Genomic DNA, 57,671 nt, shown 5'->3' on the forward strand with positions numbered 1-57,671 from the left:
CTGCTCAGAGATTTGCCGTTATTGCAAAAGATCGCTGCTGCCGCCGTGCGCGCCGTCGATCTGCCGGTCACCGCCAAGCTGCGCAGCGGCTGGGACGCCGCTTCCATCAACGTGGTCGAAGCAGCCCGGCGCTTAGCAGACGTCGGCATCGTCGCATTGACGGTCCATCCCCGAACCCAGACGATGCAGTTCAGCGGCAAAGCGGATTGGGAGATCATCCGCCGAGTCGTCGAGGCGGTTTCGATTCCGGTTATCGGCAACGGCGATGTCAAGTCCCCGGCTGACGCGCAGCGGATGTTCGAAACGACGGGCTGCCGCGGCGTTATGATCGGACGCGCCGCCTGCGGAAATCCGTGGATTTTCCTCCAAATTCGTCGGTTTCTGGACCACGGTATTCTGTCGCCTGACCCCTCACCGGCCGAAAGAGTTCGAACCGCCCTCGACCACCTGCAAAGATGCATCGAAAAGATGGGTGAAAAGCACGCCGTCGCCTTTATGCGCAAACAATTGGTACATTATTTCAAAGGACTTCCTCATGCATCTCTCATCCGACAGAAACTCGTTACGGCAAGCAGCTATCAGGAAGTTGAGCTGGCCTTAAAGACCGTCACCCGGAGAGTTCTGAGCAGTGAGGATATAGTCGTTTGAAGCCCACAACCGAGATCCGAGAAGGAGGAGCTATGCAGCGGAAGCGAGTCATAATTATGGGGGCGGCGGGTCGCGATTTTCATAACTTTAACGTCTTTTTTCGAAATAACGATGCCTATCGAGTGGAAGCCTTTACGGCAACCCAAATTCCGAACATCGACGGGCGCCTGTATCCGCCGGAGCTGGCCGGAGAACTGTACCCTGAGGGTATTCCCATCTTTGCCGAAGAGGAGCTGCCCGAACTGATCCAAAGTCGCCAAATCGATGAAGTCTATTTTTCCTACAGCGATGTTTCTCACGAAACGGTGATGCACAAGGCGTCGTTGGTGACCGCAGTTGGGGCATCGTTTTGTCTCCTTGGTAAGCGTTTTTCCATGCTGAAATCGAGCAAGCCGGTCGCAGCAGTCTGTGCTGTGCGCACAGGATGCGGCAAGAGCCAAACGAGCAGAAAAATCGCATCGCTGCTGCGCGGCGCAGGCAAACGGGTCGTAGTGGTTCGTCATCCTATGCCCTACGGCGACTTGGTTGCTCAACGGGTGCAAAGGTTTGCTTCATTTGACGATCTTAAAAAATATCGCTGTACCATTGAAGAGATGGAAGAGTATGAACCCCACATAGCTGCCGGCTCGGTTGTTTATGCGGGCGTCGACTATGAGGCAATTCTGCGCGAAGCGGAAAAGGAAGCCGATGTGATTTTATGGGACGGAGGCAACAACGACATTCCTTTTTTTATGCCGGATTTGCATATAACCGTCGTCGATCCCCTGCGGCCGGGTCATGAAATCCGTTATCATCCGGGTGAAACCAACCTGCTGCTGGCCGACGCCGTGGTTATCAACAAGGTACCGGAGGCGCGCTTGGAGGACGTCCGCACCCTTTACGGAAACATACGGGCGGCGAATCCGCGTGCCGTCATTATTGAAGCTGCGTCGCCTATTCGTTTGGAAAAACCCGAAGTGGTCGCCGGCAGGAGAGTGTTGGTGATCGAAGACGGTCCCACTTTGACCCATGGAGAAATGTCCTTCGGCGCCGGCATCATTGCAGCGCAAAAGTTCGGAGCGGCAGAAGTCGTCGATCCGCGGCCCTTTTTGCGAGGATCGCTCATTGATACCTTTCGTCGGTACCCTCACATCGGCAGACTGCTGCCCGCCATGGGATACGGCGAAGAGCAAATGCGCGATCTCGAAGCCACCATCAATGCCGTCGATTGCGATGCCGTCATCATCGGAACACCGATCGATCTTCGCCGCGTCATCCGTATCGAAAAGCCCTCTACGCGCGTTTTTTACGATCTTCAGGAAATCGGTCACCCCGACTTGACCGACGTTCTGCAAAGTCTGTTGACACAATTCTAACCATTGATCATCAACCAGGGACTGAAACGCTATGGAACAGACATTGGCCATCTTTAAACCCGATTGCCTCGAAAAAGCCTTGTTGGGCAAAGTTCTCGACAAAATCCTCACTGCGGGATTTCAGATCAAAGCCATGAAGATGATAAAGCTGACCCGCAAAGAGACCGAGTCTTTTTATGAAATTCATCGCGGCAAGCCGTTTTTTACCAAGCTGGTCGAGTTCATGACTGAAGGACCAGTGGTCGTCGCAGTTTTGGAAAAAGAAAATGCGGTCGCCGATTGGCGCGCTTTGATGGGGAAAACCGACCCTCATGAGGCGGCTGAAGGAACCATTCGTCATCTATGGGCCGAGACCGTATCGCGAAACGTTGTGCACGGCTCCGACTCGATCGAAAATGCCCAGCACGAAATCAGCTTCTTTTTCAGCCAAGTAGAACTTCTCTGAGGATTTCCGTTTAGGCTGCGGAAAATAAATTTGAATATAATTCATAAAAAACGAATTTTTGCTTGACTCTTAAGGGATTTATTGCTAATTTTGCCGCCGATTTTTCGAGGATGGCTGTGATCAGATTTTTTCTCAGTCGGATCAAGGAAGGGCATTCAGAATTTGAAGAACAGGTCAGCCCTTTCGATATTGAGCTCTTGAAAGAAGACGGCTTTACCTCTCCAGTCGATATTTTTTATTTGGTCGACAAGGTTGGAGAGGAAATATTTGTCAAAACGAGGCTGAGAACTCGAGTTGAACTGGTTTGTGATCGGTGCTTGGAACCCTATGTGCTGGCGCTGGACGAGACCATCAGCTCGATTATGACGCCGGACGAAAAGCTGGCCGCACGGAATGATGAAGATATCTATCTGATCGCCAAAACGACCAATGAAGTCGACATTACCGAAGCGGTCAGGGACACGTTGTTGCTTGCGATCCCTTATAAAAAGCTTTGTCATGTGGATTGCAAAGGGCTGTGTCCCCACTGCGGTGCAAATCTCAACCTGACGCAATGCACCTGCGGAGACAACTATCGTGATCCGCGCTGGGAAGCGCTGAGCAAGCTCAAGTTCGATTAACCCTAACCCAATAGAGGAAACGATGCCGAATCCGAAACGTAGACATTCGCATTCCCGACAAGGAAAACGGCGTGCGAATTGGCGGGCCGAAGTGCCGACCGTTGTCGAGTGCTCGAACTGCCATCAACCCAAGTTGCCGCACCGCGCATGTCCGAACTGCGGTTACTACAAAGGCCGTTCGATCTTTTTACCCCGCGAGTCCTAATCTTTTTCCGCCTGCCGCAGGCCAACTCTGTCCGATTTTTCATGTAAAACAGCTTTTTAGATCGGAGATTGCGTGATTAGGATCGCATTGGATGCCATGGGGGGAGATAACGCGCCGCACGATGCCGTCCATGGAGGTGTAGAGGCGGCGCGCGCTTCCAAAGGGCGATTTGAAATCGTCCTTGTCGGCGACAAGGATGTTGTGCAAAGAGAACTGAATCGTCATTTTCATATTCATGATTTGCCGATCTCCGTGGTTCATGCTTCGGAAGTCGTCGGCATGGATGAACAGCCTTCCGTGGCGCTGAAAAAAGGCGACTCCTCCATTGCCGTAGCCATGAACCTTCACGCCAAGCGCCAAGTCAGCGGTGTGGTCAGCGCCGGAAATACCGGCGCCGTAATGGCCGCGGCATTGTTCGGTCTGAAGCGCATCAAAGGGATTCGCCGGCCTGCAATCGGTCAACTTCTTCCCACCCAAGAGGGGCGAAAAGTACTGCTGCTCGACGTGGGCGCCAATGTCGACAGTCGGCCGGAGGACCTGGTGCAGTTCGGCATCATGGGCAGCATCTATATGGCAAAGCTGTTCAATATCGACCGGCCGCGCGTCGGTCTGCTGAACATCGGCCATGAAGAGGGCAAAGGCAACGAATTGGCGCTGAAAGCCTATCAATTATTCAAACAGTGCGACTGCAATTTCATCGGCAATGTCGAAGGCAGCGACATTACCCGCGGTGTAACCGACGTCGTGGTGTGTGACGGCTTTGTCGGCAACATTGTGCTCAAGGCCGCCGAGAGCATGCACGGACTCTTTAAAATGAATATGCGTCGGTTGGTGAAAAAGTATCTTTTTTCCCAGATCGGCGCAGTACTGATGAAACCGACGCTCGAGGGCATTCGCAAGGTTTTCGATTATCAGGAATACGGCGGTGCACCGCTTTTGGGCGTACAAGGCTGCTGCGTGATTGCGCACGGCAAATCGACCCCCCGCGCCATAAAAAATGCCGTTTTGGCTGCCTACAAGTTCATAACGGAAGATGTTAACGGCAAGATCGAAGCTGAATTTGCTTTAAAACTGCAGAAAGAGTGACGCATCTGGTTGCAACGAAAGAATCTTTATGATCAATAAACCTTTTTCTCGTATCGTCGGAACCGGCATGGCGCTGCCGAAAAAGATTTTAACCAACGCCGATCTGGAAAAGATGGTCGATACGAGCGACGAATGGATCAAGACGAGAACCGGCATCGAGACGAGATATATTGCGGCGCCCGATCAATTCACCTCTGATCTGGCGACCGAGGCGGCGCTCAACGCCCTTGCAGATGCCCGTCTGGCTCCCGAAGACCTCGATGTCATTATTTTAGCCACCATCACCGGAGACATCGGCTTCCCGGCAACGGCGGTCTTTGTGCAGAAAAACATCGGCGCCGTCAATGCAGCGGCTTTCGATATTCAGGCAGCCTGCACCGGTTTTATTTACGCTCTGGAACTGGGCGACGCTCTGATCGCCGCAAAAAAAGCGCGCAACGTTTTGATCATCGGCGCCGAGTCGCTTTCGCGCGTAACCGATTATACCGATCGCAATACCTGCGTTCTATTCGGCGACGGCGGCGGGGCCGTCGTCCTGCAGCCTGCGGTGGATGAACACGGCATACTGGCCGTCTATATCCGCAGCGACGGCCGCCTGGCCGATCTTCTCAAATTGGACGGTCTCGGCACGAAACATCCGCCGACGCCGGAAAATTACGAAAAAAAGCTGCATTTCATCCGCATGGAGGGCAAAGAGGTGTTCAAAAACGCCGTTACTTCGATGGGCGATGCAGCCGAGCTGATCCTCGAGCGCGCGGGCTTGACTACGGATGACGTCGATCTGCTCATCCCCCATCAAGCCAATATCCGTATCATCGACGCAACGGCTAAGCGCATCAAACTGCCGCCGGAAAAGGTCTTTGTCAACGTCAATCGTTACGGCAATACTTCGGCGGCGTCGATTCCGATTGCAATGGATGAGGCGCGGCGACAAGGCCGCATCAAGCCGGGCGATGATGTGGTGCTGGTTGCATTCGGCGGCGGATTGACGTGGGGATCCGCTGCCATCCGTTTTTAACCCAAGCCGAAAGCCGAATCCGTTATGTCGACAGCGCAAAAAATCGCTTTTCTCTTTCCAGGACAGGGCTCCCAGTATGTCGGTATGGGGAAAGACCTGTTCGACGCTATTGAATCCGTTCGTCAACGGTTCCGTACGGCTGAAGAGATTTTGGGCTTTGAGCTGTCGGATATCTGCTTTAACGGTCCGGACGAAAGACTGGCGCAGACGCGCTATACCCAACCGGCAATTTTCGTTCACAGTTTTGTCGTCTTTGAACTTTTGCGGGAAAAAGGCATCGAACCTGTGTTTGTTGCCGGTCACAGTTTGGGCGAATACACGGCGCTGGCAGCTGCCGGCGTTTTTTCCTTCGAAGAAGGGCTCAAACTCGTAAAGCAGCGCGCAGGGTTGATGCAGGCGGCCGGCGAAGAAGCCAAAGGCGCGATGGCGGCGATCATCGGTCTGGAAAAGAGCCGGGTGGAGGATATCTGCCGTACCGCATCCGCAGAAGGGACCATCATCGCCGCGAATTTCAATGCTCCGGATCAAATCGTCGTTTCAGGCACGGAAGCGGCAGTGATGAAAGCGATCAACCTCGCCGAAGCCGCCGGTGCCAAGCGGGCCGTCAGGCTCAATGTCGGCGGCGCCTTTCATTCTCCTTTGATGCGTTCGGCGCTGAGGCCTCTCAGTCAAGTTGTCCAAACGATCGAGTTCCGCACGCCGACGGTCCCCGTATTCAGCAACGTCAGCGGGAGGCCGTCTACAGACCCCGGGCAGCTGAAAACGGCATTGATCGAACAGCTGTGCAGTCCCGTGCAGTGGGTTGAAACCATTCAGCAGATGCAGGCAAACGGTGCGGAACGCTTTATAGAGGTCGGGCCGGGAAAGGTCTTGAGCGGTTTGGTGCGTCGAATCGACCGCTCGCTGAACGTCCTTTCTATCGGTACCGTTGAACAATTGACGCTTTTGGAGGAAGGCAATTGATTTCGTTGGAAGGCAAGACAGCCGTCGTTACGGGAGCGGCCAGGGGCATCGGCGCCGCCATCGCCGAGGCGTTGGCTGCCGCAGGATGCAGCGTCGTCGTTTCCGATATCGATTTGACGACTGCCGAAGCAACGGCCGAAACCATACGCAGCCGCGGGGGCAGAGCGATCGCGTGCAAAACCGACGTCTCGGTGCCCGAGCAGGCAGAGGAACTGATTTCGGCAGCAATTCGAGAATTCGGCCGTCTCGATATTTTGGTCAATAACGCCGGCATTACCCGAGATAACTTGATTATGCGCATGAGCGAGGAGGAATGGGACCTGGTCCTGCGCGTTAATTTAAAAGGCGTTTTCAACTGCATTAAAGCGGCCTCAAGACCCATGTTGAAACAGCGTTCCGGCAAGATCATCAACATTGCGTCGGTGGTGGGAGTCATGGGCAACGCCGGTCAAGCAAACTATTCCGCCTCAAAAGGCGGGGTGATTGCTCTGACCAAATCGGCGGCAAAGGAGTTTGGTTCGCGCAACATTCAGGTCAACGCCGTTGCGCCCGGCTATATTGAAACCGATATGACGCGCGGCCTGCCGGAATCGGCAAAGCAGAGCTTTTTAAACTTGATTCCCTTGCAGAGAGCCGGACAGCCCAAAGACGTCGCCGATGTGGTTCTCTTTTTAGCATCGCCGTTGTCCGATTATGTGACCGGCCAAGTCCTGCACGTCGACGGTGGTATGGTCATGTAGGGAGTTACGGTCTGTAGAATTCAAACCATAATAATCTCAATATCCAGGAGGTAGAAACATGTCAGCTGTGGAAGAGCGAGTCAAACAAATAATCGTCGACCAATTGGGTGTCGATGCCTCGCAGGTAACGGAAGACGCTTCTTTTATCGATGACCTCGGCGCCGATTCTTTAGATACCGTCGAGCTGGTGATGGCCTTTGAGGAAGAGTTCGGCATCGAAATTCCCGACGAAGAAGCGGAAAAGCTGCAGACAGTCGGTGATGCGTTAAGATATTTGCGCAGCAAAAATCTTGGCTGACCCGATTTCATCTTACAGAGGCGGCGTCAGCCGCCTCTAACTTTACCGCAAACCATTCCGCAATTGTTTTCTGCAAACCGAACCAGCAGCCCAAATCGGAAGAGTTGACCCTTTTATCAGGTGAGATATGAAAATGAACCGGGTGGTTGTCACAGGCATGGGGGTGTTTACGCCGGTCGGTAACGATCTGCAGACCTTTTGGAACAATCTTGTCGAAGGGAAAAGCGGCATCGGGCCGATCACCCAAATCGACGCTTCGAATCATGCGACCAAAATCGCGGGGGAAGTCAAAAATTTTGATCCGAACGAGTATCTCGACCGTAAAGAGGTCCGGCACATGGATCGATTTACGCAGCTGGCGCTTGCAGCTGCCGACCAGGCGGTCAAAGATTCGGGCATTCGCTTCGAAGACACCGACACGGAGCAGTTCGGCGTCATTGTCGCTTCCGGCATAGGCGGCATGAAGACGTTTGAAGATCAAATCAAGCTGTACCTTGCAGGCGGCCCGCGCAAGGTCAGTCCTTTCTTTATCCCAATGCTGATTGCCGACATCACTCCCGGTCACATTTCGATCCGCTACGGTTTAAAGGGCATTAATTACTGTACGGTTTCGGCCTGTGCTTCGGCTTCACACGCCATCGGCGAGGCTTTTCACGCTATTCGCAGCGGTATGGCGATCGGCATGATCACCGGCGGCAGCGAAACGCCGATTACCGAAATGGGATTGGCGGGTTTCAATGCGCTCAAAGCGCTCTCGACGCGAAACGATGAGCCGGAAAAAGCCAGCCGGCCGTTCGACAGCGACCGCGACGGATTTGTCATGAGCGAAGGCGCCGCCATTCTGGTTTTGGAAGAGCTGGAACATGCCAAGCGGCGCGGCGCCAAGATCTATGCGGAAATCGTCGGTGCCGCTTACACCGCCGATGCTTATCACATTACCGCGCCGGTCCCCGGCGGCGACGGCGCAAAAAGAGCCATGCTGTCGGCGCTCAAAGACGCAGGCCTTGCGCCCGAACAGGTGGATTACATTAATGCCCACGGAACTTCAACGCCTTTTAACGACAAGGTCGAGACCGAAGCCATCAAAGCCGCTTTCGGCGACCTGGCTTATCGGATCAAGATCAGCTCAACCAAATCAATGATCGGTCACTTGCTCGGCGCCTCGGGCGCTGCCGAAGCCGTCGCCACAATCATGACCCTTTATACCGGTACCATTCACCCGACTATCAATCTTGAAAAGCCGGATCCCGAGTGCGACCTCGATTACACTCCCAATAAAGCCGTCAAAAAGGATGTGCAGGTCGCTCTTTCCAACTCGTTCGGATTCGGCGGGCATAACGTCTGCCTGGCTTTCAAAAAATATTCAGATTGACATTGCATGAATCGTCTGTTCTCCAGGCTGCTTGAAAGGCTCGGACTATATCGCCTTCCGCATAAAAATTGGAAGGATCTGGAGAAGCGTCTGGGTTATCGCTTCAAAAATAAGGAGCTTTTGCACCAGGCACTTAAACACCGCTCGTACCTCGTACAAAGCGGAGAGCACCGCAACGCCTCCAATGAACGGCTCGAGTTTTTGGGCGATGCCGTGCTCGGTTTTCTCATTACCGATTACCTCTATCGCGAATATCCGGATGAAGCAGAGGGGACATTGACGAATTACAAGTCTCTGCTCGTCAGCGGTACCACGCTCAGCGAGTTTGCTTCCGAGTTAAAGCTGGGCGACTTTATCCTCCTAAACGACGCCGAAAGTCGATCCGGCGGCAGAACCCGAACCTCAATTCTCTCCGATGCCTTTGAATCTCTCATCGGCGCCCTCTATCTCGACGGCGGCCTTGAGGAGGCGCGCAAATTCGTTCTTAACCGCATCACCGGTCGCCTGGATTCTCTTCTCGAAGAAGGAAAACTGCGCAACAGCAAGAGCCTCCTGCAGGAGCTTGCACAGCATTCGAATTGGTCCGGTCCCTTTTATCAGGTGGAAGAGGAGAGCGGACCCGATCATCAAAAGATCTATACCGTTTCGGTTACCGTAAACGGTAGAAAGATGGGGATAGGCAAGGGATCTTCAAAAAAGCGGGCGGAACAGAACGCGGCTGCCGAGGCGCTTCGAAGGCTGAATATTTCCTAATTGCTCCTTCCTGGGAAAATCCTTTGTTCTTCAAACAAAATAGTTTAAATTCCGCAAAAACGGTTTTGCTTTGGATGCATTCGTTACCATTGCGTCTCCCTGCGAAGCTGAATTGAAGGAAAAAGGCAGCCGTTTTTTGGCTTATGCCGCGCCCGTCGCTTCGCGCGAGGAAGCCGAACGGCTGATGGAAGGGATTCGCAGGATCCACTTTGATGCCTCGCACCATTGCTATGCCTATCGCATCGGCATCGGCAGTAAGGAAGTGACGCGAGCCGTTGATGACGGCGAACCGGCAGGCAGCGCCGGCAAGCCCATCCTCTCCGTCATCCAGGGTGAAGATCTGACCAACGTTCTCGTGGCGGTTACGCGATGGTTCGGCGGCATCAAGCTGGGAGTCGGCGGCTTGGCGCGTGCCTATGCAGAGTCGACAAAAAGAGTGCTGGAGTTGTGCCAAAGAATAACCTGCTACGAAACGACTGTTTTAGAGATCGAATTTCCTTATCAAAAGTTAAGCCCGATATTAAAAGTTGTTGAACAGTTTACGGCATCAGTCATCAGCACGAATTATGCGGATACCGTGCGCCTCTATGCGAAGATTCGGCGATCTCGGGCTGAGTCTTTTATTGCCGCACTGCAGAACGCTGCCGCAGGCCGGATAAAAATAGAAATGCAGTAGAAAGAATTCTATGGCATTGGCACTCTTTATTTTGACGTTTATTTTGAGCGCTTTTTTTTCCGGATCCGAAACCGCATACATTGCCGCCAATCGCCTCAAGCTGCACGTTCACCGACATCGAACCGGTAAAGATGCTTGCCAGGATCCAATGCGGGCCGATCAAAGGTTTTTGGCTGCAACGCTCGTCGGCAACAACATCGTCAACACGGCCTGCGCTTCTCTGGCTGTCTATTTATTTGCCTCCCATATTGATAACACTCTTTTGGTACTGAGCACGACGGCGTTTCTGCTGCTCTTTGGAGAAATTTTGCCCAAATCCGTTGCAGTTCAGCTGCCGAATGCCGTCATTCGTCCGGCCGTCCGTTTTATCAACGTCTATTATTTGCTTTTTTTTCCCTTTATACGCCTGGCCGAGGCGGCAACGAGCCTGATCAACCTTTTGCTGCATCATGAGAAAAAGACCTATCATCTTTTTTCGGCCGAAGACCTGCCGCTGCTGGTGAGGGAATACGGCGCCGCCGACATTGTCAAGCCGCATCATCTGCAGCTCTTGGGACGTGCGCTGAAAATACGCGACCATCAATTATGGGATGTTATGGTTCCCCGCACGGAAATTGTGGGAGTGGATTGGGATGATCCGCCGCAGACCGTGCGGGAGGTTTTTCTCAACAGTGGTTACTCGCGGCTGCCGGTGTTCGTCGGTGAGATAGACAATATTATCGGCTTTTATTACGTTAAAGATTTATTCAACTCTCCCCCGGACAAGCTGCCGCCGCTGCGCGAACCTCTCTTCCTGCCGGCTTCTCTCCATGTTTTGGAAGCCATGCGCCGCATGAAGGAAAAAAAAGTTACGGCTGCCGTTGCGGTAGATGAATATGTCGGCACCATCGGCCTGGTGACTATGGAGGACATTGTTGAAAAGCTCGTCGGCGCCATTAACGACGAGTTTGACCATCCCATCACCGGCGTGAAGGTCATGGACAACCGCATATTGATCGTGGAGGGTAAAACGCCGTTGGAAGAGTTGCGGGACCTTTACAAAATAGACCTGCCCGAGGGTGACTATGTGACGTTCAATGGGTTTTTGATCAATCATCTGGAAAGAGTGCCGCAAAAGGGCGAAAAGCTGACTGTTTCAAAGTATCAGATCGAAATTTTGGATGCTACACCGACCAAAGTACTGCAAGTTAAAATCACTTTTCCTGCCGAACAGGGCTTAAATCAATCGTAAATGCAAGAGGAGACGCGTCATGGTAACAAGAAGGTGTTATTGGACTGCAACCGTTCTGGCGGCAATTTTTGTTGCTGGAATTCTTTATGCTCAATCATTTGAAAGCTGCGGCACCTGGCGAATTCACGACGGCAATCGGCCGCAGCCGCCGATCATTTCGCCGCCGACTTGGGGGACACAGAATGAACCCGGGCTGCCGCCCTCAGATGCCGTGGTCTTGTTCGACGGCAAGTCGCTCGACAATTGGCGCGCCATGGACGGCAGTCCGGCCAAATGGATCGTCAAGGACGGTTACATGGAGTCGGTAAGCGGTGCCGGCTATGTTCGCACCCTACTGGGTTTCGGCGACTGCCAGCTGCACATCGAATTCATGACGCCGACCCCGCCTTCGGGAACCAGCCAGGGCCGCGGTAACAGCGGCGTCTTCCTGATGGGCATTTATGAAGTGCAGGTGCTCGATTCCTACGACAATGTAACTTACGCCGACGGCCAGTGCTCGGCAATCTATGGTCAATATCCGCCCCAGGTCAATGCCTGCCGCAAGCCCGGCGAATGGCAGACCTACGACATTCTCTTCAAAGCGCCGCGCTTTGACAACGACGGCAAGCTGCTCAAACCGGCCGTCATTACCGTCTTTCACAACGGCATCTTGACGCAGGATCACGTTGAAATCATGGGACCGACGAACTGGTGCAGCCGAACACCCTACAGCAAACACCCGGACAAGCTGCCGCTGGCGCTGCAGGATCACGGCAATCCGGTTCGATACCGCAACATCTGGCTGCGCGAGCTACCCGCCTACGGTCGTGCCGATGCCCATCGTAAAGTGCTGATCTTTGGCGAGGCGCAGCTCAAAAAATATGTCGGTACCTACAGCTCGCGCGGCGGCAAAGTAACCATCACCCTCGATGATCAGCGGCAACTGCACGCCGATTTTCCCGGCGGCAGCGCCGAACACCCCATTCTGGCTGAATCCGAAACGCGATTTTACTCGCCTTTCGTCGATGCGGAATACGAGTTTGTTTTCAAGGGAGATCAGGTCGTCGGACTCAAAGTCAATGTTACGCAGGGGGGATGGGCAGAGTACCAACGCCAATGACCGTATTGCAAAAGGGGGGATAAAATGCCGGCGTAAATCGGTAGGTTTTACGTGAGCAAATTGGCTGACATGAAATCTCCTTATCGACTCTTAGAACACAACTAATGATAGGGGTCTTTATCATGGACTCTATTTTCTATTATGTCTTGGGGATAGTCGGCGCTCTCATCCTGTTGGGATATTTTATTTTTAAAGGCGTAGTGATCGTCAGGCAGGCCGAAGCGATGGTCATCGAAAGGCTGGGAAAATTCCATCGGCTGCTCTATTCCGGCTTGAATTGGATATTCCCGATTATAGATAAACCACGGGCCCTGGATTGGCGATATGTAGAATACGATGCGGACGGCAAGCCGATTTTTCAGCAGAAAAGAATAACCGCCATTGATTTGAAAGAGACGTTCCTCGATTTCCCGCGTCAAAACGTCATCACGGCCGACAATATTTTCATCGAAATCAATGCGCTGCTTTCCTACCAGGTCGTTGATCCCAAAAGCGTTGCCTATAAAATCAACAATCTGCCGTTTGCGCTGGAAAAGGAGACGCAAACCTGCCTGCGCAGCCTGATCGGCGAAATGACGCTCGATCAGATTCTCTCCTCACGTGAAACCATCCGGCAGAAAATTCGCGCAATGCTCGAGTCTTCCACCGAATCTTGGGGTATCAAGATCAATAATGTGGCGCTGCAGGAAATCAATCCGCCGCCGGATATTCGCGATGAGATGGAAAAAGTGATGCGCGCCGAACGCGACCGGCGCGCTACCGTCACGGCGGCGGAAGGGCAGAAAACAGCGGCTATTCTTGAATCCCAGGGACAACTGGAGGCGACGATCAACGCCGCCGAAGCGGAGAAACGCAGCCTCATCCTTAAAGCGGAAGGTGAGGCTTATGCTCGTCTGCGGCTGGCGCAGGCTGAAGCCGATGCTTTGCGTCGAATAGCCGAGGCACTGGAAAGCAAAGGCATCGAGCCGACACCGTACATGATCGCCATGCGCTATTTGGAAACGCTGAAAGAGATGGTAAGCGGCAAAGACAACAAGGTCGTATATCTTCCGATTGAGGCTGTCGGCGTGCTCGGCTCTCTCGGCGCCATTAAGGATCTCTTTAAGGACCTGAAACCGATTGAAACAAATTTCATAAGAACAGGGGGGAACAATGAGCGAGGCGATCAGTCGAATCAAGGATTGGCCTGAACATGAACGACCGCGCGAACGGCTCATGAAATACGGCGCCGAAAGCCTTTCGGAGGCTGAATTGCTGGGCATCATTCTGCGCGTCGGCAACCCGAAGGAATCGGCCATGGAATTGGCCAGACGGCTTTTGATCGAATACGGCGGACTGCGCGGCATTGATCAAAGCCAAATCGGCGAATTGTGCCGGACAAAGGGAGTCGGCTTGGCCAAAGCGGCACAGATCAAGGCTGCGCTGGAACTGGCCAAACGTTTGGTGCAGCAAAAGTGGGACGGCAAAGCCGTGCTCAACAGCGCGGAGGCAGTCTATCAGTATATCCATCTGCGGATGCGCGACCTGAAACGAGAAGAGTTTCACGTGCTCTTTTTGACCGCCCGAAACGAATTGATCGACGAAAAGACGCTCTTTGAAGGCAGCCTGATGGAAAGCGTCGTGTCGCCGCGGGAAATCATTCGCACCGCCGTACAACTGGCCGCTGCAAGCGTCATCCTCCTGCACAACCACCCCAGCGGCAACCCGTCTCCCTCCGAGGAGGACCGTCGGGCGACCGAAAAAATCAGTAAGGCATGCCGCTATGCAGACATCAGCGTGCTTGACCACATCATCATCGGCAAGGACTCTTTTTTCAGTTTTGCCGATCACGGACTTTTGCCGCGATGAAAGGACGTGCTGTATTCCTTATTTTGCTTTCCTTGCAGGTCTTGAGCTGTCGAGCGCCGCATATTGTCGGCACCACATATTTTGCTGAAAACGGCATAGAGAGAATGCCTGTCAACTTGTTGCGGGAGGAAGGACCGATGGTCATCAAAGGCATCTACTTGTCCGCTCCCCCGCTATTTCAGCAGCCTTTGATAATGACCCTCATCAAGAAACAAATTGGCTATGCCTTGTTGGATGCCCCTCTGCCCTATGAGTCAGGCGATTATTTGGAAATCCACGGCGAAACGCGAGTCAATTTGGATCTAAAAGAACTGAGGCTCCAGACTGAACTAAAAAATGTTAGACGCATCGCATCCTATGCTGCTTTGTTTAATCATGCCCAACGAGACTATTGTTTCTTTTTAGATGCTGCTGAGGCCAAAGTCGCCGATTGTCCGCAGAAATTGCCGCCTTTTCCCCAGTTTTTAGCAGTCCTGGATGAGAAGGAAAATGCTTTTGTGGCATTTTTTTCTGCCGCCGATTTGTTGTATTCGGCACAGATCGATCTCGTTTACGACGTGACGGCCAGAAAACTGAATCGCATCTACATTGATTGTCATTTCAAGGGAGAGTGATTTGAGTCGAATTCGGCTGATATTCGGATTATTGATTTCGCTGATGCCCGCGATACATGCTGAAGAGATGATGATTCGTCTCGACCTGCGCCGACTGCCGCAGCCTCTAAAACGCATAGCGCCGGATGCGGAAATTGTGGCCGTTGATCGCGTGGACGGTTTTGCAGACGTCATTGTCAATGAGACGCAGTTGAAAACGCTGCAAAAGAATGGCGTTTTTGGTAGAATTGTAATTAAGGACATTAACGCCTACGCCGATTCGCTTCGGCAAAGCGGCTACTTGGAGCACTTTCACAGTCCGCAACAAATTCTTGCCGAGCTGCAAAGGGCGGCAGCTGAATCTCCCCAAATCGTCGCTCTGCATGACATCGGAGACGGTTTTTTGAAGCAGCGCGGTCTTGGGGGGCAGGATATATGGGCGATCAAAATTTCTGACGAACCGGAAAAAGAGGACGATGACGAAGCAGATGTCCTTTTCATCGGCAACATTCACGCGCGGGAAATCATTACACCGGAAGTCATCCTTTACTTTATGAATTATCTGCTCACCCGTTACGGCAAAGACCCATGGGTGACGCATCTGGTTAACAATCGGGAGATCTGGCTTATCCCAACCATGAATCCCGAGGGATTGAATCATGTTTTTTCCGGCGATCCGGTCGATCGCGGCCGAGAAGAACGACGCAATCCTTTATGGTGGCGAAAAAACATGCGCGACAACAACGGTGACGGCATCTTTTCCCCTTATACGGACGGAGTTGATTTGAACCGCAATTGGGGCTGGCAATGGGGAATCGATGACCGCGGCTCCAGTCCGTATTACGGCGAAGTTACCTATCGAGGCGCAGCACCCTTCTCGGAGCCGGAGACGCAGGCGCTGCGTGATTTCGTCAAACAGCACCGTTTCGTCGTGTCGCTTTGTTACCACAGCTACAGCAATCTATGGCTATATCCTTGGGGCTACACTTTTGATCCCCTCCCTGAACCGGTCTTGCGTATATTTAAGGAACTGGCCGACAGCTGCACGACTTATAACGGCTATCGTTCCCTGTCTTCGTCGGAACTCTATCTTGTAAACGGCGACAGTGACGATTGGCTATGGGGCGAATGCGGCATCTATGCCTTTTCTCCGGAAGTAGGGCACCCCGATTTCGACGGCTTTTTCCCGGACACTTCCCGCATCCTGCCGTTGGTTTCCGAAAATTTGGGCGCCAATCTTTTCATGACTTATGTCGCAGGCGAAGAGCCGAGGATTTCTTTCGTAAAACTACAGGATGCCGAGGTCAATCAAACCGTCCGTATTCAGGCAACCGTTCGACCTCCGATCGTTCTAACCACGCCGGTCGAATTGGATAGTGCGGCCATTTTTCTGCATTACCGCTACTCTGATGACTTGGTTTTTCATACGATTTCTTTACAACCTGATCCGGACGCAGAGTCTTTTGTTTCTCAAATTTCCTTTTCGCGGCCGGGGCGGGTGTACTATTATGCAGAAGCCGCCGATAAGCGCGGCAGGCGCGGATATCATCCGCGAGGTGCGCCTTTGGCCGTCGATTCGCTGATAGTCTATCCGATGACAAGGGTTGCCGATATTTTCGTCGCTACACCATTCTCGGTTTTCCCAAATCCGTTCAACAGTGAAGCATTGGTCTCCTTTACCATAAACGGCCGAGAGCAGGTTCTCCTGCAGATCGTCGATCTAAGGGGAAGAGCAATTCGCACTCTATGCAATCAATTCTTGGACGAAGGCGCTTACACCTTGCGTTGGCAGGGTGATTTGGCCGACGGCTCGCAGGCTGCATCAGGAATTTACTACGTGATGCTAAAGAGCGGCAGACGCCGGAGTGTAAACAAAGTGGTTTTGCTGCGCTAACCTGCAATAAAAAAGCCGCCGAAAAAACTTTCGGCGGCTTTTTTATTGCAAAGGTTTCTACTTATTTTATCAAAGTCATTTTGTGATGGATCGTGCGTTCTCCGATCCTGAGTTCGCAAATGTAAATGCCCGAATCGACCAGGGATCCGTCGGCGTTGCGGCCGTCCCAACTAATGCGAAAAGTACCTTCATTCTGAAAACCGGAAAAGAGGCTTTTGACCATTTTTCCGGATAAGCTATAGATCGTCAGCGATACGTCGGCCGCTGAATCGACACGGTAACGGATTTCCGTCGTCGGATTGAACGGATTGGGATAATTGCTGATCAAGTCAAAGGATGCGGGCGCCAGACTGCTTTTCGCGGAAGAGAGAGCCGCTGCAACCGGTCCTTCGAACGTGCTGACGCCTTCCGTTGAAATGCTTTCGACCAAGTACCAGGCTGTATTCATATCGGCGGGCGGTTCATCCTCAAAAACATATTGGCGCGGTACGGACGAGGTTCCCTGCCCGAGGATCAATTCTTTGTTAATGCGCTCAAACCCTTCATCTTCTCGGCTGCTGCGGTAAAGATTGAAGCCGAGGTTGTTCACTTCCGTTTCAGTTCGCCATTCTATGCGGACAGACCCGGTTTCGATCGGCTCGGCTTTGAACAAAGAGAGCTGCACCGGCAGCGGAATGTCCTGAAGATTACCGGGAATCGGATAATAATCACCGGTAATGTCTCGATCGCCGGCGTCAAGGACCAAGTAAGAAGGAGATCCGGCCCAGGAGAGAGTCGCCTTCTCATCGCTGGTATTGTAATTAATGATGACACGCAAGACCGTCACCCAGTCCTTGCCGATCGAAGAATACGGCTTTTGTGCATTTTTATCATAAATGTAGGTCCAGGTCACTTTATTATAGGCCGTGCTGTAGCCGTATTTATGGGTGTAGGCAGGACGGGGGAACAGATAGTGCACGAACGAAACGGAGGTTACTCTTTTCTCTAGGGTTTTTGATATCTTGAAGCTGCCGCGGTAAAAGCTGATGAGCGGAGTTCCATAGTTGCTGAACGCCTGAACATCGACAACCAGAACACCGTTGTCGTTGCTGACCAGTTGCAGCCGCGTGAAAACTTTAGCATAGGCTTCTCCGGCAACCAGCAAGGCAAAAAGCACCAACACGATCACAATTTTTTTCATGACCAACCTCATCATGTAGTTATTGGTTAAGATCTTTTTGTTGGGCAGAGGAAAACTTGATGCAGGGTGCAAAGAGAGCCTTACTATTCCTCATTATGCATCTTATTATACAAAAAAAGTTAAAAATTCCGTAAAAAAATATCAAGCTCAAAATTTTATCACGTTTTATAGTTCTTAACAAAAATGCTCTGTCCATAAATTCCTTGAAAATGGTGCCGGAAATCGATATACTTGCGCCGAAAGAACAAAAAGGGAAAAGGATGCCGAATCAGACGATTCAGATACTTCCTGAAATCGTTGTCAACAAAATTGCCGCCGGCGAGGTGATCGACCGCCCCTCTTCTGTTGTCAAGGAGCTGGTTGAAAATGCCATTGACGCCGGCGCGACGAGCATTACAGTGCTGCTGAAGGACGGCGGCAAATCTCTGATTCAGGTTGTCGACAATGGCGTCGGCATGTCGGAAGAAGATGCCGTGCTTTCGTTTCAGCGGCATGCTACCTCCAAGATTCGTGATATACACGACGTTGAACGGGTACAGACCCTCGGTTTTCGCGGCGAGGCGCTGGCAAGTATCGCCGCTGTTTCCCGCGTCGAAATGAAGACCATTCCGCAAGGCCAATACGAGGGCACTGTGGTGCAGATTGCCGGCGGCGTCATTCATTCCGTCGGCAAAATCGGCGGCAATCCGGGTACGTCGATCGCCGTGAAAAATCTTTTTTTCAATACGCCGGCGCGGCGAAAATTTCTGCGTGCGGATTCTACGGAATATCGCCACATCCTGACCATGATGAACCGCTTTACCTTGGCTTATCCGGATATCGAATTCACCCTCTATCACCAGGATCATCAAGTCTATCATCTGGCTAAAAGTGATGCCCGTACGCGGATTGTAGAGGTCCTCGGAGTTCTCGGCGAAAATTTCCTCGAAGTGACGGATGAAAATGCGCTTTTTGAACTGCGGGGATTTATCGGCAATAAAGAGGCGCTGCGAAAGACGCGCGATGATCAATACCTCTTTGTGAATCGACGTTGGATCAACGATCGAATTCTTTCTTCAGCCGTCGCGGCCGGTTATGGAGAGATTCTGCCAAAAGATCGATTCCCCACTTATGTTTTATTCTTTACCATCGATCAGGAACGAATCGACGTCAACGTTCATCCTACAAAAAGCGAAATCAAATTTGCAGATCAACAGGCGCTGTTTCCCTTGGTGCGCAGCGCTGTCCGCAGGGCTCTTTTCAAAGAGGAGGCGGTGCCCGACATCCGCCCGACGACATCCAATACATGGCGAAAAAGCGGACGGCTCGGTTTTTCGCCGCTGGAAGAGCTGCGCAGCACCCTTTCCCAGCAACGTACGATCGATTTTGACGCCGGTCAGGCGTTTTATGCTCCCCCCAATCCGGAATCGAAAACAGCTGCGACGCCGGAAGCTGAGGCATCTGAAAAAGGAAAATTTTGGCAGATTCACAATCAGTACATTCTTTCGGAAATCAAAAGCGGGCTCGTCATCGTTGATCAGCACGCCGCCCACGAACGGATCTATTACGAACGCGTCAAATCGGCGCTGCGCAACCGCAATGCCGCATCGCAGCAGCTGCTTTTCCCTCATACCATCGATCTGCCGGCAGAGGATTACGAGCTGTTGCTTGAGATTTTGCCGTTTTTAGAGCGTATGGGATTCGTCATTAAGGGTTTCGGCTCGCGCACCGTGGTGTTGGAAGGGATACCGGCCGATCTGCGCATCCGCGCTGAGGAAAAGATCTTGCCGGAAATTCTCGATGAATACAAACTGAATCAGACCACCGAAACCGACGTGCAGGAGCGGGTGGCGAAAAGTGTAGCTTGTCGCGCCGCCGTCATGAGCGGCGACAAGTTGTCGGAAAAAGAGATGAACGCTCTGATCGATCAGCTCTTTGCCTGCGAAACGCCCTACTTTTGCCCGCACGGAAGGCCGACCATGATTACTTTGACTTTGGAAGAACTTGACCGCCGTTTCGAACGTACATAAAGTGTTGGTGCTCGTCGGCCCGACGGCTGTCGGTAAAACTGCTCTTTCGCTGCTCGTTGCGGAGCAGGTCGGAGCCGAGATCGTTTCGGCCGACTCGCGCCAAGTCTACTGCCATATGGACATTGGCACGGCCAAGCCCACTCCGGAAGAACGTCGACGCGTGCCGCACCATTTTATCGATGTGCGCTCACCGGCCGACTATTACAGCGCCGGCGAATACGGCAGAGAAGCGAGGGCGTGCATCGAGAAATTGCTGGCTGACGGCCGACCCGTCATGATCGTCGGCGGCTCGGGATTTTATCTCCACGCGCTGATCGACGGACTCTTTGCGCCGCCCCTTTCGGATCCGCAGATCAAAGAGCTTTGGCGACGGCGCATTGCCGAGGAAGGCAAGGAGGCGGTCTTTGATTTTCTTCGACGCATCGATCCAATGACGGCCGCTCGCCTGCATTGCAACGATACGCAGCGGGTGGTGCGCGCCTTGGAGGTCTATTCCTTGACCGGTCGTCCGATTTCCGCTTGGCAAAAGGGTGAAGAAGAACCGGCAAGTTTTCCGACCTTTTGGATTGGGCTGACGAGGTCTCGCGAACAATTGTACAAGCGAATCGAGCAGCGCGTGGACGAAATGATTGCCGCCGGCTTGGTGGAAGAAGCCGAGTCGTTGCTGCAGATGGGCTTTTCGCCGGACCTCAATTCGCTGAGGACCGTGGGATACCAGGAGGCCTTTGCCTTTTTGGCCGGAAAAATGAGCCGTGAGGAGATGATCCGACAAATCAAACTCGAAACGCGACGCTATGCCAAGCGGCAATTGACCTGGTTTCGTCGTGATGACCGCATTCTTTGGATTGACCTCGATCAAAGAGAAACCGAAGAGGCGGCACAGGAGATCCTTCAGATTTGGCGGAATGAACCGTAAAGGCGCCGATGTTGCTGTTCAGGTTGGTGGGAGTAAAATCATGCACAAAAGAACAATTTCACTGTTGAGCGTATTTTTTGCGGCAGCTTTTCACTTAGAGCTTTTTGCGTCAGACATTTTCTTCAGACAGCAGATTCGGCAGGAGGCCGTCACTCCTTCAGGGCAGATCCGAACGACAGTTGAAGATACGGCCGTTGTATGGTTGACCGGCGGAAGAGCCTCGATCAACAGCCGCGAATACAAAACCGTGCTTGATTGGCAAAAAAAGCTGCTTCTGATTGCCGATCATAGAAAAAAGACCATCGTACAGATTTCGCTCGATTTCGACAGGCCGATCGAACAGGCGGCTGCGGGAATGAGTCCCCAGGAACGCGCAGAATTCCAAAGAATGATGGGGCAGACGGCCGACCTTCGGGTTTCTGTACAAGCGATAAACGAGCGCAGAACGATCGGTCGATGGGAATGCCGCAAATATGTGCAAACCTTAGAATCGGGCGCGACCAAAATCAATACGGAGATTTGGGCGACGCAGGACATAGCGGCGGATGAACAGCTCTACGCCATCTATTCTGCGGCACTTTTCGCACAGATTCCCGGCGTCGGGCCTAATTTAAAGTCCGTGATGGAGGAGATGAAAAAGATCAAGGGCGTTTACGTTTTGCTGCTGCAGCAGAGGGAGATGATAGGCCAAACCTCTACGAGCCGCATTGAGCTTTTGGAATATCGTGAGGCTGCCGCGCCGGCCGATGCGTTTGCCATGCCGGCCGATTATCGGAAGCAGGCGCTTTGAGGGGTCAGTTAGAGTTCTCCTCGTTTGCTTGTTCTTCGAGGCGACGAACATTCGGCGGGTTCCAGCCGACGACGGAGCGGCTGCGAATACGGGTCAAATAGGGAGAAAGAACGGTGCCGGGGAGAACGCGCACGTCGTCCTCGATTTTAATGGCGCCCATGCCGGTACCGGCGCCGATGATGCAGCGGTTTCCGATCTCGATCAGGCCGTAACGAAAGCGCCCTCCGCCTTCATAGGCATGAACGGTCAAGCGTGAAAAAGCGCCGATGAGCGTGTTGTCGCCGATAAAAATCAACTCCGGGCGAAAGTGATCCAGCCAAACGCCCTGCATGATTTCAGTGTTTTTGCCGATGTGCACGCCCATAAACCGAAGGAACTTGTTCTTCAGCGGGGTGCCCTTCATAATCAACGACAGAATAAGTTGAAGGAACAAAAGTATGCGGCGCGGAGTCGAAACGTTGAGCTTTCGCCAATTGATCGCGTTTTTCTCTTCCGGAAGGCCGAGACCGTGGAAAGTGTAGTGGCGTTTTACGGGCGTCAGAAACTGCTCGAGAGCGCGGCGGCCTTCAGGCGTACGCGGATCGAGATGGTCGACCGGCACCCCCTGGCCGCCCGAACTCTTTGAGATATAAATTTGGCGGCCTTTACGTCTTCCCAGCTTGACGGCGCGTAAGACCATTTCGGTCGTTACTTTACGCATGACCTCTTCGGGTGAAAGATCCCGAAAGCGTTTCATAACAGCCTCCAAAACTCAATTCGAACGTTACGGAGTCGGCTATATGACAATTAACGAGGTTGTCGCCAAACATCGCGATTTTTTTATGAAAATTCCCGGCATTACGGGAATCGGCGTCGGCAGGGAAGGGGAAAAGGAAGTCATTGTCGTGCTGGTTATCGAAAGCCGTCGACAATTGCTGCGCCGAATTCCTGGAGAGCTTGAGGGTTTTCCGGTTGTTATTCGCGAAAGCGGCGCAATCGAGGCTCTGTAAACCGCTGTCCGACCTGAAAAGCGTCTATTCGAGCGAAAGGATCCACTGCGCCGCTTCGGAAAGGCTGCACGCCGTAAAGTCTGCAGCTGATTCGCCGGTATCCTGAAGCAGACGCACGGTGCGGCATCCTGCGGCGTGTCCGGCCTGAACGTCCTCTTCTTTGTCGCCCACCATAAACGACGCCTGCAGATTGATGCCGTACTCTTTGTGCGCCGTCAGCAGCATGATTGGCGACGGTTTACGGCAGCCGGAAATGGGGTTATTGGGGTCATCCAGGCAGTAATAAACCGCAGTAAAAAGCTCGGGTCCGAGCAGATCAAGCGTTCTTTCGTTGACCAGCGTGACCTGTTCTTCGGTTATCAGGCCGCGGCCGACGCCCGACTGGTTGCTGATAATGAACAGGCAAAAGCCCGCCGCATGAAGCAGGCGACAGGCTTCCGCAGCGCCCGGCATGAGAGTCACTTTTTCCGGATCGCCGTTGTAAGGCACGTTTACGATCAATGTGCCGTCGCGATCGAAAAAGACGGCTTTTTTCAGATATGCCTTCATGTCCTGCCGACAAAAAGGGTACTGTTCGAGGCGAGCTCTGCTCGCAGCTCTTCCGGCGTGACCGTTGCCGTGCCGAGTTTGCCGACGACGATGCCCGCCGCGTGGTTTGCGATTTCCGCCGCCTCGACGGCTGAAAGGCCCGCTGCCAGCGCAGCGGTGACAAAGGCAATGACCGTATCGCCCGCGCCGGAAACATCGTAAACATCGCGGGCGCGCGTCGGCGTGTGATAAGGTTCGTTCGGCGGATCGAACAGCATCATCCCTTCCTCGCCCATCGTGATCAGAAGCAAAGAAACCCGCCACTTTTCCAAAAGCAGCCTGCCGACTTTGATCAGCTCTTCGTGTTCTTCGCTCTCAGGTAATCCCAACCACTGGAAAGCCTCTTTGCGGTTCGGCTTGACCAGCGTCACCCCCGACCAATCCAGAGGGTTGTTCGGATTCGGATCCACCGTAATGATGCGCATGTGCTCTTCCGCCAACGCCACGAGTCCGTCGAGCAGCGGCTGCGTGATAAAGCCTTTGCCGTAATCTTCGACGATGACGGCGTCGATCGAGGAAAACAGCGGCCTGATCCGTTCCAATACCGTCTCGACTTCTTCAGGCCGGATCAGCCGCCTTTTTTCGCGGTCGACACGCACCACCTGCTGATGTCTGGCGATGATCCGTGTTTTGACGATCGTGTGAAAATCATCCGCCTGAAAAACCGCTTCGTTCGAAATGTTGCTGCGTCCAAACAACTCGAGCAGTTTTTCGCCGGCCGCGTCGTTTCCCAACAACCCGCCGAGAGCGGTTCGGATGCCGAAATCCGCCAGATTTCTCGCCACATTGGCTGCCCCGCCTGGATACCAGCTCTCGCCGGTCACCTGCACGACAGGCACCGGCGCCTCGGGGGATATGCGGTCTACCTTGCCCCAAATAAATTCGTCGAGCATGAGGTCGCCCAACACCAGAATGCGCTGCTTTTGTAACAAGCTGATGATTTCATCGATCCGCTGCAGAGAATCCATCGGTTATCCTTCAGTCTTTACTCGCGCCAAAGAGCTTGCATAATTTACAAAGAATGCTTATTTTTTCAATCAGAATATCGACCAAATAGAGGCGCCCGACGCAAAAGTATTCTTTTGGAGAAGCGACGGCTTTGACGAAGAAAGAAGAAAGGGCGAAGGGCCGAAACGATGCAGATCCGTCGACTGCGTCGTTGGGCCGGCATGTGAATAACTGCCGGACTGTCACGGGCAAAGAAGGTTCGTGGAGCGCTATTTGGCTGATCGCTTATGCTGCACATGAGCTGATGCAGTCAAAAAGGCTTCCCTTCTTGCGGGCGGCCATTTTTTTTATCAGCCCGTAACCTGGTTTATTTCCACGTGCCAAACTGCCAATCGATTTAGGAAAGGAAGGGAACAACATGCTGGTAATGAAATTCGGCGGCACTTCCGTCGGCAATGCGGCTGCCATGCAAAGAGTCTGTTCGATCATCGCCGGACGTTCGGCGCAAAAGCCGGTCGTCGTTACTTCCGCGGTCGGCGGTGTGACCAATAAGCTGGTTCGCCTGGCCAAGTTGGCGGGGCAAGGCGAACGAAAAGATGCCGAATCACTTTTGGAAGAAATTATAGTCCAGCACCGAACCATCGCCGAGGAACTTGATCTGTTTACCGATCAAGTTTTTGCAGCCGCTTTCCAACAGGCGGAAATTTTGCTGCGCGATGCGGTCGCCCGCGTATTTACCGACGGCAGACTCATTGATGAATCCTATGACGCCGTCATCAGCACCGGTGAATTCTTTACCGCCAACATGCTGCCGGCAGTGCTCCGAAAGAACGGTCTTGCCGCCGTTTTTGCCGATGCCCGCGCAATGATGATGACCGACGACCACTTTGGAGCGGCGCGGCCGTTGCTCGAGGAATCGACGCCCCGCGCCCGCAGCATACTGGTGCCGCTTGTAGAAAGCGGCAAAATTCCTGTAACCCAAGGCTTTGTCGGTTCAACGCTCGACGGCCGCACCACGACTTTAGGGCGCGGCGGCTCCGACTATTCGGCTACCCTTTTCGGCGCCATGCTGCAGGTAGGGCTTGTGGAAATATGGTCGGACGTCGACGGCGTACTCACTGCCGACCCCTCTTTGGTCCCCGATGCCCATCGTATCCGCTACATGAGCTTTCAGGAAGCGGCAGAATTGGCCTATTTCGGCGCCAGAGTCCTTCATCCCGCAACATTGGCACCCGCCGTAGAGCGCGACATGACGGTCAAGGTGCTCAATTCGATGAATCCATCCTTCGACGGTACGGCCATCTCCAAGCATCGGCCTGTAGACGCGCTTCACGAAGGCCGCGTAAAGTCCATTGCCTATAAGGAAGGACTCACGGTGATTACCGTCATTTCGGACCGCATGCTCATGGCGTACGGCTTTATGGCCAAGGTCTTTTCGGTTTTTGAAAAGTACGAAACGTCGGTCGATTTGGTCGCCACTTCTGAGGTCAGCGTATCGATGACGATCGACAACACCCGGCGCCTCGAAGAGATTGTCGCCGAGCTCACGCAAATCGGCAGCGTGCAGGTAGAAAAAGGAAAAGCGATCGTCTGCCTGGTCGGCGACGGTCTCAAAAAAGCCAAGGGAATACCCGGCCAGGTTTTCGGTCTTTTACAGGATACGCGTATTTCGTTGATTTCGCAGGGCGCTTCGGAAATCAATCTGAGTTTTGTCATCGACGAAGATGACTTAAAGCGCGTGGTGCCTCGGCTGCATGATTATTTTTTCCAAGGTGAATTGGATCCAAGGGTCTTTGCATGAGGTGAATATGAACATCGCCATTTTGGGGTACGGGCGCATGGGCAAAGAGGTCGAACGCCAGGCGGCCCTGCGCGGCCATCGTATCACGGCAGTTTTCGATGTCAACGACCATTTCAGCCGCGACAGCGACTGCCGCGGCGCCGAAGTGCTGATCAGCTTTGTCACGGCGGATGCTGTAATCGATAATGCCCGTGCGGCTGCGCTGCTCGGACTCCCGCTCGTCGAAGGAACTACCGGATGGTATGATCGTATGGAGGAGGTGCGCGCCATTCCTGACCTGACCATGCTCTACAGTCCCAACTTTTCCATCGGCGTCTATCTGTTTACCTTGATCGTCGGACGGACTGCGCAACTGTTGGCGAACACTTGCGCGTATGACTGTTTCATTCATGAAATTCACCATCGCGGCAAAGCCGACAGTCCAAGCGGTACGGCGAAAAAGCTTGCCGAAGTGGTTCTAAAGAATTTTCCGGACAAGAAAAAAGTCCTCGCCGAGACCAGCCGCGGCGTCATTGATCCTGAAGCGCTTCATGTCACTTCATCGCGTGCCGGTCGAGTGCCCGGAACCCACATGGTATGCTTTGATTCGGATGCCGATGAGATTTTGCTGCAGCATACGGCCCACGGACGCGAGGGCTTTGCATTGGGCGCGGTTCGCGCCGCCGAATGGCTGGTGGGACGCAAAGGCATTTTCACGATGGATGATTTTATGAACGACATTGCCCCATTGGGCAAATGAGTCTGAAAAACGATTTTCAACCATGCGAGGTAAGCCATGAGCAAAGAGAGCAGCCATTTCCGCGGCGTTACCGTGGCGCTGATTACGCCCTTCAAAAGCGATTTTTCGGTGGATGAGGCGCGACTGCGGCGCCTGGTCGATTGGCACATCGAGCAGGGGACCGACGTTATTCTCGCCTGCGGCACTACGGGCGAGAGCGCTACCTTGAGTCATGAAGAGCATCGACGGGTGATCGACATCGTCATCGAGCAGGCGGCAAAACGAATTCCGGTACTGGCGGGTGCCGGCAGCAATTGCACGGACGAAGCCGTTTCGCTCACCGTACATGCAGAACAATCCGGCGCCGACGGCATCCTCTCCGTCGCCCCCTACTACAACAAGCCGACACAACGCGGTCTGTACGAACACTTTAAAGCGATTGCACAGGCAACCAAACTGCCGGTGATTCTTTACAACGTGCCGGGCCGCACGAGCAGCAATATTGCCGCGGAAACGGTGCTGCAGCTTGCAGAAATCCCGAACATCGTCGGCATAAAAGAGGCGAGCGGTAATTTTTCGCAGATCATGGAGATCTTGCGCCGCAGACCGCAGGGATTTCTGGTCCTCTCCGGCGATGATGCTTTGACGCTGCCGATGATGGCGCTCGGCGCCGAGGGCGTCGTTTCCGTCGTTGCCAATGAAGCGCCTGCCATGATGAAGCAGATGGTTCTTGCAGCGGCAAACGGTGATTGGGATTCCGCACGCGCCCTGCATTTTAAATTGTTACCGCTCATGGAAGCAAATTTTTGGGAGAGCAATCCCATTCCGGTCAAAGCTGCCTGCGCCATGATGGGTTTGGCGGAAGACGTGCTGCGGCTGCCTTTGGTGCCGATGAGCGAGGCCAACCGCGAAAAATTGCGGCGGCTGCTGCTCGAACTCGGTCTGATCTCATGACCCGCGGAAAGGAGAAAAGTTGAAATTTTTCAAATACCACGGATTAGGGAACGACTATCTTGTGCTGGATCCCGCTCAAGTCGGCCGTGAGTTGACGCCGTCCGAAGTTCGCTTAATCTGCCATCGCAATTACGGCCTCGGGTCGGACGGCATTCTCTGGGGCCCCCTGCCGAGCGGACGCGCCGAATTCGGCCTGCGCATTTTCAATCCGGACGGCAGCGAGGCGGAAAAGTCCGGCAATGGTCTGCGCATTTTCAGCCGCTTCCTTTACGACAGCGGCTTGGTTAAGGATCAGCCTTTTCGGCTGGACACGCTCGGCGGCGTGGTCTGTGCGCAGGTATTGGAGAACGGGAGGATGGTTCAGGTCGAAATGGGACGGGTAACGTTCGACAGCCGCGAAATCCCGGTCACCGGTCCGCCGCGTGAAGTTCTCAACGAAACAATGACGATTAAAGACCGAGAATTCCGCTTTTGCGCCGCTTCCATCGGCAATCCGCACTGCGTTCTGCCTTTACAGGAGGTGTCGGAAGAACTGGCGCGCACCTACGGCCCGCTCATTGAAACAAACGAGCGTTTTCCGAACCGAACCAATGTGCAGTTTATGCAGGTCCTCGACCGCGGCAACATCCGCATCGAGATTTGGGAGCGGGGCGCCGGCTATACCTTGGCCTCCGGAAGCTCGAGCTGCGCCGCTGCCGCCGTCGCAAGAAGGCTCGGCTTGGTCGACTCCCAAGTTACCGTACACATGCCGGGAGGACAGCTCAAAATTTCCATTGGAGAAGATTTCAGCATCAATATGACCGGCCCTGTGGTGCGCGTGGGGCAAGGTGAAATCGATGCGGAAGCGTTTGCCGTGACCGTAGATTGAGGATACACTTATGGCCAAACTAAACCGGAATTACGATCAGCTCGCAGCGGGATACCTTTTCCCCGAGATCGCCAGAAGGGTGCGCGCTTTTGCTGCCGAACACCCGAACGTAAAGATCATGAGACTGGGCATCGGCAACACCACCGAACCCTTGACGCCGACGGTGGTCAAAGCGCTTCATTACGGTGTCGAGCGCCTTGCCCATCGGGAAACCTATCGCGGTTACGCTGACGATTCAACCGGCGAACCGGAGATGAAAAAGGCGCTGCAGGAGTTTTACCGAAGAAGGGGTATTGAACTCGACCTTTCGGAGATCTTTGTTTCCGACGGTGCTAAACCGGATTCCGGCAACATCCAGAGCATCTTTGGGCCCGACAACGTCGTTGCCGTTCAAGATCCTGCCTATCCGGTCTATGTCGATTCGAATGTGATCGCCGGACGCAGCAGCGGCTATGACGCGCAAAAAGGACTCTATAAGGGCTTCATCTACATGCCTTGTACGGCGGAGAACGAGTTCTTTCCCGATCTCCCCAAACAAAAGGTGGATTTAATCTATCTCTGCAGTCCGAACAACCCCACCGGCGCAGTAGCGCGAAAAGAGCAGTTGTCCCGCTTTGTCGATTATGCGCGCGCCGAAAAAGCCGTGATTATCTTTGACGCCGCCTATTCGGCCTTTATTCGCGATCCGAATCTGCCGCATTCCATCTATGAAATTCCCGGCGCCAAAGAGTGCGCCATCGAGATCAACAGCTTTTCGAAAATTGCCGGCTTTACCGGCGTACGCCTCGGATGGAGTATCGTTCCCAGGGATTTGCTCACAGAAGACGCGCCCGCCGGCAAGGCGAACGCGTTGTGGACGCGGCGGCAGAATACGTTTTTCAACGGCGCTTCCAATATCGTTCAGTGGGGCGGCATTGCCGCACTTTCCGAGGAGGGGTGGAAAGAGTGTTTGGCGCTGGCGGACTATTATCTGTACAATGCGCACCTCATCAAAACCGGACTGCAGGAGATCGGCTTTATATGCTACGGCGGCGATAATGCTCCCTATGTCTGGGTCAAGACGCCTAACGGTCTCAGCTCATGGGAATTTTTCGACGTTTTGCTGCATCAGGCGCATGTCGTCGGAACGCCGGGCGCCGGTTTCGGCCCCAGCGGTGAAGGCTATCTGCGTTTAAGCGCCTTCGGCCACCGAGAAGACGTCGAAGAAGCCGTGGAAAGCATCCGGAAAAACATTCGATTGAACTGACGAGGAAACCAGCGGAAACGAAATGAATCTTTTACCTTACAGCGGCGTGAACAGCCAAATCATTGCCGAAGCGGCGCAACGCTTCGGAACCCCGCTCTATTTATACGATGAGCAGACCATCGTTCATAAATGTCGCGAGTTGCTTGAAATGCCCAATGCTTTCGGTCTGCGCGTGAGCTATGCCATGAAGGCGAACGCCAACCGCGCCATCCTTCAGCTGATAGCGAACATGGGCCTGCATTTCGACCTCAGTTCGGTTTACGAAGGGCTTCGCGCCCATGCCGCCGGCATTCCTTATGACCGCATGATGTTGACCACTCAGGATGTTCCGACCGGTGAGGCGCGCCTGCAGTTGCAGGAGATGATGCTGCAGGGTATGAAGTATAACGTCTGCTCGCGCCGCCAGTTGGAACTTGTCGCCGATTTTGCCGCGGAGCATCGCCTCAAGCTTGCTCTGCGCATTCATCCCGGCGTCGGAGCCGGAGAATCGGTCACCCGCAACACCGGCGACAAATACAGCTGTTTCGGCATCCATATGGACGATCTCGAATCTTGCCTCGATTTTGCCGCCCGAAAAGGGCTGATCTTTGACGAAGTCCATACCCACATCGGTTCCGGCGGCGACCCGCATCTATGGCGTGAGAACATTGATCGCGAGTTGGGATATGTCGAAAAGTATTTCCCGGATGCGGAAACGGTCAATCTCGGCGGTGGTTTTAAAGAGGCCCGCATGCCGGACGAAAAGCCCGCGGATATTCAGGATTTAGGCCGCTACGCCCGCGATCGGTTTCAGGCCTTTTTTCTACGCACCGGACGAAAGTTGCGGATGGCCGTCGAGCCGGGAACTTTTATTATGGCAAATGCCGGCTTTTTAGTGACCTCGGTACTCGACAAAAAGTCGACTGGAGACGACGGCTTTAAATTCATCATCGCCGACGGCGGCATGGAAACCAACACGCGGCCGCTTCTTTACGGTTCGCGGCATCCGTTTTACGTTGTCTCGCAGGACGGAAGGCTACTTTCCAGCGAATTTGATCTGAGCGAGCTGTATCCCGAAACCGATTATCGCGTCGTGGTGGGGCGATGCTGCGAGAGCGGTGATTCGCAGAGCCTCGATGCCCAGGGTCACATCATTCCCCGGCTGATGGCTGATCCTAAAATCGGCGACTATCTCGTCATCGGCGGCGCCGGCGCTTATGTTTCGTACATGACGTTGGTCAATTACAACTCTTACCTGCAGCCGCCTGAAGTGCTGCTGAGGCGGGACGGATCTCTGCAGCTGATCCGCCGCAGGCAGACATTGGAGCAGATGGTCGCCAACGAGCTTCCGCTCAACGTATAAAGCTGATTTTCCCCTTGGCTACGATTCGCTCACTTTCCGGCGAATGAATGACATAAAAATAAATTCCGGATGGGGCTGGTTCTCCCTGAAAAGTTTTTCCGTCCCAAATTAAGAGCGGTTCCGCCGCTTTTTCCTTCCAAATCATCCGGCCGAGCGTGTCAAAAATGACAAGCTGAATGGCCTCTTTTCCCAAGGGATTGGGAAACACGACGCATCCGTTTGCAGGGTTGGGATAGGGACCGGTAGCGACAGGCGCGAAATCCGCCTCTAAAGACTGCTCTTGGAAGGAGCCGTCGGTATCAATCTGCCGGATGATAAAAGTCCAGCGTGCGGCAAAAGGCGGCCGATGTGCAAAAGAGTACTCTTTTGGCTCGTTGGAAGTCCCCGCACCCGGCATAAAACCGACGCGCTCCGGTGAGCCGTTTCCAAGTCTGCGATAGATTTCAAAGCCCAAGTTATTACTCTCGGAAAGCGTCTGCCAGAAAAGCAGGACCGTATCCCTCTGTATCCGCACTTCCAATTTTCCCCATTCCACTGGAGTTGACGGAGTGACAGTTTCTTTAAACGCATAAAAGACAATGTCCTGATCGAATGTCGGCGTCTTGAAGCGATGCCATCCTTCGGCGCGCGCCTCGTAACGCGTGCTGTTGCCGAGCCACTCGCCCGTCTTGGGATTATAGAAGCGATAACCGAGGGTCGTTTTCCCCAAGTATAGATCGAATTCGATGCGGCTTTTGTTTTGTTGTGTAAAAAGATAAGCGACGAGTTCATCATCGCCGCGGCGACAAAGAAAGCCTTTTCCATTTAAAAGTCTTAACTCGTCGGATGATTGGAGAGCATTGACATCTTGAAGCTGATCGACAAAGCGGATGAAAAAAGAATGCTGACGGGTAATCTCGTTGGGGAGAGAACGAATGTCGCTCCAATGTTCTTCGGAAATGCCCGCGGCGCCGAGCGTCAACGCCGACCAGAACGTGGCGCGGTGCCAATTGCGATAATCCTCTTCGGTATAAAAGTGCGTCGCATCGTTCTCCCACGGGCCGATTTCATTCCAAATGTAAGGCATGTTATATTTAAAGTAATATGGAGCATATCTCTTGTCGTTATGAATCGCCCAATACATAAAGTCCCATTGATCCGGCCAGCACTTATAGCGCAGATGCGCATGGCAAAGATCCAAGCCGTAGGGCGCTGTATACATCTCTGAGGCTCCGATTAAGAGATTGTATGGATCGGCCTGCTGAATGATTCTGCGATAAACCTCCGTTTGCCTGGCTGCGGAAAATTTGAATTTTTCCGCTTCGTTCCAAAGTTCCCAAATGATATTTGGAAAGGCCGCATATCTCTTGACAATATATTCGAGATAGAATTTTGTCTCTTTTGTAAAAGTATATTCATTCCAAGGCTCCAAAAGAAGCCAATCTGCCGAAGCCGGCGTTTGCAGGGACCAATCGGTATTTTGTTTACGCTTGCCCCATACATCAAAGAGCGTTATCTGAAGGTTGATGCCGTTCCACATTGCCGCTTGGACGATTTCATCCATGGCCTTAAAGAAAGCGAGATTCATATCGCGTAAGTTGTAATCCAAAGGGAGCACCTGAACCTTGAAAACCGCACCGTTCAGTCCCAATTGGGAAATGTCTTGAAAGTATTTTCGACAAAGAGAGAGATAGGTTTGTGTGTCGAGTCTTTCCGGATAGCTTAATTCCTGCAGATCGTTGGTCCCGAAAGGCCGCATGATGCAAAGATATTTTCCGCCGTGCCAGAAGAGGGGTGTGCCGTCTTCATAGCGCAGTTTGCGCGGATTGTAGGGGTCGATGCGGATATGGCCATGAATTTTAGGGTGGGTTTGCGCCGTGCAGGTAAATTCGCTTGCACCGGCAGCGTTGCCGAAACGCCAGCGAACCTGCCATTGACCGATCCGGTCCGGCATAAACCGGATCTTCCATTGCCTGTCTCCGTCATAGAAGCCGCTCACGGGAACCTCGATGCGGCCTGGAGAGACAAAGACTGCATCGACAGACTGATCATACGGATTGGCGATCGAGACATTTTCGTCAAAAGTTATCTCAAGGACATGATAACGGGGTACCGGCGTCGGAGAGAGCGTGACGGTCAATCCCCAAAGAGCAAAAGGGGAAATGAGAAAAAGGCAAAAAAGTTTGATGCCCTGCATAATGTTGTCCGTCGAAAAAGGCTTTAGCTCTAATCATTAGCAAACCTAATGCCTGGACGGCTTGTGTAAAACTGTCGACAATGATATAAGAAGCGGGGTGACGGACAGTGTATCAAAGGGATTAAGATCGCTGTTTTTTCAAGGTGTGCAGCAGCTTTTTCGCCTCGTCCAGTTTTTCGAGGACGCGCGGCGGCGCATCGGCCTGCGGCTGCAGCTCTGCAGCTTTGCGGGCATGATAGTATGCCCTTTGTGTCTCTTGTAACGCTGCGAAACAATGCGCCAGTTTGAGATGCAGGACAATTTCGTTAAAGTGATTGTTGAATTTTTGCGCCGTCACGGAATCCAATAATAGTTGATAAAGCTCCGCAGCTTCTTCAAACCGCCTTTGTTTCGCCGTCGCCTCCGCCTTCAGCCATAAAAAGAATCGACTCTTTGGAAAAGCAGATAATCCTTCATCGGCACATTTTTCCGCCAGCCGGTATTCCTTTTCCTGCATATAGATCCAGCCCAAATTGGACAGCGCCGGCCATTTGGAAAATCTGGAGGTATGATAAGCTTTTTTAATGTCCTCTATTCCTTCCTCACGCTGATCGGCAAAAAAAGGCAGCCAAGAAAAGATTCGCGTAAGATGGCTTCTCCAATATTTGTAACTGCCAATGGCAAGATAGGCGTCATTCCAAGAGTTGTCGATTTCAAGAACTTTTTGCAGTGTGCGCACGGCTCGAATCGAATAAGAGATGCCCTGCAAATATTTACCCGAGCGCGAAAAATGCAGGCCATAGTAAGAGAGTGCGCCGCCGCGATAAAAGAGCGCCTCAGAGTCATCGGCATTTTTTAAAAGAAGCGTATCGCAGATTTGCAGAGTTTTTTGCAGACTTTGCATGAACTCTTGTTCCCAAAGATTCGATTCGAAATCCAGCATCATGGAATGAAGGACTGCGGCTTTCAAAAAATAAGGAGCCGGTTTGGAGGGGCAGGATGTGAGGAGGGATTCGATCAGCGAAAAGGCTTGTTCATATTCTTCTGCAATCGCCTTTTCGATAATGGTCGAGCCCACATCCTCAATAGCCGACCTATTGCAAGGATCAGCCGAGGCCGGAATCGATGTAAAACAAAAAAGCGCCGATAAAATGGCGCTGTAAAATGCATGACGGTCAGTAAAAAAAGGGGTTATACAGTTTTTCAATACTTATTGATCTGCTTCGAGGATATAGTTAAGCGGGTCTTGAACAGATCCCATGTAATGGACTTCGTAATGCAAATGTGGTCCGGTTGCGCTTCCGGTATCTCCTACCGTGCCTATAACTTGTCCGCGTCGGACCTCCTGGCCTTCCTTAACTTCTACAGTTTTTAGATGTGCATAAAGTGTCAAATAACCTTCACCGTGGTCAATGGCTATGTATCTACCGTAACTTCTATTAGGATCGTGCTTTCCTACTACGGTCGTAACTCTTCCGTCTGCCGCGGCTACAACCGGCGTACCCCGTTTTGCTGAAATATCCTGGCCTTCATGATATTGGCGTATTCGGGTCAAGGGGTGAACACGCCAGCCGAAGCTGTCCGTAAACCGATATTCACCCTGGACCGGATTGATGGAAGGAATATGATTCCAGAGACTTTGATTCTCTTTTTCCTTCTTTTCAATCTCTTCCCGACTTTTCTGCACAAATTCAAGGCGTCTATCCAAGTCATCCAAAAATTTTGCTATTCTTGCCGCATTTACAACGTTGGCATCGACGGTCGACGGCTGAATACTTGCCAATGTATATTCGGAGGAAGCCAATCCGCCTCTTCCTAATTTTCGTTCATCTTCCGTATAATCGGTCATATCCAATATTTGCCGCAGCTGCTGATCCGAAGACTTGATAACTTCGACGTTCGTTTCGATCTTTTTCACTTTCTTTTCCATTTCGGCGAGCATCTGCCTGAGCTGCGTATTGGATTTTTTCAGCGATGCTATATTTGAATTATGGAAATAATTTGTGAAAAGGGCAATAATGCCGATCAAGAGGGCTGCAAAACAAACAACGAAAGCACTGGAAAGGACGATTACTTTTCTTAGATCTAAGCTGAATTCTCGAACTTCGGAACCCCCGGTCGAAAAATAAATCAGCTTAAAACGTTTGTTATGCATAAAGAGCCCTTTTGTTAAGACGATCGATCGATTGATTAAGCAGATTTACTCTTTTGCAATTTGGAAAAATTACACTAATTAATAATAGACAGACTTACGACTTGGCACAAAGAAAAGCAAAAAAGGCTTTTAAATATATAAACTGCCTCTTGGATTGTCAAGCGAAAAATCGTTAAACAGTAATACAAATAATTCACGATTGGCTCAAAATGAGACAAAACTTGGATTCATTCGCACTGCGAGGCCAGGTCCATTCTTACAGAATTTTTACTCGATAATGGTATGGTAATATATAAAAAAATTGCAAGTTGTCAATAAAAAATGACATTATTTGATAATGTTTTTGCGTTTTATTTGTAAAAAATTATGCTTGCTTTTTTAATTCTAAATAGGGATATTTGTATAGTATGAAAGATAAAAAATATATATATGCAATTTTGGCAGCGGCTCTTTTTTCGAGCGTATGCTTGATGGCCGGGGCGGTTATCGCCGATTTTCATGCTGAAAGCAGCCTGAACCGCGTTGACTTGAAATGGGTGGTAACGGCTGAAAGCCAGCTGAAGGGATACCGTATCATGCGCAGCTTGGACGGTGTCCAATTTCAAAAGCTTGCCTTCGTTCCTGCTGTGGGTGTGAATGGACGCGAATACACGTATCGATATTCAGACAATTCGGTATTCAAATCGGCCGGCAGGACTTTTTATTACAAGTTGGAGCTCGTGAATTTAGATGACACCTATACCGCATACGAAAAAGTGATTGTCGTCGCGCCGCAAATCTCCTCCGCCCGACATACTTGGGGCAGCCTCAAAGCAATGTTTAGATAAGTCCCCCCGCAATTCTAATCCCAACACGAATACCGCCAGCACTCTATCAATTTCTCCCATTTATTCAGTGCGATTAGTCGATTTTGTATCTTTCCATTTTTATTTAAATTAATTTTTCGAGCATACTCATTTGATTCCATCATCGTTTTAATTTTTCTTTTAGTTCTAAAAGCTGTTCCTCCAACTTGGTCAGTCGCCGTAGGATCGCCAAGAGGAAAATGAACAGTCCCGTCCAGATGGCCGAGTAGGCAAGAAAAAGATAACCCAACTTTGTCATATTTCGCCGTTTCTCCATTCTTTATCAAAAAGTTCAAGGTCCTTTTCGGCTCGAGAGATTTTATAGTTGATGTACAACAGGAGAATGAGCAGGAGAGTAAATCCGAAAAGCGCAATCATCAGGGTCGCAAGCATCGGAGCTTCCAGACCGCTGCCGCTTTTTCCGCCCAAGACCGGGGCAGGATGGAGGGTGCGCCACCATCGAATGGACATATAGACCAGAGGCACATCCAGAAAACCGATGATGCCAAAGACGGCGGCAAATCGCGCTCCCTTTTCGCCTGGTAAGGAGCTGCGCAGCATCAGATAAACGATAAAAATCAACCAGAGAACCAGTGAGGTGGTGAGGCGGGCGTCCCAAGTCCAAAAGACGTTCCACACCGGCTTTGCCCATAAAGGACCGCTGACAAGCACCAAAGTGAGGAAAAACACCCCCACTTCGCCGGCACTGTAGGCCAGAACGTCCCAATGACTTTTGCCGGTACGAAGAAAGGCTATGCCACCGACAAACACGACGGCAAATGCCAAAAAGGAAACCCAGGCGGCAGGGACATGAAAGTAGAAAATTCTTTGGATTTCCCCCATGGTTCGTTCTGTCGGCGCGTACAAAAAGGCAGCATAAAGAGCTGCCGTCATCCCTATGTAGGTAAATGCCGCAAGTATCACCAGCGATTTCTTCATTTACTCTTCCACAATATGTTCATACAGTAAAAAGGACGCCGTAATAAAGATGATGTCCACGGCGGCCAATATTTTAATCCAAGAACCCGCTTCTTTCAAGCCCGCGTCGGTCATCAATAGGGCTGATGCTTTTACTCCCGCAAGCAGAATCGGCACGATGACGGGAAAAAGCAGCAGCGGCAACATCACCTCCCGCGCTCGGCAGTGGGCGGCTATGGTCGAAAAAAGCGTGCCGACGGCAGAATAGCCGGCAACTCCAAGCAGGAGAACCGCAGCCAAGCCAAGCCGGTGTTCTCCCAGCGGCAGGTCGAACAATACAACAAGGAGCGGGATTAGAATCAAAAGTTCGAAAGAAATAAAAATCATATTGCCGATCCATTTGGCTGGAAAAATGGCCGAACGGTCGATTGGGCAGAGAAGCAATCCCTGCATCATGGCGTTTTCATATTCGCGGTTGAACGAACGAGCCAGTCCGATGTTGCCGGAAAACACGAGCAGAATCCATAGAATACCCGAACCGGCGGTTTTCAGCTCTTCGGAGCCGGGCTCAAAAATAAAGCCAAAGATTACCGCAATTACCAGGGAAAAGAGCAGCATACCGTTCAGAATCTCTTTGCTGCGCAATTCCACCAAGATATCTTTGTAAAGAATTGCGGCTATTTGAGCGATGGTTCGGATGGCAGCAGCATCTCCATTAATTCGGTTCTAAGCAGTCGATCGACCGGGCGATCGCAAACCAGTCTGCCGTGACGAAGGATCAGAACCCGTTGCGCCTTTTCGAGCGCATAGTCGATGTCGTGGAGGGTCAAGATGACGGTTCGCTTTTCGTCGAGAAATTTATCCAACATCGATTTTAATTTTTCACGGGCATACACGTCGAGGCCGGTAAACGGTTCGTCGAGGAGCAGAATCTCCGGATCGTGCAACAAGGCGCGCGCCAGCGAGGCCCTTTGCGCCATGCCGCGGGAAAAGGTTCGGATCCGCTTTCGACGATGTTCCCAAAGCCCAACTTCTTCAAGCAGAGTCTCGGCCCGCTCCGGCGGGACTCCGAACATCCGCGCATAGAAACGGAGGTTTTCTTCTGCCGTAAGATCGTCATAAAGGTATGTGTGGTGACTCATGACCCCGACCGCACGCCTCGTTTCCGCTGCATGTCGGCGGACCGATAACCCTTTGATAAAGATTTCGCCTGATGACGGCCGCGCCAAACCTGCCAGCAGCCGGATGAGCGTTGTTTTTCCGGCGCCGTTGGCGCCCAAAACGGCAATGAATTCCCCTGTGTCGATGTGAAAAGAGACATCGCATAAAGCGCACGCAGGTCCGAAAGACTTGCAGAGGTTGTCTGCTTTCACGATGCCGAATTTCGGTGTGCTTTGATCTGTTGTTGCGCACTTGTGCTGCATGCGAAAAGTCATTTCCGTTTTAAACGCGGGAAGGCGGCAGTGTTGGTCACGCGACTGAAAAGAAAACCGCCCGTCAAGAGCAAAACGCCCAAACTCATGGTCAAATAAGGTGAGACGCCTTCGGCAGAATGCCCCTCTTTTTTAAACAACACTGATAACGTTTGACCGGCGGCAAACTCTTCGCCGTGCCTGCGGCGATACCTTTTCCCGCGAATCACGAAATCACCCAAGTCCTGCAGCGAAGAAGAAAGACTCCATTGCTCGGAATGAATGAAAAGATCGAGATTGCGCGTCGGTACCGGAAACTGCAAAGACAAATGGATTTCATTGCGTGTAACGGCTATGGTGTAACTGAAAGACAGAGTTCGATTCCCCGGCGGCAAGACTCCGCGAACGGAAAGCGAATCGCCTTCGATCGCTAAATCGAAATCGCGCGTGAGTGGGGAGAAATCTGAAAGACCGGACGGCAGGGCAATGCGCAGGAGCGGTTCGTCGGCTTTGGAGACGATCGTCAACTTGCCGCCGTTCTGCAGCACGCGCATCTCACGGAAGTGAAGACGGTCTTGAGCCTCTTCAACAATCAGGTGATGCATTGGGACTGATAGGGATGTCCGTTCAGTGGTTGTATCGAAAATCACAAGGGTGATTAGACGCGGAGCTTGGGCAAAGTTCAATTTATCAGAATAATACCTTATCCCGGAATAGACTGAGGAAAAATAGCAGTCTGAACCGCTGTCTGCCGATGTAAGGCTGAATGAAGCGCAGCCGTCGGTTCCGGCATTTTTTTGATCGATGAGAACAGGCTCTTGAGAGGACGTCATAAAGCATAAAAGTTCCACCCGCGCACCGGCGACTCTCAGACTGTCGCGGGAGCCGTTGACGACGCACACTTTAAAGTCCGAAGCTGCAGAAAGTGAAACGCCAACAAGCCAAAAGAGGATAAAGCGATTCATCATTTTCCGTTCTTTTTATCGATACAATATATTCATTCCCCTTTAGATACTCAACAAGATATTTCGAAATCAATAAAGCCTGGGTTCTAAATGACGGTCGAACCACTGCTTTTTAGGTTAGCTTTTGAATTATTAAAAAGCTTGCATCTTTCCTAGAGCTTTAGTTAATTGAATAGGCGGAAAATTATTAAGGCTTTGAAAATGAACATCCTCATTGCCCATCCCAAACAGGCTTTTATTGATGCGGCCTCCGAGAGTTTCGGCTTACGGCGTGCCGGCCATCAGATTGCTTCGGCGCATTCTCTTGCCGATTTGGTCGACAAGATCGCCCAGAACAGTTATCATCTGCTGCTCATCGACGGCGAATTGATCGATAACGGTGCGGCTGCTTTTTTCGGCGTGCTTTCTGCGCTTAAGGATGAAGCCGACGTCATCGTTACGGTCGATGAGAAACATGCAGCATTACAGCAGGAACTGAAAGAATTGGGAGGATTGCAGATCGTCGTCAAAACCGACGGTTATTTGACGGCACTGAACCGCGCCATCCGCCGCATTCTTGAGAAGGCAGCTCAAGCGGCTGTAAACTCAACTCTCCAGTCTGAACCGGCGGGAACCCAATCTGCCTCCGAAGAGCGTTCATTTGTTTGCGATCGGCGCGGCCGGTTTCTATCCGTTGCCGAGGGCATTGAAAGGCTGACCGGCTATGCGGCGGAGGAACTTGCTCATCTCTCATTGACGGATCTCATGCCCGCCGGCCAGGAGGCGTCTTTTTATCGTCGTCTTTTCGATGAGACGGGAGGCGCAGGCGAGCGCACTTTGACGATCGATTTGCGGGACAAGTTCGGCAAAGTTCACTCGGTCGAACTCATCGTCAGGCTGATCAGCGTCGAGGGTCGTCCTGATCAGTTCATCGGCTTTAGGGGTACTATGCGGGAGGTCGAACCTTCTGTGGTTTCCAGAGAGCCTGCCCGTATCGATCAAATGGAAATGATCGCTCAATTCATTGAATTGGTCCACGACGGCTATTCTCAGCCGCTCAGTCTCTTTTTGCGGCGTATTGTGGAGGTCACCTGTCAGCTGTTTCGCTTCCGCCGTTCCACTTTGGCGCTCCTCGATACACGTTCGCAGTCTTTTATCAAGCAGGCGTTGGTGGGCTATAGTGAAGCGGAGAGACAGCAGGTTGAACAGCGGGTTCCCGAAGTGCCTCGCGACGTCATTGACCGCATTTTCGAGGGACGTTATCGGATCAAAGTCATCTATCACCAGCGGCGAGAGAGGGATACGGTCGGTGATGAGGCTGCTCTATTGCCGGACCGTCGCAGTCAGAGGCGCCCGGCCGTCAATCAATGGCATAAGCGCGACCTGGTTCTGCTCAACCTCAAAGACCACAGCGGCGTGACGTTCGGCTATATCTCTCTCGATGAACCGCAGCCGGATATGCAGCCGAATCGCAATCTTTTCTATAATCTCGAAATCTTTTCACGCCTGATCAGCATGGCCATCGAGAACTATTACCGCTTCAGCACACTGGCCAAGCGCAACCGCCGATTGCAGCAGATTTTGGCCAACAGCAGCATCTTTAAGCTGCAGCCCAGTCTAACTGATGTCCTCAACGAGACCAGTTGGGCAGCCAAGAACACTTTGGAGTTCAATTTGATCTGCATTGCGCTCATCAATAAAAAGTCGCAAAAGCTGGAATTAAAGTCCGTTGCCTGCGACGATGCAGTCAAACAGGCGCAGCTATTGGAGCTCGCCTATGAAGTGCCTGCTTTCAGCCGTCTCCTTAAAGATGAGTATCAGCTCGGCAAGTCATATTACATCAAAAAGGAAGAAGCGATTCTGCGGCATTTGAAGCAGATCTATTACGGCGCCGAGCTGAGCCTGAATCGAGCCGCCGGCTGGAACCCTTGGCAGTTTATCGTTGTTCCAATTCGTGGAAGAGAAGAAAAGATCATCGGCTTCCTTATGGCCGACGATCCGGTTTCTCATCGTGCTGTACCGGATGAGACGATTGGTCTCTTGGAGATCATTGCCGGCCAAGTAGCCGTGGCAATCGAGAATCGGATGCTTTACGTCGAAGTCAGAGATCGAAGGATTCCGATCTCGGTAAGCGATACACCGGCTATTGTGGCCGAAACTCATACAAAAGAATTTGAAGAGGAAGCGCCGAAGGGCATCAAGCGGCTGGTCGACCGATTCTTGCGATAATGAGCAGTTGATAAAAACAGAACCGTAATTCTCGGATGGGGATTGCGGTTTTTTTTCGAAAGATATGAAGCGAAGAGATTTTCTAAAATCCTTGTCGGCAGCCGGGCTGGTCGGTTTCTCGTCGTCCGTACCGGCGGAAGCGGTCGGAGAATCGCCGCAGATGAGAGGCCGCGTGGTGATGGTTCAGCGCCCCGGCATCGTCGATGCGCAGGAGCGGGCGGATGCGGTCAAGCTTGCGAACATGCTCGATGCCGCGGTCGAAAGGCTGTTCGAAGAAAAAGCGGACAAGATTTGGCGAACGCTTTTTTCACCGCGCGATGTGGTCGGATTAAAGGTGAACTGTCTGGCGGGACGAGGCCTTTCGACCCGAACCGAACTCACCCAGGCGGTCGTCGATCGACTGACCAAAGCCGGAGTGCCGCATGAGCAGATCATCATTTGGGACCGCCGCGACCGCGATCTCCAACGCGCCGGCTATACGCTCAATTCGGGCAAGGGTGTTCAATGCTGCGGCAATGACCGCGCCGGATTTACCGAGCACGTGTACGAGTTTGGGGCCGCCGCCAGTCAATTATCGTTGACGCTTATGCGCTGCACGGCCGTCATCAATCTGCCGATTCTCAAGGATCACGGCATCGTGGGCATGAGCGGCGCCCTAAAGAATTTTTTCGGTGCGGTTAATAATCCGAACAAATATCATATGAACTGCGGCGATCCGTTTGTTGCGGACGTGGCTTGTCTGCCGCCGATCCGCCAAAAGGTGCGTTTGACGATTTGCGACGCCTTGACGGCGCAGTACGAAGGCGGACCGCCGTTTATGCCGGAATATACTTGGCGCCTGGAGAGCCTTTTGGTTGCCGTCGATATGGCGGCGCTCGACCGCATCGCCTGGCAAATGATCGATGAGAAGCGCCGCCAAGTCGGACTGCCGACGCTCGAAAAGGCGGGCAGAAAGCCGACCTATATTCTGACGGCAGGCGATGCGGCGCACCGCCTGGGCGAGACCGACCCGATGAAAATTGAGTGGATTCGTATTTAAAAAATGAAAATTAGTCGCCGACAATTTCTTTTTACAGCCGCCGCTTCATTGGGCGCAGCAGGAATCGCCGCTGCGGCGGGCAAGAACGACGTCGACAAGCTGCACGAAGCGCGGTACTATAAAAAGCTGCCGCAGCGTAAAATAGAATGCGAACTCTGCCCGCGGCGATGCGTCATAGACGACATGGAGCGAGGCTACTGCGGTGTGCGCGAAAATCACGGCGGCGTCTATTACTCACTCGTCTACGGCCAAGTCTGCAGCGCCAATATCGACCCGATCGAAAAAAAGCCGCTGTTTCATTTTCTGCCTGGTGCCAAAGCCTTTTCGATTGCAACCGTCGGTTGTAACGTTATGTGCAAGTTCTGTCAGAATTGGGAAATCTCGCAGGCCAACGTCGATCAGGTCAAATCGATGGAACTTTTGCCCGCGCAGACGGCTGCGATTGCCAAGGACCGTCGCTGTGAAGTTATTGCCTACACCTATACCGAACCGGTCGTTTTCACGGAATACATGTATGATTGCGCCGTGGAAGGCCGAAAGGCCGGGGTGCGCAGCGTGATGATATCGAACGGCTACATAAATGCGCAGCCGATGAAGGATTTGTGCAACGTACTGGACGCCGTCAAGATTGATTTGAAGGCGTTTAACGAACGGTTTTATAGAGAGCTTGTGGCGGGCGAACTCAAGCCGGTGTTGGATACTCTCGTGCTGCTGAAAAAGCAAAAAATGTGGACCGAGATCGTTTACTTGGTGATCCCCGGACAAAATGATGATCCCGGAGAACTGCGCGAGATGTGCACCTGGATCAAGAACGACTTGGGGCCGGAGACGCCGGTACACTTTAGCCGGTTTCACCCCCAATATCGATTGACCAACATACCGGCTACGCCTTTGGAAGTATTGCGCAAAGCGCGGCGCATCGGTTTGGAGTGCGGTCTCTATTATGTCTACACCGGCAATGTGCCGGGGGATGAGGGCGAAAGCACCTATTGCCCGAACTGCGGTGCCGTAGTCATCAAGCGGTTCGGTTTTTCGGTACTGAGTCGCGCCCTCAAAGATGGAAGATGCGTTGCCTGCGGCAGGGCGATTGCAGGCGTGTGGAGCTGAAGAAAATCGCTTTAGGAATTGTTTATGAAGAGAGGCTGCAACTTTTTTCTTTGTATTTTCGCCATGTGGAGCGGAGCCATGTTGAACGAAAGAGCAGAAGCACAAGTACGGCCGCCGATGGTAGCGGGTCAATTCTATCCGGCCGACGCCCAACAGCTGTCGCGAGACGTTAAGCGCTACTTGGACAAGGCGGAAGACCTTCGTCTGCCGCCGATCATTGGTCTGCTTGTTCCGCATGCGGGGTACATTTATTCCGGCGCTACGGCTGCCGCCGGTTACAAGCAGGCGGCTCGACAGAAAGTCGAGTTGGCGGTGGTCATTTCTCCCACGCATCGCGAGTATTTCGAGGGAGTGACAATCTACCCAGGAGACGCCTACGAAACCCCGTTAGGAAAAATGGCCATTGACAAACAAACGGCGGCCAAATTGGTTGCATCGCATTCAGCCGTGCATTTCAGTGAACGGGGACATCGGGCCGAGCACGCCTTGGAAGTGCAGTTGCCGTTTCTTCAGACTCTGTTTCCGCAGGCCAAGCTTTTGCCTTTGGTCGTCGGCCCTGATTGCGACTGGAAGACCTGCGAATCCGTCGGAAGAGCCCTTGCCGACGTCGTGCGCGGCAGGCAGGCTTTGATCGTCGCCAGTTCGGATCTCTATCATGGAGAGTCTTACTCGGATTGCGTCAAAATCAGCAAGGAGACGCTGGATGCGGTGACGCGCCTGCAGCCTGAAGCTTTGTTCCGCGGGCTGCAGCGGGATACCTATCAGGCCTGCGGCGGCCTGCCCGCGGTGATTATGGAAACGGCGGCCATGGCCTTGGGTGCCGATGAGGCAAAACTGATCGCCCAGACCAATTCGAATGATGTGACCGGAACCCGCGGCGGCTATGTCGTGGGGTACGGCGCGGTTGCGCTCTATAAAAAAGCTTCGCAAGAGAATCGATCGGATAAAGTCGAATACAAGCCGTTACCGTTGGCCGAACAGAAATATTTGCTCAAGTTGGCCCGTTGGGCGATCGCGGAAAGATTGAAAGTCAAATCCGTCGAAGCACCGGCGAAACTCGCGAGTCCAATACTGCAAGAAAAGCGCGGAGTATTTGTAACGCTCACTCAAAAAGGTCACCTGCGCGGCTGTATCGGCCGCCATGAGGCGGATGTTCCTCTGGAAGAGTTGGTGCCGCAGATGGCTCGCGCCGCCGCCTTTGAAGATCCGCGTTTTCCGCCGCTGCGTCCCGAGGAGCTGGCTATTACGGACATCAAGATTTCGGTCTATTTGACCAACGTCTACCGAATTCACGATCTGTCCGAGTTCAAAATGGGCGAGCATGGGATCATCTTGAAAAAAGGATTTCATGCCGCTACCTATTTGCCGGAAGTGCCGCTCGAAGCCGGGTGGAAGACGGTGGAGGAAGAGATGGCCAGCCTCTGTCTCAAAGCCGGCCTGCCGCCGGATGCCTGGAAGAGCGGAGCCGAATTCTGGGTTTACAAAACACAGGTGTTCGACGAGTCGATTCTAAAGAAATGAAAAAGAATGCGGGCAAAGGCAAAAGCTTTTGCCCGTTTTTGTTTTAAGGGAATTCGGCCTCAAATCTGGTCTATCGGCTGCAAAAACGGACAAATCCTTCTCTGTTCTTATCCCCAGACAATTCCCTTGATTAAATAGGCCTCGTTGTGTACTTTAACGAAACAGGTCATGTTTTTTTCCGTATTCTGGGCCGGTCATTACACAGATCGGAGCAGCTTTGAGATACAGCAGCGGATTTTCCGCATGAAATATTTCAGTCAACTTTCGTTACTTCTTCCTTTTGCGTTTTTTTGCGCCGCTGCGGCCTTGTATTTGGCAGGCGACAGAACCGTCGCTTTGACTTGGGTCGGCTTACGGCACGAGGTCTTTGTCATCACCGCAGTGATCCTCTCCCTGCCGTTGATTTACAGACAAAAATGGGCATCCGATCGGAACGTTTTGCGCGGCATTCGCCATCTCTTTTTTCTGATAGTCATGACCGGCGGCATTTTGTTCCTTTCGCGCCAAAGATTCAGCCTGCTGCAGCAAAAGATCATCAGCCAGGATTGGTTTCGGCTCAATTGGAGCGATTCCGTCTTTGTCGTTTTATGGGCATTTTTTTCATTGATTTTTATTTTAATAGCCCTCGGCACCCTCCGCAACCTGATTTACGTTAAAAGGCGGCGAAACACCGCCCGCCATTTTGCCTGGCTGATGGTTTTGATGTTGCTTTATGCCTTTCTCGGATTGTATAAAAGCAGAACGCAAACCGAATTCGTCGAGAACGAGTTTCTCAAATACTTTGACAATATCGTTCTTTTTCTGCTCATCAACTTTATCGTCATCAATTCCTTTCGGGTCGGCTGGATCAATTATCTGAATAAAAAGCAAAAACTGGCCTGCTTTTTCGGCGGTTTTTTACTCATTCCTTTGCAGATCTCCTTCGTCAACCAATTTAAAGAGGTCAGCCCGGTTTACAACTTTAGCCCGTTTCTTGAGCGGTTTGTGGAAATGGGGATGATCTTTATTGCGGTTTATCTGAGTTTTGCCTTTCTGGCGCTTCTTGCGCACCTGCCGACCGCCAGGCTGTACGACCGAAAGCTGCAGCAGATCCGTTCTCTGCATGACCTAAGTCGAGTATTGAGCTCAGAGTTTGATTGGGACCGATTGGTGCAGACGATCGTTCGGCTGGCCGCTCAAGTGACCGAGGCACAGTATAGCTGGCTCGAGCTGTACGTTAACGGCCGTTTGGCTCTGGCCTCGTCTTGGAATTTGAGTCTGAATGAAGAACGCCGCCGGCAGGCAGATGAGCAGGATCGTCTGTACGAAGCGCTGCGCAGTGAGCGGGAGTCCCTATTGCTCAACGAAGCCGGCAAAGATCCGCTCCTTCGCACGTTGCGCCGCTGGAAAAGCGGTCTCGGCTCTCTGGTGGCCGCGCCGTTGATCACCTCGGATCAGGTTTTGGGTTACCTCTTTGCCGCAAAACAGGAGGAATTTTCCTTCGAGCAGGACGATGCGGAGATGATGCGCGCCTTTGCAGACCAAGCGGCGGCGGCGATCATGAACGCCAAACTGGTCGAACAGTCGCTGGTAAAGGAAAGGCTCGAACAAGAGCTGCGCATTGCTCATGAGGCGCAGATGAAGCTGCTGCCTAAAACTATGCCTGTTCTAAACGGCATGGCATTTGATGCAGTCTGCATTACAGCCAACGAAGTGGGCGGCGATTACTATGATTTTTTCGACATCGGCGAGGAATTAACGGCGGTAGTGGTCGGCGATGTTTCCGGCAAGGGCCCTTCAGCAGCTTTTTACATGGCCGAGGTGAAGGGGATTATGGAGGCGCTGGCGGCTGAACGGCTTTCTCCCGAAGAGATGCTGGCCATCGTTAATGAAACGGTTTATCGCAACTTTGACCGCAACACCTTTATCAGCCTGATCTACGGGTTGGTGGATGCCCGACGCCGCCGCTTTACCTTTTGCCGCGCCGGACATTGCCCGGTCTACCATTATCGCGCTGCGGAGGCGGCGGTTCGTCGCTTGGAACCGCGCGGCATAGGTCTCGGCCTTACCTCCAGCCCTCTGTTTCAGAACACCCTGGAAACGATGATCGTGGATATTCTGCCGCAGGATTGTTTTCTCCTCTTCACCGACGGCGTCATCGAAGCGAGAAATCCTGCCGGTGAAGAGTTCGGCGAAGAGCGGCTGGCTGAAGCCTTTCAAGAGGCTAATGAAACCCATGCAAACGAAATCAAGAAGCATCTTCTTCATCGCATTTATGCATTCTTTGACGGCGCCGCGGCGTTTGATGATCTGACATTCGTGCTCTTCAAGGCGGTTGCCGAGACCGAAAGCTAAATGCTGCAGTCATTCGGAGGAAAACAATGGAGACCTTTACAATTCAACGACAAGACAAAGACGAATTATCTATTCTCAATCTTTCCGGTTTTTTGGACGCGCATACGGCTCCGGAACTGGAAAAGCAGCTCGATCAGCTCATCAATGAAGGCCGCAGCAAGATCATCGTAAATTTCGCGAATCTCAATTACATCAGCAGCGCCGGCCTCGGCGTATTCATGGGCAAAATCGAAACGGTCCGCAGTATGAACGGCGACATCAAGATGTGCAGAATGACGCCAAAAATTTTCCGAGTCTTTGATCTACTCGGATTCCCGACATTATACGACATTGTCCAGGAAGAGGAAGAGGCGGTGCAGCTTTTCGCGTCGAAAGAGCGCAGTTCGCGGAGAGCCGATGATAGAGCTTGAGATCGCAGGCTTTTGCGGCCAATACCTACTGAGGAACGGATGTTATGCCGAAAAATGAAATGACTTATTGCTTGCGGATACCCAGCCGCACGGACAACCTCGAGCTGATCCGCGAATTTGTCGCTCGTGTGGCCCGAAAGGTCGGCTTTGACGAGGACGATGTGGGCAAGATCGAGCTGGCCTGCGACGAGGCTTGTTCGAACGTCATTAAACACGCTTACGAGCAAAAGAACGGCAGTCAAAGCCTGGATGTTGTCATTCGCGTCGATTTGAAAAAACTGACCCTCATCGTCACCGACCATGGCAAAGGATTCGATCCTTCCAAGGTCATTGTTCCGGACATGAAGGAATATCTGGCGCAGCTCAAAGTCGGCGGACTGGGCATCTATTTAATGCGCACGCTGATGGATGAAGTCGATTACGACATCAAACCCGGCGTACGCAATCAGGTCAAGATGGTCAAGTATCTTATCGATAAAAAGAGCTCCAAGGTGGTAAAGGCCGACAGGAATGAGGAATGATGCGCGCTCGATCGTCGGCTCGAAAACTCGATCTGCGCAGCGTGGAGCTGCGGTCGTTGATCGAACTCAGTCAGGTGCTCAACGCTTCGCTGGACGCCGATGCAGTGCTCAATACTTGCCTTCTCACGCCGATGGGACGAATGCTCATCAGCCGCGGCATGGCTTTGACTGCGGACGAAAACGGAAGTCTCGGCGTGCGCATCCTCAAAGGACTGCCCGCCTCTCTTGCCCAACAACGCTTTACATTTGAGTATGCATTTCGCACGCCGACCCGACTTGCTGAATTGCCGGACGATGTCTGCCGCTACAAGCCGTTTTTGCAAAGTCTCGGCATTGAGTTGGTGGTGCCGATGTGCTCGCCGAGCCGAATGGTCGGCGCCTTGTGCTTCGGCGGCAAAATGACCGGCAAACCGTTTTCCCCTCGCGAACTCGAATTTCTCAATTCGTTTTCCAACATTGCCGCCACGGCGCTGGAAAATGCCTTAATGTTCCAAAGCCTAATAACCGTCAACCGGCGCCTGGACCGCAAGGTGCATGAACTTAACACTTTGTTCGAGGTCGGTAAGGAACTGAACACGGCATTGGATCGGGAGAGGATTCTTGCCATTCTGCAGCACACGGTTATGGGACAAATGACGGTCAATAAATTGATCATGATCGAGGTAGGAGAAGATCAAACGATCGAATACCCCATCCTCAAGTGGCCGGAGCGAACCGAGTTGGACCGTATTCTGGCCGAGAAAGAGTTGATTTTGAGCTTGTCGGAATTGAACGAAGCGCGTCTTTTGACGGCTGAGGAACCGGCACATCGACTTTTGTTCGAGGCCGGCGTTCGTGCGGTCGTACCGATGCGGCTGCAGGAAGAAACACGGGCACTATTGCTGCTCGGCAAAAGGCTTTCGCGGCAAGAGTACGCGCAGGAGGATCTGGATTTCTTGTCTACACTCGGCAATCGCGTCATGGTATCGTTGGAAAACGTCAGGCTCTTCCAAGAGGCGCTGGAAAAGCAGCGGCTGGAAGAGGAGATGGCGATTGCCGAATCGATTCAGCAGCGGCTGCTGCCGCGCACTTTTCCCTCGCTGCACGGCATCGAGATTTACGGTCTCAATCAGCCCTCGCGAATGGTCGGCGGCGACTATTTCGACTGCATTCCGCTGAGCGACGGCCGCGTCGTTTTGGCCGTGGGAGACGTTTCCGGCAAAGGCCTCGGCGCGGCGCTGCTCATGTCGAACCTCCATGCCGGTTTGCATACGCTGCTGCAGTCCGGTTTGCCCATGAACGAGATGATCAAGCGGCTGAACGATCTGATCTATCGCCACACCGATTTCGACAAGTTCATTACTTTTTTCTACGCCGAACTTGATCCGCAAAGCCGTCTGCTTCGCTATGTCAACGCCGGGCACAACCCGCCGATGCTTTGTCGCAGCGACGGCAGCATCGGACTGCTTACGGAAGGCGGCCTAATTCTCGGCATGCTGGAGGATGTCGATTATATGATCGGTCAAGTCGAACTGCGCAGCGGCGATCTGCTGGCGGCCTACACCGACGGGGTGACCGATGCGCGCAACAGCGCGGATGAACTCTTTGACGAGGATCGATTAGCGGAGCTGGTCAGGACAGCGGCCCGCAGCGATCTGCGCGCCGACGAGTTGTGCACGCAAATCGTCAAGGCCGTCGAAGACTTTAGCGGCGATCTCCCCCAGGCAGACGACATCACCCTGTTAATTGTAAAGGTCCAAGAAAAGACATGAATGGAGTTAAGGCAAAACATTCGGCAGCGCGCATCCTTTTGGTGGATGACGATGCAAACAACCGACGATATTATTTCAATGTGCTGAAACGGCAGGGCTATGAGCTCGACGAAGCCGCCTCCGGTGAAGAGGCGATCGAAAAGATTCGCGGCAACGATTACGACGTGGTGGTCAGCGACCTGCAAATGTATCAGTTGAGCGGCTTGGACGTGTTGGAAGCCGCCAAGGCAAGGGATCCGTTCACGCAGGTCCTGATCATGACCGGTTACGGCAGCATTCCCACGGCCGTTCTGGCGATGCAGCAGGGCGCGTTCGATTATCTTTCCAAGCCGGTACAAAAGGACGCTTTGGTTCTGCGCGTTCAGCGGGCGTTGCGCGAACGGGCGCTGCGTCTGCAGTTGAAAGAACAGCAGGAGCGCATCGAGGCGCACAACCGCATGATCGAGCGCGACCTCGAGCTGGCGCAAAAGGTGCAGGCCAGCCTGGTGCCGTCGGATTTCGAGAATGAGCGATACGCCGTAGCCATTCACTATGAACCAATGATCGGAATCGGCGGCGATTTTTGCAACGTCATGCCGTTCGACGAGGATCGATTTATCGTCAACATGGTCGATGTAACCGGACATGGTATTGCAGCTGCGCTGCTTGTCAACCGAGTATGGAATGAGTTAGAGTCCGTGCTGCATCGGCAGCCGTCGCCGGCAGAGGTGCTGAGGCAGATCAATGACTTTTTTTATGCGACGTTTTCGAAAATGGGGCTTTTTATGACCATCTTTGCTTTGGTCGTCGATCTGCGTAAAATGGAGGTGACCTATGCCGGCGGCGCCCACCCTGCAGCGCTCGTTGCCAATGCGAACCGTCCAACTCTTCGCGAGTTGCCTTCGGACAATTTGATCATCGGATTTATGCCTTCGGATCGGGTCAAATTTTTCGAAGCCTCGGCGCCGCTGGAGCACGGCGACCGTATTGCCGTTTATACCGACGGCATTCTGGAGGCGGAAAGCGAAAAAGGCTGTTGTTACAGCATGCAGCGGCTCAAGGAAACGTTTGCCGCTCATCGCGCTGAGCCGGCGGCCGTCGCCTGCCGCAGCATCGTCGAAGACGTCAAGGCATTCAGCGGCGGCGTTTTGCGCGACGATGTGATGCTGATGTTGATCGAAATCAAATGAACGTTATGAAACATACCAAGCAGAAAACAGCTCTGCTGTTCAATCCCTGGATCTACGACTTTGCCGCTTATGACTTTTGGATCAAGCCGATCGGTCTTTTGACCCTCGGCAGCCTGCTGAGGGCGAACGGCTGGACGGTGCAGCTGATCGACTGTTTGGATCGCTATCATCCCTTGACCGCCGGCAAAAGCAAGGACAAAGGCGACGGCACCGGCAAGTTCATTCGACAGGAGATCGAAAAACCGGCGGTGCTGAAGGATGTGCCGCGCCGATTTTGCCGCTACGGTATGCCGCCGGATCTCGTACGCAGCCTGCTTGAGAAAATCGAGCCGCCGGACCTTATTCTGGTTACCTCGGTGATGACTTATTGGTATCCGGCGGTCAGAGATGCCGTCCGGCTATTGCAAGAATATTTCCCGCAGGCTCATCTTATGCTCGGCGGCATTTACGCCACTCTATGTCCCGAGCATGCTGCAGCCGTGCAGCCCGACGAACTGGTGACCGGCGAGGGAGAGCTTGCCGTCATGCGCCGTGCCGCCCGGATTGCCGGAGAAGATGCTGATTTTTCATTTCACAGCTTAGACGACCTTCCCTTTCCGGCTCTCGATCTTTATCCGGTTTTGGTTTCCGCGCCGCTGCTCACTTCGCGCGGTTGTCCCAATCGCTGCAGCTTTTGCGCCTCGCCGATTCTTTGCCCCGCTTATCGCCGTCGATCGCCTGAAAACGTTCTCGCAGAGATCGAACTGCTGTACGCACGCGGCGTGAGTCAGTTTGCTTTTTTCGACGATGCGCTTCTTCACCAGGCGGAACGGTATATCAAACCGATTTTGCGTCAGGTCATCGAACGTCGTTGGCGCCTCCATTTCCACACGCCGAACGGTCTGACGCCGCGTTTTATCGACGAAGAGTTGGCGCACCTCTTTCGGGCCGCCGGTGTGGAGACGATTCGACTGAGCTTCGAAACGGCTAATCCGGAGCGATGGCGGGCTATGTCCGGCAAAGTGAGCATCGAGGATCTGCGCCGAGCCTTGGCCAATCTCGAAGCCGCCGGCTACGATCGCCGTGAGATCGGTGTGTATCTGCTGATGGGTCTGCCGGATCAGTTGCCGGAAGAATTTCGCGAAAGCGCTCGGTTGGTGCACGATCTTGGGGCGCGCCTTTATCCGGCATCCTTTTCGCCCATTCCAGGAACCTCGGATTGGCGAAAATCTGTTGCGTCCGGCTTATGGGACCCTCAGGCCGATCTGCTGCTTACCAATACAACCCTTTTCCCGCTTTGGCGGAAGCTTTACAGTTGGTCATTCTGCAACGAGCTGATGGAATGGACTCACGATCTCAACCGTCGCCTTGACAAAACGATCGACGATGAAAAACGCAGCCGACCGGCCGACGGCGAAGCAATGCTTTGTGATGTTCCGGAATCTTTTCTATTTTGACCGGCAATGAGAGTCGGAGACGAAATTCGTTTGAACCGCATTTGGGTAAAATTGTCGGCCGTCATTACCCTGCTGGTTTTACTGCTGATGATTGTGGTCTTTCGCTTGATCACCCTGCGTCAGATCAAGACTGAGCGCGATCAGCTGCGCGATCATATGGAGCGGATTGCCATGCAGATCGCCTCGATTCGGCTGACTTCGGCGGACGATCTTCTCATTTATCAGGAATGGATCAAGGGTATCCTCGACTCGCCCGCCGGTAAGGATATCGTGTACATTGCCATTTATGACCGTAACCGCCGACTTTTCGCATACGCTCTCAATCCGCAGTATCTGGACGTTCCCTCTCCGCAGTTGCTGACGCCGGAGGATGAGGTCGACATCATTCAGCGGCTCAGCCGCGGCGAGGTGGCGGAGGAAAGCTGGAACGACTTTGATCACGTGCCGGTGGAGATACGCACCGGCCGGCTCGATCTCGGCCGCGTCGACGTCGGCTTTTCTCTGATCGATTTCAACAATCGAGCGCGCAGAAATCTGCTCATTAACGTCTATATTTTGGCCGGCGCCTTTGCGGCCGTAGCCGGTCTGTCGATCCTTATCGGTCGACGCATCACGCAGCCGCTTGAACGACTCTCCGCCGCCATGCTGGATGTTTCGCACGGCAACCTCGACGTGCGCGTATCGATCAAAAGCCGCGATGAGCTGGGCAAGCTGATCGACAGCTTTAATTATATGACGCTGCGGCTGCGGGAAAAACGGCAGATCGAAATGTTTTCCCAAGACCTCATGCTTTTTTTCGAACACGAAAAGCTGCTGCAGTTGGTGATCGAACGGATCGTGGGGTATCTGGGAGCCGACTATGGTGCGTTGTTTCTGCTCGAAAACCGCGGTGAGACTACGGCAGCGGTCTCCCGCTGGAGTGCCCCGATTCCTCTGCAGGCGACAATCGAAGAAACGTTCGATCAGGATTGCCTGTACCAAGTCGTCGGCCGACTGGAGCCGTTCTTTATCGATAAAAACCGCCATGCAGGAACCCTCCTGCGGCTTCAGGAGAGATTGAAAGAACGACTGGGCGCCGACCAATTCGTTTTAGCGTCGCCGATGGTCAGCCAGGGCGAGGTGCTCGGCTTTGTTCTGCTGTCGCACGAAACCGACGGCAGCCATTACGACGGCGACGAGCTGATGTTTTTACGTACGCTTTGCGGCCAAGCCGGTATGGCGGTCCGTAACAGCATGCTGCTCCGCGACTTGACCCTCCAACAGCGACTGCAGAAAGAGCTCGAAATCGCCAGGCAGGTTCAAGCAGGCCTGCTGCCGGATCGGGAGCCGTGTTTGGACGGCCTGCAGTTGGCAGGCGCCTGTCTGCCCGCAGAAAAGGTGGGCGGCGATTACTATGACTATTTCGTTTTGGACGATCATCGCCTCGGCATAGCCGTGGCCGACGTTTCCGGCAAAGGCACTTCAGCAGCATTCTACATGGCCGAAATCAAGGGCATGATGTCGTCGATGACGCAGTTCATAACCTCACCCAAGGAATTGATGCGGCGTCTCAACCGGCTGTTATGCCGAACCGTCGATCGACGTATTTTTACCACCATGTTGTACGGCATAATCGATTTGGCGGCGGGCGAGTTTGTCTTTGTAAGAGCGGGGCACAATCCGTTGCTCGTGCGCCATGCGGATGGGACCGTCGATTTGCTCGTGCCGCGCGGCATGGCTTTGGGCTTGGCGGGCGATGAATTGTTTGACCGTTTTACGGAAGAGTATCGTCTGCCGCTCCGCGCCGGTGACATTCTTTTTATCTTTACCGATGGCCTTACGGACGCCAGGAACGCAACCAATGAGGAATTCGGCGAAGAGAGGCTGGCGGCTTGGCTGCGGGCGTGTGATGTTGCCGATCCGATGCATATCCGACAGCAAATCTTGCAAAAGATCGACGAATTCGCCGGCGGCGCCGTGCAGCATGACGACATCACCCTCGTGATTGCAGCCGTAGCTGCGAAAAAATCTTGAGATTCCCTATGTCGAACGGAACGAGACGAACGTTTGTCCTATTGGCGGCTCTTTTTTTGACCTGCGGCACCCAGGAAGAGCGCCGTATCCGGCTGAGCCGTCGGCCGTTGGACGTGCTGTCGCAGGAGCGCGTGCGCGCCGTCAGAATTGCCGTGGAAGAGAAAAAGCGCCTTGCCATTCTGCCTTTAAAAAACGAAACGCCGGATGCCGCCCCGACTTGGCTTGGGCAGGGCTTGGCGGATATGCTTGCCCTCACTCTATCACAATCGAGGCAACTCAATCTTATCCCCAGCCGCACCGTCAACGACGTTTTGGCGCGCGCGAAACTCAAGCTCGAGGACTTGACCACGGCGCCGCTGTGTCGTCGTGCCGCCGCCGAACTCCGCGCCGACGCCCTCATCAACGGCTGCTATCGATACGTCGGCGATTCCTTGATTGTCGAACTGAATATATGGGACGGTCTGAGCGGCGAGCGTCTGGAAAAGTTAACCGCCGGCACCGGCAAGATCGACATCAAACCGCTCTTTCGCATGATTAATGCATCTGCCGGAAAAATCCGCAGCCTGATGGAAAGGCAGAAAAATGACGAACCGCCGATTCAGGAAAAGACGACGCCGTTGGTTACGACGCATTCTCTGGAAGCCTACCGTCTCTATACGGAAGGTGTGGCGCTGCTGGAAGGGTTTTCGATCGGCGAGGCGGCGTCCAAGTTCGCCCAAGCGGTGCAGCTCGATTCGACGTTTGCCTCGGCCTGCATGCGCCTGGCTCTCTGTCAGTTGATGGTCGGCCGGAAAAGCGAAGCAAAAGCCCTGCTGCGCCAAGCGCTGCGTCATTCGGCCCAGCTGCCCGAGCGCGAAAGGCTGCCGATTCTGGCCTTGAAAGCGCAAGTGGACGGCGACTATAATCAGGCTGTGCGTCTTTATGAGCAATACCTGGAATCTTTTCCCCAGGACGTTCAGGGTCATTACCAACTTGGCGAATACTATTTCAGCGTAGCCCGTGACTATCGCAGGGCAATCAGCTATTTAGAAACCGTCATCAGCCTCGATCCCAATTACAAAAGCGCCTACAATCTGTTGACTTATTGTTATGCCATGATCGGCGAACTGGAGCGCGCTTTGGACGCTCTTGACCGCTATATTGAACTCGCCCCTAATGAGGCCAACCCCTATGACAGTTACGGTGAAATTCTTCACAGCGCCGGCCGGATCCAAGAGGCAACTGAAAAGTACCGAACAGCTTTGCGCATCAATCCGGCGTTTGTCCCCGCTCAACTTCACCTTGCCGCGGCTTACTTGGACATGGGCAAAACGGGCAAAGCGCGCAGATTTCTGCAAAAGAAGGTGCTCAATCAGAAAGACGTTGCCGCCCGCCGAGGCGGATTCAAGCTTCAGGTACTGACCGAAATCGTCGCCGGCGACATTAACCGCGCGGAAAGGCTCCTGCGTTCCGTAGGATCGTCGAATCCGGAAGAACAGCTTTGGAGTACGTACGTTCTTTTGCTGCTTCGCCCGGATTCCCAAGAATACCGCCGCGACTTTGTCGAGCTGGTCGAAAAAGAGTCGGCGCGCATGGCCGATCCGGATTATGCGGCGGAAAGGTTGTTTCAGATCAGTTCTCTGGCTTTGGAACTCCAGATTGCCTTGCCGGAGGTGAGCCGTCTGCTCTATGAATATCTGCGCAGCCACTCCTCACCTTTGGCCATGCAGATTGTGCTTGCCTATGCGGGAGTGTTTCAACTTTACGGCATTCCGTTCTCGGTTCAGGACGAACTTTTGCCGTCGATTCGATCCATGCCCGAAACGTTTCAAAGCTGGGGGCCTATACCGTGGGATTATTATTGGAAATACTTTTTTATCGGACTCGATCGCGCCTCTAAGCGCGGGATCGATGTACAGGCAGTAGCGGACGATCTGGCCGATTTTGCAGGGCGCAGCGGTAATCGGTCGATGCAGATGGAAAGCGTTCTGGCTCAGGCGGCCGCTGCGCATTTGCAAGGTCAAGCGGACAGAGCGAGGCAGATCCTTGCCCAAGCTGGGATGCCTGTGGAAAGCGATTGGCTCGTTCTCGGTCCCTTTGAGGTTCGGCGCGGCTTTTCGCAAACCTTTTGGCCCGAAAAGCACACGATGAACGAATGGTCGAAACTCGATTTGCAGCCGATACCGCAGCCTGCCGCCGACAGCCGCTTTGACGGTTATATCGATTTACACGAAATATTTACGACCCGATTCAATCAGGCGGCGTATGCGATGCTGTACGTCTATTCGCCGACGTTGCGCAAGGCAGTGTTTGCCGTGGGGACTAATGCCCGACTTAAAGTCTGGTTGAACGATGAACCGCAGCGGATGATCGTCCGCACCGCTCCTGCCGTGATCGATCAGGATTTTATTCCCATACGCTTAAAGCCGGGGTTGAACCACCTGCTGCTGCGCCTGGACGTTCCTTTCGGCGAGATCGGATTCTACGGTCGATTCCTCACCCCCTTCGGCGAGGCGATTACCGACTTGAAATTCGGCGAG

The 57,671-nt window shown here is 52.9% G+C and carries 54 protein-coding genes and 1 riboswitch (1 of these 55 cut by a window edge); of the genes, 42 read left to right on the plus strand and 12 right to left on the minus strand.

Features of this window, described 5'->3' with window-relative positions:
- The 19 genes from ONB24_02140 to ONB24_02230 all read left to right on the plus strand — a co-directional run.
- Positions 1–648, plus strand: a 648-nt coding sequence (locus tag ONB24_02140) for a tRNA-dihydrouridine synthase (protein ID MDZ7314902.1), incomplete at its 5' end; no start/stop codon positions are given.
- 32 nt (positions 649–680) lie between these two features.
- Positions 681–2,003 (plus strand): cyclic 2,3-diphosphoglycerate synthase, encoded by a 1,323-nt coding sequence (locus tag ONB24_02145; protein MDZ7314903.1) that lies wholly within the window; start codon positions 681–683, stop codon positions 2,001–2,003.
- Between the two features lie 31 nt (positions 2,004–2,034).
- Positions 2,035–2,448, plus strand: coding sequence for a nucleoside-diphosphate kinase (gene ndk / locus ONB24_02150; protein ID MDZ7314904.1), 414 nt, complete (start codon positions 2,035–2,037; stop codon positions 2,446–2,448).
- 116 nt (positions 2,449–2,564) lie between these two features.
- Positions 2,565–3,068, plus strand: a complete 504-nt coding sequence (locus ONB24_02155; protein MDZ7314905.1) for a DUF177 domain-containing protein — start codon at positions 2,565–2,567, stop codon at positions 3,066–3,068.
- Positions 3,069–3,090: 22 nt separating this feature from the next.
- A complete protein-coding gene (gene rpmF, locus ONB24_02160) occupies positions 3,091–3,273 on the plus strand; it encodes a 50S ribosomal protein L32 (GenBank protein MDZ7314906.1) in 183 nt (60 codons plus the stop codon).
- 72 nt (positions 3,274–3,345) lie between these two features.
- Positions 3,346–4,359 carry a phosphate acyltransferase PlsX gene (plsX, locus tag ONB24_02165; GenBank protein MDZ7314907.1) on the plus strand — a complete coding sequence of 338 codons (1,014 nt, stop codon included), beginning with the start codon at positions 3,346–3,348 and terminating at the stop codon, positions 4,357–4,359.
- Positions 4,360–4,387: 28 nt separating this feature from the next.
- On the plus strand, positions 4,388–5,377 hold the full coding sequence (locus tag ONB24_02170; protein ID MDZ7314908.1) for a ketoacyl-ACP synthase III: 990 nt from the start codon (positions 4,388–4,390) through the stop codon (positions 5,375–5,377).
- A 24-nt stretch (positions 5,378–5,401) separates the two neighbouring features.
- Positions 5,402–6,340 carry an ACP S-malonyltransferase gene (gene fabD / locus ONB24_02175; protein MDZ7314909.1) on the plus strand — a complete coding sequence of 313 codons (939 nt, stop codon included), beginning with the start codon at positions 5,402–5,404 and terminating at the stop codon, positions 6,338–6,340.
- Complete coding sequence (fabG, locus tag ONB24_02180; GenBank protein MDZ7314910.1) at positions 6,337–7,080, plus strand: 3-oxoacyl-[acyl-carrier-protein] reductase; 744 nt, start codon at positions 6,337–6,339, stop codon at positions 7,078–7,080. The genes fabD and fabG overlap by 4 nt, the downstream gene beginning before the upstream one ends.
- Before the next feature lie 58 nt (positions 7,081–7,138).
- Entirely contained in the window at positions 7,139–7,378 is a 240-nt protein-coding gene (locus tag ONB24_02185) for an acyl carrier protein (GenBank protein ID MDZ7314911.1), read from the plus strand.
- A gap of 127 nt (positions 7,379–7,505) precedes the next feature.
- The gene (fabF, locus tag ONB24_02190; protein MDZ7314912.1) at positions 7,506–8,750 is read left to right on the plus strand and encodes a beta-ketoacyl-ACP synthase II; all 1,245 of its coding nucleotides are present in this window, start codon (positions 7,506–7,508) and stop codon (positions 8,748–8,750) included.
- A gap of 6 nt (positions 8,751–8,756) precedes the next feature.
- Positions 8,757–9,503 (plus strand): ribonuclease III, encoded by a 747-nt coding sequence (gene rnc, locus ONB24_02195; protein MDZ7314913.1) that lies wholly within the window; start codon positions 8,757–8,759, stop codon positions 9,501–9,503.
- A gap of 112 nt (positions 9,504–9,615) precedes the next feature.
- A complete protein-coding gene (locus ONB24_02200; protein ID MDZ7314914.1) occupies positions 9,616–10,179 on the plus strand; it encodes an IMPACT family protein in 564 nt (187 codons plus the stop codon).
- Between the two features lie 10 nt (positions 10,180–10,189).
- Positions 10,190–11,410 carry a hemolysin family protein gene (locus tag ONB24_02205; GenBank protein MDZ7314915.1) on the plus strand — a complete coding sequence of 407 codons (1,221 nt, stop codon included), beginning with the start codon at positions 10,190–10,192 and terminating at the stop codon, positions 11,408–11,410.
- Positions 11,411–11,429: 19 nt separating this feature from the next.
- Positions 11,430–12,509: a DUF1080 domain-containing protein gene (locus ONB24_02210; GenBank protein ID MDZ7314916.1), complete on the plus strand. Its 1,080-nt coding sequence runs from the start codon at positions 11,430–11,432 to the stop codon at positions 12,507–12,509.
- A 122-nt stretch (positions 12,510–12,631) separates the two neighbouring features.
- Positions 12,632–13,699, plus strand: a complete 1,068-nt coding sequence (locus tag ONB24_02215) for an SPFH/Band 7/PHB domain protein (protein ID MDZ7314917.1) — start codon at positions 12,632–12,634, stop codon at positions 13,697–13,699.
- Complete coding sequence (gene radC, locus ONB24_02220; GenBank protein MDZ7314918.1) at positions 13,662–14,357, plus strand: DNA repair protein RadC; 696 nt, start codon at positions 13,662–13,664, stop codon at positions 14,355–14,357. The genes ONB24_02215 and radC overlap by 38 nt, the downstream gene beginning before the upstream one ends.
- 137 nt (positions 14,358–14,494) lie before the next feature.
- Entirely contained in the window at positions 14,495–14,971 is a 477-nt protein-coding gene (locus ONB24_02225; GenBank protein ID MDZ7314919.1) for a hypothetical protein, read from the plus strand.
- Between the two features lies 1 nt (position 14,972).
- Positions 14,973–16,844, plus strand: a complete 1,872-nt coding sequence (locus ONB24_02230) for a M14 family zinc carboxypeptidase (GenBank protein MDZ7314920.1) — start codon at positions 14,973–14,975, stop codon at positions 16,842–16,844.
- Between the two features lie 61 nt (positions 16,845–16,905).
- Here the strand turns inward: ONB24_02230 and ONB24_02235 are convergent, their stop codons facing one another.
- Complete coding sequence (locus ONB24_02235; GenBank protein ID MDZ7314921.1) at positions 16,906–18,024, minus strand: T9SS type A sorting domain-containing protein; 1,119 nt, start codon at positions 18,022–18,024, stop codon at positions 16,906–16,908.
- A 260-nt stretch (positions 18,025–18,284) separates the two neighbouring features.
- On the opposite strand from ONB24_02235, the gene mutL reads away from it, so the two are divergent.
- From mutL to ONB24_02250, 3 genes are read left to right on the plus strand one after another with little or no spacing between them, the layout of a single operon-like run.
- Positions 18,285–20,033, plus strand: coding sequence for a DNA mismatch repair endonuclease MutL (mutL, locus tag ONB24_02240; GenBank protein MDZ7314922.1), 1,749 nt, complete (start codon positions 18,285–18,287; stop codon positions 20,031–20,033).
- On the plus strand, positions 20,008–20,949 hold the full coding sequence (gene miaA, locus ONB24_02245) for a tRNA (adenosine(37)-N6)-dimethylallyltransferase MiaA (GenBank protein ID MDZ7314923.1): 942 nt from the start codon (positions 20,008–20,010) through the stop codon (positions 20,947–20,949). The genes mutL and miaA overlap by 26 nt, the downstream gene beginning before the upstream one ends.
- A 40-nt stretch (positions 20,950–20,989) precedes the next feature.
- Positions 20,990–21,739, plus strand: coding sequence for a hypothetical protein (locus ONB24_02250; protein ID MDZ7314924.1), 750 nt, complete (start codon positions 20,990–20,992; stop codon positions 21,737–21,739).
- 4 nt (positions 21,740–21,743) lie between these two features.
- Here ONB24_02250 and ONB24_02255 read toward each other — a convergent pair whose 3' ends face one another.
- On the minus strand, positions 21,744–22,475 hold the full coding sequence (locus tag ONB24_02255; GenBank protein MDZ7314925.1) for a DapH/DapD/GlmU-related protein: 732 nt from the start codon (positions 22,473–22,475) through the stop codon (positions 21,744–21,746).
- Between the two features lie 43 nt (positions 22,476–22,518).
- Here ONB24_02255 and ONB24_02260 point away from each other — a divergent pair, with 43 nt between their 5' ends.
- Positions 22,519–22,728, plus strand: coding sequence for a hypothetical protein (locus tag ONB24_02260; GenBank protein MDZ7314926.1), 210 nt, complete (start codon positions 22,519–22,521; stop codon positions 22,726–22,728).
- Positions 22,729–22,752: 24 nt separating this feature from the next.
- Here ONB24_02260 and ONB24_02265 read toward each other — a convergent pair whose 3' ends face one another.
- Both ONB24_02265 and rfaE1 read right to left on the minus strand, forming a co-directional pair.
- Positions 22,753–23,277, minus strand: coding sequence for an HAD family hydrolase (locus ONB24_02265; protein MDZ7314927.1), 525 nt, complete (start codon positions 23,275–23,277; stop codon positions 22,753–22,755).
- Positions 23,274–24,284, minus strand: a complete 1,011-nt coding sequence (gene rfaE1 / locus ONB24_02270) for a D-glycero-beta-D-manno-heptose-7-phosphate kinase (protein MDZ7314928.1) — start codon at positions 24,282–24,284, stop codon at positions 23,274–23,276. The genes ONB24_02265 and rfaE1 overlap by 4 nt, the downstream gene beginning before the upstream one ends.
- A gap of 78 nt (positions 24,285–24,362) precedes the next feature.
- Positions 24,363–24,544: riboswitch (Lysine riboswitch) on the plus strand.
- A 138-nt stretch (positions 24,545–24,682) separates the two neighbouring features.
- Here rfaE1 and lysC point away from each other — a divergent pair.
- Genes lysC through ONB24_02300 form a run of 6 tightly spaced genes read left to right on the plus strand, consistent with a single transcriptional unit; the run spans position 24,683 to position 31,193 of the window.
- Positions 24,683–26,065, plus strand: coding sequence for a lysine-sensitive aspartokinase 3 (gene lysC, locus ONB24_02275; protein ID MDZ7314929.1), 1,383 nt, complete (start codon positions 24,683–24,685; stop codon positions 26,063–26,065).
- 7 nt (positions 26,066–26,072) lie between these two features.
- Positions 26,073–26,804 (plus strand): 4-hydroxy-tetrahydrodipicolinate reductase, encoded by a 732-nt coding sequence (gene dapB / locus ONB24_02280; protein MDZ7314930.1) that lies wholly within the window; start codon positions 26,073–26,075, stop codon positions 26,802–26,804.
- A 36-nt stretch (positions 26,805–26,840) separates the two neighbouring features.
- A complete protein-coding gene (dapA, locus tag ONB24_02285) occupies positions 26,841–27,737 on the plus strand; it encodes a 4-hydroxy-tetrahydrodipicolinate synthase (protein MDZ7314931.1) in 897 nt (298 codons plus the stop codon).
- A 19-nt stretch (positions 27,738–27,756) separates the two neighbouring features.
- Positions 27,757–28,605, plus strand: coding sequence for a diaminopimelate epimerase (dapF, locus tag ONB24_02290; GenBank protein MDZ7314932.1), 849 nt, complete (start codon positions 27,757–27,759; stop codon positions 28,603–28,605).
- Positions 28,606–28,615: 10 nt separating this feature from the next.
- Positions 28,616–29,851 carry an LL-diaminopimelate aminotransferase gene (locus tag ONB24_02295; protein MDZ7314933.1) on the plus strand — a complete coding sequence of 412 codons (1,236 nt, stop codon included), beginning with the start codon at positions 28,616–28,618 and terminating at the stop codon, positions 29,849–29,851.
- A gap of 22 nt (positions 29,852–29,873) precedes the next feature.
- A complete protein-coding gene (locus ONB24_02300; GenBank protein ID MDZ7314934.1) occupies positions 29,874–31,193 on the plus strand; it encodes a diaminopimelate decarboxylase in 1,320 nt (439 codons plus the stop codon).
- Here ONB24_02300 and ONB24_02305 read toward each other — a convergent pair.
- The 3 genes from ONB24_02305 to ONB24_02315 all read right to left on the minus strand — a co-directional run bounded on the left by ONB24_02305 (position 31,183) and on the right by ONB24_02315 (position 35,503).
- Positions 31,183–33,369 carry a DUF5060 domain-containing protein gene (locus ONB24_02305; GenBank protein ID MDZ7314935.1) on the minus strand — a complete coding sequence of 729 codons (2,187 nt, stop codon included), beginning with the start codon at positions 33,367–33,369 and terminating at the stop codon, positions 31,183–31,185. The two genes, ONB24_02300 and ONB24_02305, sit on opposite strands and share 11 nt — an antisense overlap.
- Before the next feature lie 121 nt (positions 33,370–33,490).
- Positions 33,491–34,426: a hypothetical protein gene (locus ONB24_02310; GenBank protein MDZ7314936.1), complete on the minus strand. Its 936-nt coding sequence runs from the start codon at positions 34,424–34,426 to the stop codon at positions 33,491–33,493.
- A 132-nt stretch (positions 34,427–34,558) separates the two neighbouring features.
- The gene (locus tag ONB24_02315; GenBank protein MDZ7314937.1) at positions 34,559–35,503 is read right to left on the minus strand and encodes a M23 family metallopeptidase; all 945 of its coding nucleotides are present in this window, start codon (positions 35,501–35,503) and stop codon (positions 34,559–34,561) included.
- Between the two features lie 470 nt (positions 35,504–35,973).
- Here ONB24_02315 and ONB24_02320 point away from each other — a divergent pair, with 470 nt between their 5' ends.
- Positions 35,974–36,330 (plus strand): hypothetical protein, encoded by a 357-nt coding sequence (locus tag ONB24_02320; GenBank protein ID MDZ7314938.1) that lies wholly within the window; start codon positions 35,974–35,976, stop codon positions 36,328–36,330.
- Between the two features lie 139 nt (positions 36,331–36,469).
- Here ONB24_02320 and ONB24_02325 read toward each other — a convergent pair whose 3' ends face one another.
- From ONB24_02325 to ONB24_02345, 5 genes are read right to left on the minus strand one after another with little or no spacing between them, the layout of a single operon-like run.
- Complete coding sequence (locus tag ONB24_02325) at positions 36,470–36,607, minus strand: CcmD family protein (protein ID MDZ7314939.1); 138 nt, start codon at positions 36,605–36,607, stop codon at positions 36,470–36,472.
- A complete protein-coding gene (locus ONB24_02330) occupies positions 36,604–37,287 on the minus strand; it encodes a cytochrome c biogenesis protein (protein MDZ7314940.1) in 684 nt (227 codons plus the stop codon). The genes ONB24_02325 and ONB24_02330 overlap by 4 nt, the downstream gene beginning before the upstream one ends.
- Positions 37,288–37,938, minus strand: a complete 651-nt coding sequence (locus ONB24_02335; protein ID MDZ7314941.1) for a heme exporter protein CcmB — start codon at positions 37,936–37,938, stop codon at positions 37,288–37,290.
- A 5-nt stretch (positions 37,939–37,943) separates the two neighbouring features.
- Entirely contained in the window at positions 37,944–38,639 is a 696-nt protein-coding gene (ccmA, locus tag ONB24_02340; protein MDZ7314942.1) for a heme ABC exporter ATP-binding protein CcmA, read from the minus strand.
- A 59-nt stretch (positions 38,640–38,698) separates the two neighbouring features.
- Complete coding sequence (locus tag ONB24_02345) at positions 38,699–39,646, minus strand: hypothetical protein (GenBank protein MDZ7314943.1); 948 nt, start codon at positions 39,644–39,646, stop codon at positions 38,699–38,701.
- A gap of 198 nt (positions 39,647–39,844) precedes the next feature.
- On the opposite strand from ONB24_02345, the gene ONB24_02350 reads away from it, so the two are divergent.
- From ONB24_02350 to ONB24_02405, 12 genes are all read left to right on the plus strand, one after another.
- On the plus strand, positions 39,845–41,851 hold the full coding sequence (locus ONB24_02350) for a PAS domain S-box protein (GenBank protein ID MDZ7314944.1): 2,007 nt from the start codon (positions 39,845–39,847) through the stop codon (positions 41,849–41,851).
- 64 nt (positions 41,852–41,915) lie between these two features.
- On the plus strand, positions 41,916–42,890 hold the full coding sequence (locus ONB24_02355) for a DUF362 domain-containing protein (protein MDZ7314945.1): 975 nt from the start codon (positions 41,916–41,918) through the stop codon (positions 42,888–42,890).
- Between the two features lie 3 nt (positions 42,891–42,893).
- Positions 42,894–43,997: an AmmeMemoRadiSam system radical SAM enzyme gene (gene amrS / locus ONB24_02360; GenBank protein ID MDZ7314946.1), complete on the plus strand. Its 1,104-nt coding sequence runs from the start codon at positions 42,894–42,896 to the stop codon at positions 43,995–43,997.
- A gap of 78 nt (positions 43,998–44,075) precedes the next feature.
- Positions 44,076–45,518, plus strand: a complete 1,443-nt coding sequence (amrB, locus tag ONB24_02365; protein MDZ7314947.1) for an AmmeMemoRadiSam system protein B — start codon at positions 44,076–44,078, stop codon at positions 45,516–45,518.
- Positions 45,519–45,761: 243 nt separating this feature from the next.
- Positions 45,762–47,852: a SpoIIE family protein phosphatase gene (locus ONB24_02370; protein MDZ7314948.1), complete on the plus strand. Its 2,091-nt coding sequence runs from the start codon at positions 45,762–45,764 to the stop codon at positions 47,850–47,852.
- 26 nt (positions 47,853–47,878) lie between these two features.
- Positions 47,879–48,262 (plus strand): STAS domain-containing protein, encoded by a 384-nt coding sequence (locus ONB24_02375; protein MDZ7314949.1) that lies wholly within the window; start codon positions 47,879–47,881, stop codon positions 48,260–48,262.
- A gap of 44 nt (positions 48,263–48,306) precedes the next feature.
- On the plus strand, positions 48,307–48,783 hold the full coding sequence (locus ONB24_02380) for an ATP-binding protein (GenBank protein ID MDZ7314950.1): 477 nt from the start codon (positions 48,307–48,309) through the stop codon (positions 48,781–48,783).
- Positions 48,780–50,534, plus strand: coding sequence for a SpoIIE family protein phosphatase (locus ONB24_02385; protein ID MDZ7314951.1), 1,755 nt, complete (start codon positions 48,780–48,782; stop codon positions 50,532–50,534). The genes ONB24_02380 and ONB24_02385 overlap by 4 nt, the downstream gene beginning before the upstream one ends.
- On the plus strand, positions 50,531–51,703 hold the full coding sequence (locus ONB24_02390; GenBank protein ID MDZ7314952.1) for a SpoIIE family protein phosphatase: 1,173 nt from the start codon (positions 50,531–50,533) through the stop codon (positions 51,701–51,703). The genes ONB24_02385 and ONB24_02390 overlap by 4 nt, the downstream gene beginning before the upstream one ends.
- A gap of 5 nt (positions 51,704–51,708) precedes the next feature.
- The gene (locus tag ONB24_02395; protein MDZ7314953.1) at positions 51,709–53,139 is read left to right on the plus strand and encodes a radical SAM protein; all 1,431 of its coding nucleotides are present in this window, start codon (positions 51,709–51,711) and stop codon (positions 53,137–53,139) included.
- Between the two features lie 30 nt (positions 53,140–53,169).
- Positions 53,170–55,152, plus strand: coding sequence for a SpoIIE family protein phosphatase (locus tag ONB24_02400; GenBank protein MDZ7314954.1), 1,983 nt, complete (start codon positions 53,170–53,172; stop codon positions 55,150–55,152).
- Between the two features lie 8 nt (positions 55,153–55,160).
- Positions 55,161–57,671 carry the 5' portion of a tetratricopeptide repeat protein gene (locus ONB24_02405; protein ID MDZ7314955.1) on the plus strand. The gene runs 42 nt beyond the window's last position, so only the first 2,511 of its 2,553 coding nucleotides appear in the window; it begins with the start codon at positions 55,161–55,163; its stop codon lies beyond the right edge, outside the window.

This window comes from candidate division KSB1 bacterium, assembly GCA_034505495.1.
Taxonomy (GTDB): domain Bacteria; phylum Zhuqueibacterota; class Zhuqueibacteria; order Residuimicrobiales; family Krinioviventaceae; genus Fontimicrobium_A.

Bases quoted from the DNA above. Each gene is read 5' to 3' on its own strand.
- ONB24_02345 (MDZ7314943.1), bottom strand. From the start codon at position 39,646: ATGATGAATCGCTTTATCCTCTTTTGGCTTGTTGGCGTTTCACTTTCT.
- ONB24_02325 (MDZ7314939.1), bottom strand. From the start codon at position 36,607: ATGACAAAGTTGGGTTATCTTTTTCTTGCCTACTCGGCCATCTGGACG.
- ONB24_02300 (MDZ7314934.1), top strand. From the start codon at position 29,874: ATGAATCTTTTACCTTACAGCGGCGTGAACAGCCAAATCATTGCCGAA.
- ONB24_02205 (MDZ7314915.1), top strand. From the start codon at position 10,190: ATGGCATTGGCACTCTTTATTTTGACGTTTATTTTGAGCGCTTTTTTT.
- ONB24_02390 (MDZ7314952.1), top strand. From the start codon at position 50,531: ATGAATGGAGTTAAGGCAAAACATTCGGCAGCGCGCATCCTTTTGGTG.
- ONB24_02265 (MDZ7314927.1), bottom strand. From the start codon at position 23,277: ATGAAGGCATATCTGAAAAAAGCCGTCTTTTTCGATCGCGACGGCACA.
- rpmF (MDZ7314906.1), top strand. From the start codon at position 3,091: ATGCCGAATCCGAAACGTAGACATTCGCATTCCCGACAAGGAAAACGG.
- ONB24_02315 (MDZ7314937.1), bottom strand. From the start codon at position 35,503: ATGCATAACAAACGTTTTAAGCTGATTTATTTTTCGACCGGGGGTTCC.
- fabF (MDZ7314912.1), top strand. From the start codon at position 7,506: ATGAAAATGAACCGGGTGGTTGTCACAGGCATGGGGGTGTTTACGCCG.
- rnc (MDZ7314913.1), top strand. From the start codon at position 8,757: ATGAATCGTCTGTTCTCCAGGCTGCTTGAAAGGCTCGGACTATATCGC.
- ONB24_02225 (MDZ7314919.1), top strand. From the start codon at position 14,495: ATGGTCATCAAAGGCATCTACTTGTCCGCTCCCCCGCTATTTCAGCAG.
- ONB24_02235 (MDZ7314921.1), bottom strand. From the start codon at position 18,024: ATGAAAAAAATTGTGATCGTGTTGGTGCTTTTTGCCTTGCTGGTTGCC.
- amrB (MDZ7314947.1), top strand. From the start codon at position 44,076: ATGTTGAACGAAAGAGCAGAAGCACAAGTACGGCCGCCGATGGTAGCG.
- ONB24_02320 (MDZ7314938.1), top strand. From the start codon at position 35,974: ATGGCCGGGGCGGTTATCGCCGATTTTCATGCTGAAAGCAGCCTGAAC.
- ONB24_02385 (MDZ7314951.1), top strand. From the start codon at position 48,780: ATGATGCGCGCTCGATCGTCGGCTCGAAAACTCGATCTGCGCAGCGTG.
- ONB24_02260 (MDZ7314926.1), top strand. From the start codon at position 22,519: ATGACAATTAACGAGGTTGTCGCCAAACATCGCGATTTTTTTATGAAA.
- ONB24_02145 (MDZ7314903.1), top strand. From the start codon at position 681: ATGCAGCGGAAGCGAGTCATAATTATGGGGGCGGCGGGTCGCGATTTT.
- ONB24_02295 (MDZ7314933.1), top strand. From the start codon at position 28,616: ATGGCCAAACTAAACCGGAATTACGATCAGCTCGCAGCGGGATACCTT.
- lysC (MDZ7314929.1), top strand. From the start codon at position 24,683: ATGCTGGTAATGAAATTCGGCGGCACTTCCGTCGGCAATGCGGCTGCC.
- radC (MDZ7314918.1), top strand. From the start codon at position 13,662: ATGAGCGAGGCGATCAGTCGAATCAAGGATTGGCCTGAACATGAACGA.
- ONB24_02255 (MDZ7314925.1), bottom strand. From the start codon at position 22,475: ATGAAACGCTTTCGGGATCTTTCACCCGAAGAGGTCATGCGTAAAGTA.
- ONB24_02380 (MDZ7314950.1), top strand. From the start codon at position 48,307: ATGCCGAAAAATGAAATGACTTATTGCTTGCGGATACCCAGCCGCACG.
- ONB24_02185 (MDZ7314911.1), top strand. From the start codon at position 7,139: ATGTCAGCTGTGGAAGAGCGAGTCAAACAAATAATCGTCGACCAATTG.
- mutL (MDZ7314922.1), top strand. From the start codon at position 18,285: ATGCCGAATCAGACGATTCAGATACTTCCTGAAATCGTTGTCAACAAA.
- ONB24_02330 (MDZ7314940.1), bottom strand. From the start codon at position 37,287: ATGAAGAAATCGCTGGTGATACTTGCGGCATTTACCTACATAGGGATG.
- ONB24_02370 (MDZ7314948.1), top strand. From the start codon at position 45,762: ATGAAATATTTCAGTCAACTTTCGTTACTTCTTCCTTTTGCGTTTTTT.
- fabD (MDZ7314909.1), top strand. From the start codon at position 5,402: ATGTCGACAGCGCAAAAAATCGCTTTTCTCTTTCCAGGACAGGGCTCC.
- ONB24_02375 (MDZ7314949.1), top strand. From the start codon at position 47,879: ATGGAGACCTTTACAATTCAACGACAAGACAAAGACGAATTATCTATT.
- rfaE1 (MDZ7314928.1), bottom strand. From the start codon at position 24,284: ATGGATTCTCTGCAGCGGATCGATGAAATCATCAGCTTGTTACAAAAG.
- ndk (MDZ7314904.1), top strand. From the start codon at position 2,035: ATGGAACAGACATTGGCCATCTTTAAACCCGATTGCCTCGAAAAAGCC.
- ONB24_02395 (MDZ7314953.1), top strand. From the start codon at position 51,709: ATGAAACATACCAAGCAGAAAACAGCTCTGCTGTTCAATCCCTGGATC.
- ONB24_02210 (MDZ7314916.1), top strand. From the start codon at position 11,430: ATGGTAACAAGAAGGTGTTATTGGACTGCAACCGTTCTGGCGGCAATT.
- ONB24_02355 (MDZ7314945.1), top strand. From the start codon at position 41,916: ATGAAGCGAAGAGATTTTCTAAAATCCTTGTCGGCAGCCGGGCTGGTC.
- ONB24_02170 (MDZ7314908.1), top strand. From the start codon at position 4,388: ATGATCAATAAACCTTTTTCTCGTATCGTCGGAACCGGCATGGCGCTG.
- dapA (MDZ7314931.1), top strand. From the start codon at position 26,841: ATGAGCAAAGAGAGCAGCCATTTCCGCGGCGTTACCGTGGCGCTGATT.
- ONB24_02350 (MDZ7314944.1), top strand. From the start codon at position 39,845: ATGAACATCCTCATTGCCCATCCCAAACAGGCTTTTATTGATGCGGCC.
- dapB (MDZ7314930.1), top strand. From the start codon at position 26,073: ATGAACATCGCCATTTTGGGGTACGGGCGCATGGGCAAAGAGGTCGAA.
- ONB24_02250 (MDZ7314924.1), top strand. From the start codon at position 20,990: ATGCACAAAAGAACAATTTCACTGTTGAGCGTATTTTTTGCGGCAGCT.
- amrS (MDZ7314946.1), top strand. From the start codon at position 42,894: ATGAAAATTAGTCGCCGACAATTTCTTTTTACAGCCGCCGCTTCATTG.
- ONB24_02305 (MDZ7314935.1), bottom strand. From the start codon at position 33,369: ATGCAGGGCATCAAACTTTTTTGCCTTTTTCTCATTTCCCCTTTTGCT.
- ONB24_02215 (MDZ7314917.1), top strand. From the start codon at position 12,632: ATGGACTCTATTTTCTATTATGTCTTGGGGATAGTCGGCGCTCTCATC.